We start from the raw sequence: 57,671 nt of genomic DNA on the forward strand, positions 1-57,671 counted from the left end.
TGGCGATCGTCAGGTCAAAGTGGGTGACGTGGTCCGTGTGAAAGTGGAACACGCTGACGAGTACGATTTGTGGGGTACGCGCGTTTAACCGTACTGCTGCTGGTGCGCACGTTTGCGCGCCAGATAATCCGTGTCAGCTCGAATCCGATCCCAGCATGATTTGAAAATGGCCGCCGCAGCGGCCTTTTCTTTTTCCGTGGTGCGCGGCAGCTCTTTCCCCTCCGCATCATATTTTCGCCCGCCTTTATGATTGCTGTAACGGCGTGCGCGCGTGTAACCCATCTGAATGAACTTGCGTGCCATGTCCATGCCAATAAAATCGTCCTGGGCGCGATAATCTTCAAACAGTTGCATGATTTGTACCGAGGACTCCTGCGCCAGCTCAACCGTACGAAAGCGCCAGAAAGGCAGGATTTCACTCTTATAAGGTTCAACCATCAACACGCCCTGCTCACCCCGCCCCACCTGATAGCGCTCTGGCTGTTGTCGAAAGTCGATATTGTTAAAGTCTTGCTCATAATCAAAGGGTTTCACTACTTTTCTCCCATCCGCCATCATCACACAGCGTAATTATTTCGTCTCAGCACTTAAGCGTTCGGCTTTCACACCGATAACCTAACTATTAGCCTACTTTGTGCAGAGAGACCCCATGTTTACGAAAATGAAAATTGTGACCGCCATCATGATGATATTGGTGGTATTCACTGCGATGCAGGCGATATCTGGCTCGCTGTTTTTATCCTCGCTGATCGCCGGCCAGCATAACTTCACCACCAGCAATCAACTCTCTTATCAGCAGCGTGAAGTGGCCGATGGCTGGCAAACGCTGGTGAAAACCCGTGTGATCATTAACCGCGTCGCCATTCGTATTCTGAAAAATCAAACTGATGATGCGTCGCGTGCCGCCATCGACAAGCTTTTAGCTTCGGCGGGCGCATCCCTTGATGAAGCCAGGAAACACTTCGACCTGTACAAAAGCTTTCCGCGTGTTACAGGGCAAAGCGAGGCGTCTGCCCAGCTCATTGACAGCAAATTCACCGCTTATTATGCGCTGTTGAAACAATCCTCCGTGTTCCTCAAAGCCAACAACTACGCCGCTTACGGTGAACTGGATGCCCAGCAGGCCCAAGACGAACTGGAAGCAGCCTACAAACAGTGGCGTGAGCAGAACGTCGAGTTGCTTAACGCACGTAACGCAGACAACGACAGCACTTACCAACATATGCTAGTGATGGTGGGCGTGATGGCGGTGATTGTGGTGCTGTTGCTGATTGTCGTTTGGTTGCTGGTGCGCAAAATTTTGCTGGCTCCAATGAAACAGGTGCAACAACAAATCGAACGCTTTGCCGATGGCGATCTCTCCGCTAGCCTGAAAATTGAAGGGCGCAGTGAGATGGCATCGATTGCCACGAGCCTCAACCATATGCAGCAGGCATTGTTGAGCACCATCAATAACGTGCGAGATAGCGCTGACGCTATTTTTGGTAGCGCCAGTGACATCGCCAACGGCAATAACGATCTCTCTTCACGCACCGAGCAACAAGCCGCCTCGCTGGAAGAGACGGCGGCCAGTATGGAAGAGTTAACCGCAACCGTGAAGCAGAACGCCGATAACGCACGCCAGGCTTCACAGCTGGCTAAAACCGCTTCAGAAACAGCGGATAAAGGCGGCAATGTGGTGGATGGCGTGGTGAAGACCATGCATGCGATCGCCGACAGCTCCAAAAAAATTGCCGATATCACCAGCGTGATCGATGGCATTGCCTTCCAGACCAATATTCTGGCGCTGAATGCGGCAGTCGAAGCGGCACGCGCGGGCGAACAAGGTCGCGGCTTTGCCGTGGTCGCCGGGGAAGTGCGTAACCTGGCACAACGCAGCGCCCAAGCGGCGAAAGAGATTAAGCTGCTGATTGAGAATTCGGTACAGCGTGTCGATTTAGGTTCACAGCAGGTGAGCAGCGCGGGCGATACCATGCTGGAGATCGTCAGTGCGGTGACGCGTGTGACGGATATTATGGGCGAAATCGCCTCGGCGTCTGATGAGCAGAGTCGTGGGATCGATCAGATTGGTCAGGCGGTGAATGAGATGGATCGCGTTACGCAGCAAAACGCCACGCTGGTACAGGAATCTGCTAACGCGTCCGCATCGCTGGAGCAGCAGGCCAGCAGCCTGTCATCCGCCGTGGCACGCTTTAAAACCGGATCTCGTCCCGTGCTCGCCGTGGCAACAAAAATCGTGAAGCCTGCTGCCATCGCGCCAGCCCGTGCAGTGCCCGCCGTGAGCGGTAACAGTAACGAGAATTGGGAAACGTTTTAAGCCCAGTATCTAACGCAGTGGCGTGCCACGGATTAGTTCTATAGCAAGCCTGTGTGCGCTTTCATCGTCGGGGAGGCCTTCCGGCCTCCTAAAACACGCCGCACCCGCCCAAAATTTACGTCTTCAGTTTCGGGTCCAGCGCATCGCGCAATCCATCCCCCAGCAAATTAAACGCCAACACGGTCAGAAAAATCGCCAGACTCGGGAATATCGCCACATGCGGCGCTATCACCATATCTGCTCGCGCCTCGTTGAGCATGGCCCCCCACTCCGGTGTCGGTGGCTGCGCACCGAGCCCAAGAAACGACAGGCTCGCCGCGGTGATAATGGATGTGCCAATGCGCATGGTGAAATAGACCACAATGGAGGACACCGTACCGGGCAAGATGTGACGCATAATAATGGTCCAGTCTGATGCGCCAATGCTGCGAGCTGATTCAATAAAGGTTTGATGTTTCAGCACCAAGGTATTGCCTCGCACCAGACGCGCAAACGCCGGGATACTGAATATCGCCACCGCCACAATCACGTTACTCATGCCGCTGCCCATAATGGCTACCACCGCAATCGCCAGCAAGATGCCAGGAAAAGCGAACAGCACATCACAGATGCGCATGGTTACGCGGTCCCACCAGCCTTCGTAGTAGCCCGCCAGCAGGCCCAACACCGTCCCTATCAATGCCCCAATCGCCACCGAGAAGAAACCGGCAATCAATGAAATACGCGTCCCGACCAGCACACGACTAAAAATGTCGCGCCCTAACGAATCCACGCCAAACCAGTGCATCAGCGACGGGCCTTCATTGAGCCGGTCGTAATCAAAATAGTTTTCTGCATCAAAAGGGGCGATCCATGGCGCAATAAACGCCACCACAATTAACAGCAGCACAAATAAGCCCGCGATCATCGCCACATGTTGCTGACGAAAGCGACGCCAAAATTCGCGCCACGGCGTACGTACCCGGGTTTCCGTCATCATCGGCATGGTCTTCAATGCCGCTGCGCGTCGCCAGTTCTTCAATTGCGACTCCTTACCTGTAACGAATGGCCGGGTTGATTGCCGCGTACAACATATCGACAATCAGATTGATCAGAATAAATTCCAGTGAGAACAGCAGTACCTCGGCCTGAATCACCGGGTAATCGCGCATCTCTACGGAATCGACCAGCAACCGGCCCAAACCAGGCCAGTTGAACACCACTTCCACCACAATCGAGCCACCGAGCAGGAAACCAAACTGCAACCCCATCATGGTCACAACCGGGATCATCGCGTTGCGCAGACCGTGTTTGACCACCACCAAAGATTCACGCACCCCTTTCGCGCGGGCGGTGCGCATATAGTCTTCCTGCATCACCTCAACAAAGGAGGCGCGCGTAAAGCGTGCCATCACCGCAGCCACCGCGGCACCTAAGGTAATAGAGGGCAGAATGTAGTGTTTCCAGCTATCTGCGCCCACGGTCGGCAACCAGCCGAGTTCAACTGAGAACACCTGCATCAGCAGCATGCCAAGTGCAAAGGCCGGGAAGGAGATACCGGAAACGGCCAGCGTCATGCCAAGGCGATCGGGCCAGCGATTGCGCCACACCGCCGAGACAATGCCAATGGTCATGCCAAAAATCACCGCCCACACCATACTGGTGAGCGTCAGCCACAGCGTAGGGAAAAAGCGTGCGGCAATCTCTGAAGAGACCGGGCGTTTCGATACCATCGACTGGCCGAAATCCCCCTGCACCGCATTGAGAATAAAGTGCCAGAACTGCTGGATCAGCGGCTGATCGAGCCCCAGTTCCTGACGCACCAGTGCCACCACCGAAGCATCCGCTTCCGGGCCCGCAATCAGGCGCGCCGGATCGCCCGGCAGCAGGTGGACAAACAGAAAGACCAGCACCGCGACAATCAGCAGCGTGGGGATAAGCCCCAGTAATCGTTTGAGAAAATAGTTGAGCATGCGAAGTCCTGCGCAGCATCGGCCAGCCCCGCAAGGCTGGCCGCGTCTGTTACTTCAGATCCGCCTCATCAAAATTGAATGAGGTATCGGGCATAACGTAAAAACCGGTAAGGTTTTTATTGTTAGCAGAGAGCAGCTGCTCCACCACCAGCGGGATCCACGGATGGTCATTCCAGATGCGATCCTGTGCGTCTTTATACAGGCTCGCCTTTTGCGCACGATCAGTGGTTTTCAGTGCATCGCTGAGGTCTTTATCCACCTGCGGATTGCTGTAGAACGCCGTGTTAAAGATGGCTGGCGGCCAGGAGGTGGTGGCAAACAGTGGGGTCAGCGCCCAGTCAGCTTCGCCGGTTGATGCAGACCAGCCGGTGTAGAACATGCGCACACTGCTCTCTTTCTGCCCTTTGCTCTCGACTTCCGCCGCGCGCTGTCCCGCATCCATCGCCGTGACCTTCACTTTCACGCCAACCTGCGCCAGTTGCTGCTGCGTAAACTGCAACACTTTCTGCGCGGTGCTGTGGTTATGTGAAGACCAGAGCGTGGTTTCAAAGCCGTTCGGGAAGCCCGCTTCCTTCAGCAGCTCGCGCGCTTTTGCCGGATCGTATTTGATCGCCGGGTACGTCTGCGCAAAATCAATGGCTGGCGGCACAATGCCGGTGGCTGGGGTGGCATAGCCCGCAAACGCCACTTTCACCAGCGCTTCACGATTAATCGCGTACTCCAGCGCTTCACGCACTTTCGGGTTATCGAAAGGCTTCTGCGTCACGTTGAGGCTGATATAGCGCTGCATAATCGACGGCGTGGTCACCACATCGAGTTTGCTGTTACCTTGCAGCAACTTGGCCTGCTCAAAGGGCACCGGGAAAGCGAAAGTCGCTTCGCCCGTTTGCAACATCGCGGCACGGGTGTTGTTATCCACGACAGGACGGAAGGTGATGCTGTCCAGCTTCGGATAGCCCTTCTTCCAGTAACCATCCCACTTCTTCACTTTCACGAAGTCGGTCTGATTCCAGGTCACGAACTCATAGGGGCCGGTACCCACCGGGTGGAAACCGATGTCTTTGCCATATTTCTTCAACGCGGTCGGGGAAATCATCACTGCTGCCGGGTGCGCCAGGTTGTTAATGAAGGCCGAGAACGGCTGCTTCAGCGTGATCTTCACCGTGGTCGGATCGACCGCTTCGGTGCTGGCGACATACTTAAACAGGTTGTAACGCTTGAGATGATTGTCCGGATTGCTGGCGCGGTCGATGTTGGCTTTAACCGCTTCCGCATTGAAATCCGTACCGTCCTGGAATTTCACCCCTGAACGCAGTTTGATGGTGTAGGTCAGTCCATCGCTGCTGGCTTGATAGCTCTCCGCCAGGACGTTTTGCAGCTTCATGTCTTTATCGAAGCCGAACAAGCCTTGATAGAAGGCTTTCGCGACAGACTGCGACAGCGTGTCGTTCGCGTCGTACGGGTCCATCGTGGTAAAGGTCGACGCCACAGCAATCACCGCGTCCTTTGCTGCCCACGCGGGCATCGCCAGCGCTGAACTCAACAAACCGGCGGTGATAACCCCTTTTCGCATAATGTGGTGCATTGTTATCGTTCTCCTGTAGTCCCTGTCTTGCGCGACATCGACCGATGACGCGGTTGCTTGCTGCTCAGGCGCCGCTAATGGCGTGTCGGGCCACAAAGTGTCCCGGTGCCACTTCCAGTAAAGGCGCCACTTCTGGCTCGTCACCCAGTGGGCGAATTGGGCTGGGGATCTCATCCACCATCAGTGCCCGCTCACGGTGTCGGTGCGCTGGATCGGCGACCGGCACCGCAGCCATCAGTTTCTTGGTGTAGGGATGGCGCGGTTGCTCAAACACCGCCTGACGCGGCCCCATCTCCACAATCTGTCCGAGATACATCACTGCCACACGATGGCTGATGCGTTCGACCACCGCCATATCGTGTGAAATAAACAGGAAGGCAATGCCAAATTCGCGCTGCAAATCGAGCATCAAATTGATAATTTGCGCCTGGATTGAGACATCCAGTGCCGAGACTGACTCATCGGCTATTACCACTTTCGGATTCAGCGCTAGAGCACGGGCAATACAGATACGCTGGCGCTGGCCACCGGAAAATTCGTGTGGATAGCGCTGGGCATGTTCAGGCAACAACCCGACACGTTCGAGCAGCCAGGCAACGCGTTTCTCTGCCTGACGTCGATCCATGGTGTTATGCACCAGCAGCGGTTCCATGATGGAAAACCCGACGGTAAGACGCGGATCGAGTGAAGCGTAAGGGTCCTGGAAGATGAATTGAATATCGCGACGCAGCGAGGCCAGCGCGTGGCCCTGAAGTGCATCAATACGCTGACCATTGAAGGTGATCGTGCCGCCCTGACTGGCGACCAGACGCAGCAGCGAGCGGCCGGTGGTGGATTTCCCGCAGCCAGACTCGCCCACCAGCGCCAGTGTCTCTCCGGCATACAGATCAAAACTCACCTTCTCGACGGCATGCACGCGGCGTTTCACGCGGTTAAACAAACCGCTACGAATATCAAAGCGCGTGACTAAATCTCGCACCTGCAAAATCGGTGGCTCATCGCCGCGCACCGTATCTTGCGGTGTCGCAGGCTCTTCACGACCGTTGGTGTGCAACAGCGGGAATTTGGCGGGCAGCGGCTGACCGCTCATGGCGCCGAGTTTTGGTACTGCCGCCAACAGCGCTCGCGTGTAGGGCTGCTGAGGCGCATCGAACAACTGCTGTACTGGCGCACGTTCAACCACGTCACCGCGATACATCACCTGCACGCGGTCGGCCATTTCTGCCACCACGCCCATATCGTGAGTGATAAAAATCACCCCCATCTGCATCTCTTTTTGCAGCACGCGGATCAATTGCAGAATTTGCGCCTGAATGGTGACATCCAGCGCGGTGGTGGGTTCATCGGCGATGAGCAGTGCAGGTTTGCACGACAGCGCCATCGCGATCATCACGCGTTGCCGCATACCGCCCGAAAGCTGATGCGGATAACGCGACAACACGTTGTGGGCTTCGGGAATGCGCACCAGATCCAGCATGCGGTGCGCTTCAGCCTGCGCCTGCTGATGACTTTTACCCTGATGCAGACGAATCGACTCCGCAATCTGCTCACCCACGGTGAAAACCGGGTTGAGTGAGGTCATCGGCTCCTGGAAAATCATCGCCATGTCGGCACCGCGCACTTTGCGCATTTGGCCGCTGCTAGCGCGCATCACGTCCAGCACCTCACCGTTGCGACGGCGCAGATGGATTTCACCGCTGACGTCGCCGCCCGCCTGCTGAATCAGGCGCATCAGTGCCAGCGAGGTGACCGATTTACCAGAACCGGATTCACCGACCAGCGCCAGGGTTTCACCACGGTGCAGATCAAGCGACAGATTACGCACCGCTTCGGTGATGCGGCCTTCATGCTGAAAACGGACGTTGAGGTCACGCACCGCCAGAACTTGCTCAGGTGCCATCTGCTGCTGATGTTCTGTCATGCCTGCTCCTTAGCTGTCGCGGTAAATCGCTACCTCAACTTCGCCGCCGACATAAGCGAATCCGCGATACATTCCTTCGCTGTTAAACGGCAACGCCACATTACCGTGGCTGTCAACGGCGATCAGTCCGCCGCTGCCGTCCAGTTCCTGAATTTTGTCGTGAATCACGTTGGCGGTGGCTTGCTGCAATGAACGTCCCGCATATTCCATCTGCGCGGAGACGTCATACGCTGCCAGGGTGCGGATAAACACTTCGCCCGTGCCGGTGCAGGAGACCGCAACGGTTTCATTATTAGCGTAGCAGCCTGCGCCCACCAGCGGTGAGTCACCCACCCGCCCCGCCTGCTTATTGGTCATGCCCCCAGTCGAGGTGGCAGCCGCCAGATTACCCTGAAGATCGAGGGCCACTGCGCCCACCGTACCGAATTTGCGATCGGGATCGAGAGGATCATCGCTGTGGCTTTGCGCCTCACCATCGTGATCGAGCACCGTCTGCTGGCTGCTCAGCGCACGCTGTAACTGTTCCCAGCGCTCGGGGGTAGAGTAGAAATCAGGCTCAACCTGTTCCAGCCCTTGTTCAACGGCGAAGGCTTCTGCACCCGTGCCAATAAACAGCACGTGTGGGCTGTTTTCCAGCACCTTACGCGCCGCCAGTATCGGGTTTCGAATGTGGTTCACGCCCGCCACGGCACCGACGTCGAGGGTACGGCCATCCATAATGCTGGCATCGAGTTCATGCGTGCCCTGATGGGTAAATACCGCACCTTTGCCTGCGTTGAACAGCGGGCACTCTTCCAGCAAACGCACCGCTTCGGTGACGGCATCCAGCGCGCTGCCACCCGCAGCGAGAATATGCTGACCCGCGGTAACGATTGCGTTTAACTGCTGACGATACTGCTGCTCTTTTTCGGCGCTCATTGCGGCACGTGTAATCGCACCTGCCCCGCCGTGAATTGCGATAACTGCTTTAGCCATAACCGGTACCCTGTCAAGAAATCAGAAGCAAAAATACTGATTTAGAATGGTTTTCATCTTTTTTTGGCAATTTTCGACTATAGAAAGGCACTTCCAGCTTGTAAAGCAGAAAGTGTATCAGCGGTCATAACCTTTTAATGTGGATTATGCTTTTTTGTCGCATGTGACTCTGCGGGCAAATGCCACCATAATAGGCAGCATCTGAAATTCACCTTGTAGAGATGGACATGGAACCTTTCACCGCAGGATTAATCTCCCTCGAAGACGCGCAGCAAAAGATGCTGCAACAGCTTACCCCGATCAGTGATTGCCTGAGCGTCTCGCTGTTTGAAGCCGCGGGACGCATCACCGCCAAGCCAGTAAGTTCGCCGCTGGATGTGCCGCCTTTTGATAACTCAGCAATGGACGGCTATGCCGTGCGCCTGAGTGACTTGCAGCCAAACGGCGTGTTGTCGGTCGCCGGTAAAGCCTTTGCTGGCGCACCTTTCCATGGCGAGTGGCCTGCTGGCAGCGTGATTCGCATTATGACAGGCGCCCCGGTGCCTACGGGCTGCGATGCCGTGGTGATGCAGGAACAAACCGAGCAGCGTGATGGCGGCATTGTCATCACCGCAGACGTTAACCAGGGTCAAAACATCCGCCGCATTGGCGAAGATATCCAGGCAGGCAAACAGGTGTTGGATGCGGGTGTGCGCTTGGGTGCAGCCGAACTGCCACTGCTGGCTTCGCTGGGCATTGCGGAAGTGAGCGTGCTGCGCAAGCTGCGCGTGGCGATCTTCTCCACCGGCGATGAACTCCAGGCCGTAGGCCAGCCACTGGCTGAAGGGCAAATCTACGACACCAACCGCTTTACCGTATCACTGATGCTGAAAAAACTCGGTTGCGAAGTGATCGATCTCGGCGTGATTGCCGATGACCCCGCCGCATTGCGTCACGCGTTCAGTGAAGCCGATCGCCAGGCCGATGTGGTGATCAGTACCGGTGGCGTGTCTGTTGGCGAAGCCGATTTTACCAAAGCGATGCTGGAAGAGTTGGGTGCCATCACCTTCTGGAAACTCGCCATTAAGCCGGGCAAACCTTTCGCCTTTGGGCGTCTGGCGAATAGCTGGTTCTGCGGCTTACCGGGCAATCCGGTCTCTGCGGCGGTGACGTTCTATCAGTTAGTGCAACCTTTGTTGGCCACCCTGACCGGCCAGACCACGCGCATTATGCCACTGCGTCAACGCGCACGTGCCACGCAGCGGCTGAAGAAATCGCCAGGCCGTCTCGATTTTCAGCGCGGTATTCTCAGCCGTGGCGAAGATGGCGTGCTGGAAGTGCGTAGCACCGGTGCGCAGGGGTCACACGTCTTCAGCTCCTTCGCCCTGGCAAACTGTTTCATCGTGCTGGAACGCGACAGTGGTGATGTTGAGGCCGGTGAATGGGTGGAGGTTGAAGCCTTTAACTCCCTGCTGGAGGGCTAATGAGCATTGCGCTGAGCGATGAAGAAATGCTGCGCTACAACCGTCAAATTGTACTGCGCGGCTTTGATTTCGAGGGCCAGGAGAAGCTGAAGGCTTCACGTGTGCTGATGGTCGGTTTAGGCGGACTGGGCTGTGCAGCAGCGCCCTATCTTGCCTCGGCGGGCGTTGGGCATCTTACCTTGCTCGATTTCGATACCGTCAGTCTGAGCAACCTACAGCGCCAGATTCTGCATAGCGATGCCACCGTGGGTCAGCCGAAAGTGGCATCTGCGCGTCAACAACTGGCAGCCATTAATCCACATTGCCAGCTGGAAGCGATCAATGCACAACTGGATGATGACTCGCTTAGTGCGTTGATAGCCCGCCATGATGCGGTGCTGGATTGCACCGATAACGTCACGACGCGTGAGCAAATCAACCGCGGGTGCTTCCAGCACAAGGTACCGCTGATCTCCGGTGCGGCCATTCGCATGGAAGGACAGCTCAGCGTATTCACCTGGCAGCCGGATGAACCCTGCTATCGCTGTATCAGCCGTTTGTTTGGCGATCAGACTTTGAGCTGTGTGGAAGCGGGCGTGCTGGCACCGCTGGTCGGCGTGGTGGGTGCAATGCAAGCGCTGGAAGCCATTAAAGTGTTAACGGCGTTAGGCCAACCGGCCAAAGCAAGATTGCTGATGTACGATGCGATGAGTGCCGAGTTTCGCAGCCTGAAGGTGGCGCGGGATGTGCAATGCGAGGTATGTGGTCGAAAGTAACAGTTTAAGTATAGTATCGCGGCGCAATTTATTGCACGTTGTCAGCAGCTTTGCCACATTAAACGCGCACTAGATCACGCCGCTATCTATTGTAAATCTTTTAAACAATACCCTGGCTACGCAGATAATCTTCGTAGTTGCCGGTAAAGTCGACCACACGATCGCCTTTCATCTCCATTACGCGGGTGGCCAGCGAGCTGACAAACTCACGGTCATGCGAAACGAAAATCAGCGTGCCTTCGTACATCTCCAGCGCCATGTTCAGGGATTCAATCGATTCCATATCCAGGTGGTTGGTCGGTTCATCCATGATCAGAATGTTTGGCTTCTGCATCATCAGCTTGCCAAACAGCATGCGGCCCTTCTCACCACCGGACAGTACCTTGGCGGGCTTCTTGATTTCATCATGACCAAACAGCAGACGCCCTAAAATACTGCGTACCGCTTGTTCGTCATCACCTTCCTGTTTCCACTGACTCATCCAGTCAAATACGCTCAGGTCATCGGCGAAATCTTCGGCATGATCCTGTGCATAATAACCAATAGACGCATTCTCAGACCATTTAACCGTGCCGCTATCCGGTGTCAATTCACCCACCAGCGTTTTCAGTAAAGTGGTTTTACCGATACCGTTGGCACCAAGAATCGCCACTTTCTCGCCCACTTCAACCATCAGATTGAGTTTGTTGAACAGTGGGCCGTTATCAAACCCTTTGGTCAGCGCTTCTACTTCCAGCGCATTACGGAACAGCTTCTTATCCTGGTCAAAACGGATATACGGGTTCTGGCGGCTGGAGGCTTTTACTTCATCCAGTTTGATTTTATCAATCTGCTTAGCACGTGAGGTAGCCTGACGTGATTTAGAGGCGTTAGCACTAAAACGGCTGACAAACGATTGCAGATCGGCAATTTGCGCTTTCTTCTTCGCATTGTCTGCTAATAAACGCTCGCGCGACTGGGTCGCCGCGGTCATATATTCGTCATAATTACCCGGATACACGCGCAGCTCGCCATAATCCAGGTCCGCCATATGCGTACACACCATATTCAGGAAGTGACGGTCATGCGAAATGATGATCATGGTACTGTTACGTTCGTTCAGTACCTGCTCCAGCCAGCGAATGGTATCAATATCCAGGTTGTTCGTTGGTTCATCGAGTAACAGAATATCTGGGTTTGCAAATAATGCCTGCGCCAATAGCACACGCAATTTCCAGCCTGGCGCAATCTCGCTCATAGGGCCGTAATGCTGCTCCACCGGAATGCCAACGCCCAGTAATAATTCACCCGCACGCGACTCGGCACTGTAACCGTCCATTTCGCCGTACTCGACTTCCAGGTCAGCAACTTTATAGCCTTCCTCTTCACTCATTTCTGGCAAAGCATATATACGGTCACGCTCTTGCTTTACCGCCCATAATTCCGAGTGGCCCATAATCACGGTATCCAGCACACTATATTGCTCAAATGCAAACTGGTCCTGACGCAACTTACCGATGCGTTCATTGGGATCAAGGGAAACATTTCCGTTGGTTGGAACCAGGTCTCCGCCCAGTATTTTCATAAAGGTCGATTTACCGCTGCCGTTCGCACCGATTAAACCGTAACGATTACCGCCGCCAAATTTAACGGAGATATTCTCAAACAGCGGCTTACTGCCGAACTGCATAGTGATATTGCTGGAAACTAACACGGCATTGACCTTTGTTACGCAGTGGAGGAAAAAACAGCGGGCATTATGCCAGAAACGGACACAGGGACGCCACCTTTGCGCCTGCAGCTATACCCATCATACTTCGAACCGCAGCTGCGTTGGCTGCGCGTGCTCACCCCAGTCACTTACTGATGTAAGCTCCTGGGGATTCACCCACTTGCCGCGTGATTCGGCCTTCGGCCTCACCCTGCGGGCCAGCGCAAGCGCTGTTCAAAAGCGCCGTAAGGCACTTTTGTACTGCAATTCGAATTATTTTGGGTATATACGTCATACTTCAAACCGCAGCTGCGTTGGCTGCGCATGCTCACCCTGCGGGCCAGCGCAAGTGCTGTTCAATAGCGCCGTAAGGCACTTTTGTGCTACAACTCGAATTATTATGGGTAAAAACGCGTAGATGCCTATACAGAAATAAAAAAGCCGGAGGCGATGTCGCCTCCGGCTCCCACTGACAAGGAATGTGCAGATTATTTGATCAGGAAGCTATCCAGGCTTTTACCTGAGTCCAGTGCTTTTTTAATCGCAGCTGGAGTACGGCCTTGGCCAGTCCATGATTTCTCTTCACCGTTTTCGTCGGTGTAAGAATATTTGGCTGGACGTGGTGCACGCTTAGCGCGTTTTTTACCGGTTTCCAGAGCGCCCAGTAATTCGTTTGGATCAATACCGTCAGCCAGCAGCATTTCGCGGTATTTAGACAGCTTCTCTTCTTTTTCGCGGTTCTGTGCTTCTTCAGCATGAACTTCGTCACGACGCTCGGTCACAACGACAGTTAATTTTTCCAGAATCTCTTCCAGATCGGTCAATGGCAGTTCACGTGCTTGTGCACGTAATGTGCGAATGTTGTTCAGAACTTTAAATGCGTCACTCATCACAATGTCCTTGCTTAGGGGGGTAAATAAACTGTAGTGGCAAGATTACCCAATTCAAATAAAAAAATAAATTAATTTATGCGAACGGATAATTCCGAACAGATTAACATATTCACTCAACCCAGTCTTAAACCCAACATGCGGCTTTAATTAACGGTGAATTAACAACGTGCATTTTGTGCCACCCACTGGAACAGGTACCGATTCCAGTCCTTATTCCCGGCTGATAAACAAGCATTTAGCCACTATTGCAGGCAGCAGCGAAAGTGAGCATAAAGGTAAAAAAAGATTAATGGTGTAAGCGAAAATCTATTTTCACAGGTGATTATTATATTAGTGGCAGTGAGAGGAGAATCTCATTTTTCCGATCGCATGACGATAAAAAGCCGGTGCATGCACCGGCCTGGGGATAAAACCTGCAGTCTCAGGTTATAAGGTTTTCTTCACGGCAGGCGTCAAATGCGGTTGAGATTCTTCCTTTGATAGCCAGTCGTGCAAATAATGTTCGATCTGTTCCAGCGAACGATTGCGCGTTTCGGGTACACAGCGAATGACAAAAATGGCTCCCCCTATCCCTATCAGCGCAAAAATAAAGAATGCCCCTGATAAACCGACCGAAGCCAGCAGTATGGGGAACATCAGCGAGATAAAGAAATTCGCTATCCACATCGCAAACACCGCACCGCCCATAAATATACCGCGCAAGCGAGTCGGAAAAATTTCAGACAGCAGCAGCCAGGTAACGGGCGACAGCGCCCCTTGTTGAAAACTTAAAAACATCAACATGCCAAGCAAAACCATATAACTGCGCAGCACGTCCGGTTGCCCCTGTACCGTTTCCGGCATCAAATAACTGACGGCGCCAATAAACACCAGACAAGCGGTGCAACCAAACTGACCCAACATGGTCATGGTGCGGCGACCAATACGCCCCAGCAACCAGATGCCAACGAATGTCATTAATACCGAAATGACACCGTTGGCAATGGTAGCAATTAATGCCGCGTTATCGCTCATGCCCACCGCCTTTAACATCGTGGGCGCATAATACATGATGGTATTCACACCGGTTAATTGTTGAATCACGGCAATACCCACACCAATCAAAAACAATTTCATTAACCAGGGTTTACGTAATTCGCGCAAGCGCGGGCGGGCATCCTGCTGTTCTTCGGCTAACGTCTCTTCGATTTCTGTCAGCTCCCACTCCACATCTTGTTTAGCACGGGTACGCTCCAATACCTGTCGCGCCTAGGCCAGGCGCCCCTTCATCGCATACCAGCGCGGCGAGTCAGGCATAAACAGCATACCAAACCACAGCAGCACCGCCGGTACCGTTGCCACCGCCAGCATCCAGCGCCAGGTGGTGTCTCCGCCCCAGACCGCATTGAATCCGGCATTGGAGATGTACGCCAACATCTGACCAGAAACAATCATCAGCTCCTGCATGGTGACCAACTGCCCACGCTTATTCGCGGGCGCCATCTCTGCGATATATACCGGCACCGTGGCCGACGCGCCACCCACTGCCACACCTAATACCAGGCGGAAGAAAATCATCCATTCAACGTTAGGTGCTAACGCGGTACCGATTGCGCCCATCGCAAAGATGATCGCCAGTACCAGAATAATTTTTCTCCGCCCGGAAGCGGCAGCAAAGTGACCCGAAGCCAGCGCACCAAAGGCGGCACCAAACAGCAGGCTGCTCGTCACCAGCCCGGTGGTAAAGGGTGTCAGATGAAGATCGTCACCCATAAACAGCAGTTCGCCGGAAATCACGCCCGTGTCATAGCCGAACAGCAAGCCACCGAGGGTGGCAATCATTGCTATCACCTTCACAAAGGGTTCAGTGCGCGTACTGCTATTCGGCCCTGATGCCTTATTGGGGGTGAGATAGGTTTCCCGGGACATAACCAACTCCTTAACCTGTAAGAGAAGGTTTAAAAATAGATTGTTTCATCCAATAGGAATAATTATGAAATTTAAATTTTGCGCGACAGGTCATAAACACGCGATCAACTTGCGATTAGTATCACAAAAATAGCCATCAGGAGTGGAAATTAGCGGAGATATGATCGGGTTGAATTTTACACAATCGATGAAAGGAAAATTTTTGTTCCGAATTGAACCGGGCGGCAACTCGCCGCCCATGTCGTTACGGAACGGTGGTGGCAGGACCGAACACCGAATATTCCGGCAGATTGACCTTCTGATAAGGTTCCCAGCCGCCGCCCAACGCTTTATACAGTGCAACTAAATCAAGCGCACTCTGCATCCGGGCTTGGGTTGACTGCGCCTGCGCCTGCGCCAACTGGCGCTGGGCATCCAGCACATCCAGGAAGGTCGAAATACCCTGCTTGTAACTATCACTGGCGAGGTCAAAGGCATGCTGCAGCGCCCCGGTGGTTTCATCCAGCGCCGTGACCTGTTGCTGATCGGCACGATAGCTCACCAGCGCGTTCTCCACATCCTGCAACGCAGTGAGCACCGTCTGGCGATAATCCAGTGCCGCACTCGCCTGCTGTGCACGTGCCAGTTTGACACTGGAAACTAAACGGCCGCCCTGGAAAATAGGGATCGAGAGTGAAGGACCAATGCTGTAGAAATGGCTGCTCCAGTCATCAAGATAGCTGGCGTCGGTGTTACGCACGCCAAGTTGACCAGTGAGTGACAGGCTGGGGAACAGATCGGCCACCGATACGCCAATATTGGCTGTCTGCGCATGCAGATTGGCTTCCGCCTGGCGAATATCCGGTCTGCGCCGTGCCAGCGTTGATGGAATACCCACCGCCACCATCTTCGGCAATGCAGGCAGCGCTTTGCGGTTCATTAACTCGTTATCCAGCGTGCCGGGCATTTTACCCAACAGCACTGCTAAGCCGTTCATTGCCTGCCGCTCTTGTGACTGATACTGCGGCAGTTGCGCATTCAGTGAAGCTAACTGCGCACGCGCATTTTCCACGTCGGTCAGCGGCGCTAAACCGTTGCGCTGCTGGCTTTGTGTCAGCTCCCACGTCTGCTGCGCGACCTCAATCTGCTGCTGCAAGGTGTCGAGCACGGCCTGTGCACCGCGCAATTGCAGATACGCGCGCGCCACTTCCGCTTCCAGCGACACTAGCGCATCGTTGCGCTGCTCAATCGCCGCCTGCTGCTGGGCATCTGCCGCTTCCATCTGTCGGCGGACTTTACCCCATAAATCCAGCTCCCAACTGGCGTCAAAGCTGCCCTGATAAAGGGTAATTGAGTGGTCCAAACCGTTCAGCTGATTAGCCACATCACTATCAACCTGATCGTACACCCCGTTGGACTTCAACAGGCCTTTCAACCCCAGTTGCTGGCGCGTCACTTTGGCCGAGCCATTCACTGAAGGGAAAAGCCCACCGCGAGCCTGCGCCAGCTGTTCGCGTGCACCAGCAATGCGCAGTACCGATTGCTGCAGGGTCAAATTGCCGGCAATGGCGCGTTCAATCAGGCTATCCAACTGTGGATCGTTAAAGTTTTTCCACCACAGTGGTTGAGTCGCTGCCGACTGCGGCCTGGACGCTTCCTGTGAAGGCAAGTCACGATAGCTGCCCGGCGTCTGCGCATGGGGAGGCTGATAATCAGGCCCCACGGCACAGCCCGCCAGCATTAATGTCAGCACCATAAGGCTCAAGCGCGGAGAGATGATCATTCTAGTGTGCTCCTGCACTGCCTTCGCTCTTGATCGGCGAAAGCAACCAACAAAAAGGAATCAACAGCAGGGCCACGATACTCAGGCCCATAAAGACATCGATGTAAGCCAAAATACGCGCCTGGGCAATCATCTCTTTATACAGTTGTCCCGTGGCCAGCGTCAGCGGATCGCCCACCGCCGTAGTGAAATCGCGGATCGCCTGCGCCCAATGCTGCAAAGTGAGATTAAACGGCTCATTGAGCGGGGTCATGTTATGGATCATGCTGGCCGAACGCGCTTGCATCCGCTCAGTGATCCCCGCCGTGGCCAGTGAAATGCCAATCGATCCCGCCACGTTACGGAACATGGTAAATAGCGCCGCCGCATCCGCATTTAACCGCTGCGGCACGGTGATAAAGGCGATGGTGGTTAAGGGCACAAACAGGAAACCGAGCCCGATGGACTGCGCACTGCGCATCATCACCAGCGTGGTGAAATCCACATTTGGCGTCAGCGTGGTGGAATAGAAGAAGGCACTGGCGAGGCAGGTGAAACCAAATGCGATGATGTAGCGCGTTTGCACAATCGGCATCAGCTTTAGCACCAGCGGAATGGTGAGCACGATCAACACCGCACCTGGAGAGAGCACCAGACCGGACCAGGTGGCGGTATAGCCCAGATCCTGCTGCGCCAGCTGAGGCAATACCACTGAACTGCCGTAGAGGATCATCGCCATTCCGGCCATCAGCAAACCCGCGACCCAGAAGTTGCGGTCCTTCATCACCGTAATATCCACCACCGGTTTGCGTGCATACAGCAGCCAGTAAACCGCACCCACAATACCAATGACTGCGAGCATGGCGAACAGACGAATAAAGTGCGAGGCGAACCAATCGGCATCCTCCCCGCGATCGAGGAACACCTGCAAACAGCCGAGGCCCAGCGTGATTAAACTAATGCCGATGTAGTCGATTTTCAGGCGACCTTTTTCCCATTTACGCTCCCATGGCGGATCTTCCAGCAGCTGATAAATCGCCAGCACCGTCAAAATCCCCACCGGGATGTTAATGAAGAACACCCAACGCCAGCTGTAGTTATCGGTGATCCAGCCGCCCAGCGTAGGGCCGATCACTGGCGCGACGATGATAGCAATGGAAGAGAGGCCAAACGCTTTCCCGCGATCTTCCGCCTTAAAGTAGTCCAGCAACACTGACTGTTGAACGGGCTGTAAACCGCCGCCGAAAAAGCCCTGTAACACTCGGAACAGAATGATCTGCCAGAGTTCGGTGGCGATGCCGCACAGGAACGAGCAAATGGTGAACATCACAATACAAATCAGGAAAAACGTTTTGCGACCAAACAGGCGGGTAAAGAAGGCAGAGATGGGCAGCACGATACCGTTGGCGACCAAATAGGAAGTGAGCACCCACGTAGATTCGTCGTAGCTGGAAGAGAGCGAACCAGCAATATGTGGCAGCGCAACGTTAACGATAGTGGTGTCAAGGATCTCCATAAACACCGCCAGCGTCACCGTAATCGCGACCAGCCACGGATTGCTGGCCGGACGCCAGCTTTCGCTCGCACTCATTCTACCGTGACCTTGGGCTCAACCGACAGGCCAAGCGGCAACGGATGATTAGGGTCCAACCCTTTATCAATCACGATTTTCACCGGCACGCGCTGCACAATTTTCACATAGTTACCAGTGGCATTTTCCGCGGGGAAGGTCGAGAATCGCGATCCCGAGCCCATCTGAATACTGTCCACGTGCCCTTCCAGTTTCATATCTGGCCAGGCATCAATGCTGATATCCACTTTGTCACCTGGGTTCATGCGCGCCAGCTGGGACTCTTTAAAGTTGGCATTGATCCAGATATCCGGAGACACCAGAGAGAACAGCGCGGTGCCTGCCTGCACCAGGGTGCCAACCTGCACATTGCGTTTGGTGACAAAGCCATCGTAGGGTGCGCGCACTTCGGTATAAGAGAGGTTCAATACAGCGGTATTGAGCTGCGCCTGTGCCTGCTCAACCTGTTGCTGACGGGCCTCCACGTTGGTTTCCTGCTGGCGAATTTGCAGCTGGACCTGAGAAGCGACCTCCACTTGTGCTTTAGCACTCTGTAATTGTGCTTCAGCAGAACGCAGTTGAGCGGCAGCGGTATCAATATTGCGCTGTGAGGTGGCGCGTGGATCCACGCCGCGCTGGCGTCGATAATCCGCCTGAGCATTCAGTAAATTAGCCTGCGCTTTGGCTTGATCGGCTAACGCCTGATCGCGCTGAGCCGGGTATTGCACCCGAGAAAGCGCCAGCTGCGCCTGGGCTTGATGGAGTTGCGCCTTGGCCAGCCCCAGCTGAGCTTGCGCCTGATCGCGCTGGGCAGCATTATCGCGAGGATCAATCTCTACCAGCAAATCGCCCTTCTTCACCCGCTGATTATCGTTCACCAGCAGTTTGACCACAAAACCGGCCGCTTTAGGCGCGATGGTAACCGCATCACCTTCGGTGAAAGCATCATCTGTGGTTTCAATGTTGCGGGTGGAGAACCAGAACCACAATCCCACCAGCAGCATGATGACCACCACAATGGCGAGAATAATCAGTGGCTTTTTGCCGGGGCGTTTACGTTGCGGTTCGTTGTTGTCTTGATTACTGTCTGAAGCGTGCTGCGCATCCTGCTGCTCGCGAGCGGGCGGCTGATTTTGATTATCACTCATAGGTTATCATCGCTGGCTGTGATCCCGATCCACGGGCAAAAACGGTCAACTTAACCTTAGATCGAAAATTGACAAATTCCAGTACAACTTTACAGAAGCCAACAAAACACGCATTTATTGCTACTCACTGCGATAACGCGCTGAAAAATCAACGCGTCAGCCCGGTTATCAGCACAATAATGCCGGTTTAACTTAGCCATTGAAGCAGCAGCCAGCCCCACAGCATCGACCACGCCAGCATCGGTAAAGAAAACAGATGGAAACGCCACCAGACGCGCGCATCCTGTGCCATACGCAGCGCGATGAGATTGGCTAAAGAACCGGGCAGCAGACCGAAACCACCAATGTTTACCGCCCAGGCGAACACATCGGATGGCGGCACTTTCTGTAACAGCAAAATGGTCGCCGGAACGTTACTGATCACCTGCGACAGGCCAATCGCCAGCAGATATAACCCGCCCTCTCCCAACTGACTGATAGCAGCGAAATGCGGTTGCAGTAACGGCAGATGCATCAATAAAAAGACATCGATAAACATCGCCACAAACACCAGTAGCAGGCTCCAGTCGATACTGGCTAAGACCTTACGTGCCATCACTAAAAAGCAGGCGGCGACCAGCAGCAACGCCCAGCCCGTCATTTTCAATTCCAGGGCCACGATAAACACCACATAGAGCATCACGCTGACGAAAAACAGCGGCTTCTGCCACTGATGCGCAGCGCTTTGTGCATGCTTTTCAATAAGCCGGGCGGGGAAACTCCACCAGGTGAGCGCCATTAAGGTGATCATTAAAAACGCAGCCAGCGGAGCCATTTGCAGCATGAACCCCGACACACTTAAAGTACCGTGACTCCACAGCAAAATATTCTGCGGATTGCCGACTGGCGTCAGCAGCGATCCCGCATTCACGGCGAGCGCCTCAAAAATAATCAGGCGGGAAATCGGTAAGCGTGAAAATTTACGCAGCGTCAATGTCAGCGGCACCAAAATAAACAGTGCGACATCATTGGTCAAAAAGGTGGAGAGTAACGCGGCCGCACACACCATAAACAGCGCCAGCGTGCGCTCATGCTGAAAGCGCTGAATCAGGCGTGCACCAAGCACATCAAAGTAGCCGCTGTTCTCCAGCCCTTTGGTTAGCATCAATAAACCGGTGAGCGTCATGATGGTGTGCCAGTCAACAGCGCCTGGCAGTTGCGGCCAGCGAAAATCGGCCAGCGGCAACAGCACCACACCCAACAGCAACAACAAATGCAAAATACGATCACGCATTAAGGAACGAAGCACGATGGGCATGATGGCGAAAAGCCTTGTAGGTTAGCGACTCTCGTAAAACTGCTTGAAAACGGCCAGGGTTTCATCACTGACGTGATGCTCAAGACCTTCAGAATCTCGGCGGGCGGTTTCCGGGCTGACACCCAGAGCCAACAGAAAGGTTTCAACAATATGGTGGCGAACGCGGCTCGCTTCGGCCAGCTTCTCACCTTCCGCAGTGAGGAATACACCACGATACGGCACCTGTTCAACCAAACCGGTGGTGCCCAGACGCTTCAGCATTTTGGCTACCGTAGGTTGAGAAACGCCTAAACGCGCAGCCATATCCACCTGACGGGCTTCACCAAATTCACGAATCAAATCAGAGATTAACTCGACGTAGTCATCAATAAGTTCACGTCGATGCGCTTCGCGCACCTGGCGAAATCCTTCGACATGCTCCTCGATATCTTTAAGCGGCCCCTGGGGCGTATTGTTAGCGCTCTTTGCACGACGACTCATTCAGCTTCCTCTTTATTATCTGCCGCACTTTAACTGCGGTGCGGGCCTGGCTGCGCTCATTGTAAACCAGGCACAAATAAGCACAAATTTTTCCTAAATAGTGTTGGCTAAAGAGTATAGCCAGTGCTATCTTTGTTCGTAATGTAAGCGAATAGCTTATTAAGGAGGCAAAGATGAACGAACCCTATCTGCTGCTGCTCCTTTTCCTGCTGTTTATTGCAGGCTTATGCTTACTGTTACGATGTCATTCTTTCGGGAGGTAAACATGACCACCATGAAAAACTGCCTCGACTGCGGCAAATGCTTCCAGGCTGAACAAAGCAAACCGGCTTTTGAACTGAAGTCATTGCTGTGCCTCTTCAGCCGTTCACCGTTTGCACTGCGTCTGATGCTGGTTGAAAAGCTGACGGGCAAACAGCTGGTTGAGCGCCCCTGCCCGAATTTAATCTGGCGCGGTTAACGCCGGTTTAAATCTCCTCTTGGGATCCGTTTTCATACGGATCCTCTGCACGATCTCACATTTTGTTACCTTTTTAGTCCCACTCTTTCTATTGTTATTGAACGAAAGCTATACCCCCATTTCTTCTATGGCTGAATCGCTTCAGGTTGTACACCCCTCTTTTCTTCAACATTGCTTAAACGGTTAGGCTGCTAACATTTAGCTTGCAACCTATTGTGACAGCTGATTAATCTCCTCATAACAAAAAATTACATACTTATAACAAAACTAACCCAGGGTGGGTTTTCTTAAGGAAGATCAGCAATGTCACTAAAAAAGCCTGAAGAGCAACCATCGGGCCGGAGACGATTTTTGCAAAAATCGCTCTCGCTCATTCCTCTCGCCGCCGCAGCCAGTACCGGTGTGGTGTCACTCTCCTCCCCCGCTGCCGACAAACCGCAAGGTGTGTTATCAGACTATGTTCCTGCCTACTTCAATGACAAAGAGTGGAAATTCCTGCTCGCCGCGTTGGATCGCCTGATCCCCGCCGATGCCAATGGCCCCGGTGCCGTGAGCGAAGGCGTACAGGTGTTTATTGATAAGCAAATGGAACTGCCCTACGGCTATGGACGCCTGTGGTACATGCAAGGCCCGTTTGCCGATGCCATCCCAGAGATGGGTTACCAGTCGCATTTAGTCCCACGCGATACCTATCGTTTAGGGATTGCGATGGCTGACCAACATTGTCAGCAGCAGTATCAGAAGGATTTTTATCAGCTGGAAACCGCGCAGCAGGAAGAGGTATTGCGCGCGCTGGAAGCCGACAAACTGCGTAACGATGCCATTCACGGCAAGCTGTTTTTCGAGCAACTGCTGGAGAACGCCAAAGAGGGTTATCTCGCCGATCCGATTCACGGCGGCAACCAGACGCTGGCCTCGTGGAAAATGATTGGTTTTCCCGGTGCACGTGCGGACTTCGTCGATACCGTACAACAGCCGAATAAACCCTATCCGCTTGGCCCAGTCAGTATTTCCAGCAAAAGGAGCGTGTAATGGCAGCAGTAAAAAAAGCGCCCGTCGATGTCGTGATCGTCGGGTTTGGCTGGACCGGCTCGCTGATGGCGATGGAACTGGCCAGCTCTGGTTTGAATATTGTGGCACTGGAACGCGGCGAAAATCGCGATACCTACCCTGACTTCTCTTATCCGCGCATCGCGGATGAACTCACTTACGGCATTCGTCTAAAACTGTTCCAGAATGCCTCGAAAGAGACGGTCACGGTACGCCACACCACCCAGGAAACCGCGCTGCCTTATCGCCGCTTTGGTTCTTTCCTGCCCGGTGATGGTGTGGGCGGTGCAGGCACCCACTGGAATGGCCAGCTGTGGCGTCCCCTGGAAGCCGATCTGAAAATGCGCAGCACCGTGATTGAAAAATACGGCGCGGATTTCATCCCTAAAGACATGACGGTGCAGGATTATCCGTTCACCTATGATGAAATGGAGCCGTACTTCGACAAGTTCGAAAAAATCTGCGGCGCGGCCGGTCAGGTGGGTAACCTGAAGGGTGAGAAAGTCGAAGGCGGTAACCCTTTTGAATCCCCGCGTAAAAATGGCTACCCGACCAAACCGCTGGAAACACTGTATGCCGGCGAGCTGTTCTCCAAAGCAGTGAAACAGCTGGGATATCATCCCTTCGAATGCCCGGCGGCCAACTGTACCGAAGCCTGGACCAACCCTTACAACGTACAACTTGGCGTCTGTAACTACTGCGGTTACTGCGAACGCTTTGGCTGCTTCAACTACTCTAAGGGTTCACCACAGAGCTGCGTCATCCCCGCGCTCAAACCCTTTAGCAATTTCGAGCTGCGCACTCAGGCACACGTGATTCGCGTGAATACCGACAGCAGTGGCAAGAAAGCCACGGGCGTCACCTATATCGATGCGCAGGGCAATGAAGTGGAACAACCGGCCGACCTGGTGATCCTCAGCGCCTTCCAGCTGCATAATGTAAGACTGCTGCTGTTGTCGAAAATCGGCAAGCCTTACGATCCGCAAACCGGTGACGGTGTGGTGGGCAGAAACTACGCCTATCAGATGACCGGTGGCATCAAGCTGTTCTATGACAACGACAACTGGTTCAATCCGTTTGCCGCGACCGGCGCTACTTCAACCGTGATCGACGATTTCAACGCCGAGAACTTTGACCACAGTAAAGTCGGCTTTGTCGGCGGTGCCACCATCTCCGCCGCCTTCTCTGGTGGTCGCCCGATTCAGCAGATGGGCATTCCTAAAGATGCGCCACGCTGGGGCTCAGGCTGGAAGCAGGCCATCAAAGATAACTATCTGCACAACATGAACGTCGGTTCATCCGGCTCCGTGATGCCTTACAAGCAGTGCTATCTCGATCTTGACCCCACCTACCGTGATATCTACGGCCAGCCTCTGCTGCGCATGACGTTTGACTGGCAGCAAAACGAGCTGAAGATGACCAACTTCATCAAGGATAAAGCGGAGGAGATCGTCAAGGTGATGAATCCGAAGCACTACGAAGTGGGATTCAAGACACTCAACAGCCATTACGATGTGCGTCCTTATCAATCCACGCACACCACGGGTGGTGCGGTAATGGGTGACGATCCGCGTACCAGCGTGGTGAACAAATATCTGCAGAGTTGGGATGTGCCGAATCTGTTTGTGACCGGTGCCTGCTGCTTCCCGCAAAACCTGGCGTACAACCCCACCGGGATTGTGTGTGCCACCGCACTGTTCGCGGCGGATGCGATTCGCAGCCGTTACCTTGCTAACCCCGGCCCGCTGGTTCAGGCCTGATAAGGAGCGTCATAGTGAAATTTTCCGCACTTTTTCTCGCTCTGAGCGGCGCGCTGGTAAGCCATGCGGCATTGGCGGCCAGTGAAGCTTCGGTTAAACAGGGTGAATATCTGGCGAAAGCGGGCGATTGCGCCGCCTGCCACACAGCGGCGGGCGGTCAGCCGTTCGCCGGTGGACTCAAAATGAGCACGCCGATTGGCGCGATTTACTCAACTAACATCACCCCCGATAAAACCCACGGCATTGGTGACTATAGCTACGACGATTTCGCAAAAGCGGTGCGTGGCGGCGTGGCGAAAGATGGCAGCTCGCTCTATCCGGCGATGCCGTTCCCGTCCTATGCCAAAATCAGCGACAGCGATATGCACGCTTTGTATGACTACTTTATGCAAGGCGTTAAACCGGTCAGCCAGGAGAATCACAAAAGTGATATCCCCTGGCCGCTGAGCATGCGTTGGCCGCTGGCGATCTGGCGCTGGACCTTTGCCGATGACAGCACCTATGCACCGGTGGCGGGCAAATCGGAACAGTGGCAGCGCGGTGCTTATTTGGTACAGGGGTTGGGTCACTGTGGATCCTGCCACACGCCGCGTGGCATCGGCTTCCAGGAAAAAGCCATGGATGAGAGTGGTAAAGGCTATCTGACCGGCGGCACGCTGGAAGGCTGGCACGCACCGGATCTTACCGCCAGCCCAGCCGCAGGACTTGGCAGCTGGTCGCAGCAGGATATCGCCACCTTCCTGAAAACGGGTGCCAATAAACAGGGTGCCGCCTTTGGTTCAATGACCGATGTCATCGCACACAGCACGCAATACCTCAGTGATGAGGATCTGAATGCGATAGCCGTTTATCTGAAGTCACTGCCTGCCGCAGATGCAACCGCGGCTCCGCAGGCCAGCGATGCCACGGCACAAGCGCTGTTTAAAGGGGATGTCAGCCAACCGGGCGCACAGGTGTATGTTGATAACTGTGCTGCCTGTCACCGAACGGATGGGAAAGGCTATGCCAGTACCTTCCCTGCGCTGGCGCACAATCCTGCCGTGCTGAGTGAGGACCCGTCTTCAGTGATCAGTGTGATTCTGAAAGGAGGCCAACGTGCGATTACGCAGCAGGCGCCGACCGGTTTCACCATGCCTGATTTCGCCTGGCGTCTTGATGATCAGCAGGTCGCTGATGTCGCGAACTTCATCCGCAACGGATGGGGCAATAAAGCGGCACCGGTAACGGCTGACCAGGTCAAAAAGATCCGCGCGACACTGCCTCCTCCTGCCAAACAGTAGGCATAAAAAAACGGCCCGCATTGGGCCGTTTCTTGTGCAACTCTGGTCTATACCCAAAATAATTCGAGTTTCAGGAAGGCGGCAAGTGCATGAATCCTCAGGAGCTTACTGAAGTAAGTGACTGAGGTGAATGCACGTAGCCAACGCACCTGCACCAAGAGTAGGCCCCATGAGGGGACTTGAAGGATGAAGGGTATAAGTAAAAACTTAGAAGCTGTAACCCACGCCAGCAATCCAGGTGCCCACGTCTACGCTGCGGATACGGCTCTGCTCGTAACCAACATCCAGAGCAACGTTCTGGATTGGGTTGAACTGCATACCTGCGCCGTAAGAGAAGCCGTAGTCGCTGGTGTCAGATTTAGACTGTGCAGCAGCGTCGTTTGCCTGGTATTTGCCGTAGCCGATACCGACAACACCGTAGATGCTTGCCCAGTCGTTCAGACGGTAAGCAGGACCACCGGTGATACCGTAGTACTGGCCTTTGTTGTACACGCCAGCGTCAGTACGGTCTTTCTCGGTGTAGGTGAAAGAACCGATCCAACCCAGTGGGTTAGTACCGTCTTCGTAACGGTATTTCAGGTTGAAGCCGTTTGCTTTGTTAGCAACACCTTGATAATCGCTCTGCGCGTAGCCAGCAGAAACGGTGCTCTGTGCCATGGCTGAACCAGCAGAAACTGCCAGTACGCAAGCCAGTGCTGAAAGACATGCAATTTTTTTCATAACCACCTCAAATGTGAATATACTTCTCTCCTGACAACGCTAAAAATATAACAAAAATCAGCCAGAAACTCTGCCCCGTATTTGTTGTCTAACAGATTGTTTGGTGTAACAGAAAGTTAATGAAGTTTCGTATGTCATTCATTTTACTTATAAAAACCTTCATATTTCTGCAATCTAATTTCGGGTCACAAATAATACCTTTAAGTATATTCCTAAAAAAACCTGACATTTCTTTACTGAAACGGCCCTGAAAGTGGTTACTTTTCATCCCGTCGCGATATTTTATTTCCCTGATTTGCGCCTCCTTATTTACTCTGAATTCCTTTAAACTGGCGTTTTGTTACTTTGTTGTTAATCACTACAGGAATGGATTACAGGATGTCTGCGCCTCTGACCAACCCCAAAATGGCTCCGGTATGGTTCCCGATTGCCGTACTGCTTATCGCTATGCTTTCACTGCAAGGTGGTGCCTCACTTGCCAAATCGTTGTTCCCCACCGTGGGAGCACCCGGCATCACCGCGCTGCGTCTGGGGCTGGGCACCCTGATTCTCTGCGCCATCTTTAAACCCTGGCGCCTGCGTTTTACGCGTGCTCAACGCAAGCCGCTATTAATGTATGGGCTGGCGCTGGGGTGCATGAACTACCTTTTCTATTTGTCCATCCGCACCGTGCCGCTTGGTGTGGCGGTTGGCCTCGAATTTCTTGGCCCGTTAACGCTGGCACTGGCGGGCGCACGCCGGCCTCTGGATTTTCTCTGGGTGTTGCTGGCGGTGACAGGGTTGTGGTTCTTGCTGCCGATTGGCGATGGCATCAGTCACATCGATCCGCTGGGTGCACTGCTGGCGGTGGGAGCCGGTGCTTGTTGGGCCGTCTATATCCTGGCGGGCCAACGCGCTGGCGCAGAACATGGCCCGGCCACCGTGGCAATGGGATCGTTGATCGCCTCGATCATCTTTGTGCCACTCGGGCTGACCTTTGCCGCGCCGGGCATCTGGCACTGGGAAATACTCCCGCTGGCCTTGATCATCGCCCTGCTTTCCAGCGCCATTCCCTACTCTCTGGAGATGATGGCGCTGACGCGACTGCCTGCACGTATCTTTGGCACCCTGATGAGCCTGGAACCGGCGATGGCCGCCCTATCTGGCATGCTCTTCCTCGGTGAACTGCTGACCTTTAAGCAGTGGATCGCTTTACTGGCGATTATTGCCGCTTCGGCGGGTTCGACACTCACCATGAAACAAAAGCGTGCCAAAATAAACGAAGTGGATATAAACACCCCCCAGTAAATAACGTCTTTATTCAGCCTGAAACATTCAGGCTGAATAAATAAGCATTCTCATTCAATTCTTTTCATTCATTACTCTGCATTTGTTATTATTTTGCAACATCACTAAAAGATAATTAACATCAATATCAACTTATTGTTATTTACGGAATTAGCCCAAAAAAGATAAAACCCTGCGCAACATTAAGGTTTATCTATTCCTGTCATCGGTTTAAACAATCCAGCACAACAAAAAACTGCTGCTATACTTATTCCCGTGCTTGATTAGGACAACCATCAATTAGAGGATATTAATGATGAGTACCGCAAAACTGGTTAAAACTAAATCGTCTGATCTCATTTACACCCGTAATGATGTTGCTGATAGCGATAAGAAAGCGACCATCGAGGTGCTCAACCGTCTGGTAGTGGAATATATTGATCTGTCGCTGATCACCAAACAGGCGCACTGGAATATGCGTGGCGCCAACTTTATAGCCGTGCATGAGATGCTGGATGGCTTCCGCACCGCGATTGCCGATCACCAGGACACCATCGCCGAGCGTGTGGTGCAGTTGGGTGGCGTCGCCTTAGGTACTACCCAGATCGTCAACGATAAAACGCCACTGAAAAGCTATCCGCTAAATATTCATAGCGTGCAAGATCACCTGAAAGCGTTGGCCGACCGTTACGCGATTGTGGCTAACGATACGCGTAAGGCGATTAGCGAAGTCAGCGATGAAGATACCGCTGATATCTTCACTGCCGCATCGCGCGATTTGGATAAATTCTTGTGGTTCATCGAATCCAACATTGAATAACGTATGACATCAAAGGCGGGTTATCCCGCCTTTTTTACATTTGTAACATCATGGTGCTTTTTTTGACGCCGTTAACAATTTCTTAATCCTGCCTTTCCCTTGCTATGCCCTTGGTGCACACTGTGCCCGCACCACAACAGCACATTGCACCATATTGGTGACCCAAATAGGTGCAAACTTTTCATCGTATGCAAAATCGCTTCAGCATGGCCCTGCATCCTGCTGATTTCGATAAAAATGAAAAGTTGGCATACTTTTTTCATATGATACGCCGTACAGCAGGCCATCAGGTCTGAAGGGTAATAAGGAAAATAATGATGAAGTCTTTGATTAAAGTCTCCGTGGCCGCGCTGGCGCTGGCCTTCTCGCTTTCTTCCACTGCAGCAGATAAGAAACTGGTTGTCGCCACTGACACCGCATTCGTGCCGTTTGAATTCAAACAAGGCAACGATTACGTCGGCTTCGATATCGACCTGTGGGCCGCTATCGCTAAAGAGCTGAAGCTGGATTACACCCTGAAGCCAATGGACTTCAGCGGTATTATCCCAGCCCTGCAAACTAAAAACGTTGACGTGGCACTGGCCGGTATCACCATCACACCTGAGCGCCAGAAAGCCATCGACTTCTCTGACGGCTACTACAAAAGTGGTCTTTTAGTGATGGTGCGCGAGAACGAAAACAACATTAAAGGTATTGACGATCTGAACGGCAAAGTGGTTGCGGTGAAGAGCGGTACCGGTTCTGTTGATTACGCGAAAGCACACATCAAATCGAAAGATCTGCGTCAGTTCCCGAACATCGACAACGCCTACATGGAATTAGGCACCAACCGTGCTGATGCCGTGCTGCATGACACACCAAACATCCTGTACTTCATCCATACTGCAGGTAAAGGTCGCTTTAAAGCGGTTGGCGAATCAATCGAAGCTCAGCAGTACGGTATCGCCCTGCCGAAGGGCAGTGATGAGCTGCGTAACCAGATCAATGGCGCGTTGAAAACCCTGCGCGACAACGGCACTTACAATACTATTTATAAAAAATGGTTCGGCAGCGAACCAAAATAATTCCGGCTTAAGCCGATTTTTGTAGCAGGGAGCTTATTCTCCCTGCTTTTTATATTTCCACTGCAACTGATTCTGGAGTGACACCATGGAGTTTGACTGGAGCGTCATTTGGCCTGCCCTGCCGATTTTGATCCAAGGCGCCAAAATGACCCTGATAATTTCCGTACTCGGCCTGGTCGGCGGATTGATTATCGGCCTGGTGGCCGGTTTCGCCCGCGCGTATGGCGGCTGGGTGACCAACAACCTCGCGTTGGTCTTTATCGAACTGATTCGCGGCACGCCTATCGTGGTGCAGGTGATGTTTATCTACTTCGCACTGCCGATGGCTTTCCCCGATTTGCGTATCGATCCGTTCACCGCCGCGGTGGTGACCATCATGATTAACTCCGGTGCCTATATCGCGGAAATTACGCGTGGTGCGGTGCTGTCGATCAACAAAGGTTTCCGTGAAGCGGGCCTGGCGCTGGGCTTATCACGTCGTGAAACCCTGCGCTACGTCATCATGCCTTTAGCGCTGCGTCGTATGCTGCCACCACTGGGCAACCAGTGGATTGTGAGTATCAAAGATACCTCGCTGTTTATCGTGATTGGTGTGGCGGAACTGACCCGTCAGGGCCAGGAGATCATCGCCGGAAACTTCCGCGCGCTGGAGATCTGGAGTGCTGTTGCCATCATCTATCTGGTTATTACGCTGGTGTTGAGCTTTGTGCTGCGCCGTATTGAGAAAAGGGTGAAAATCCTGTGATTGAATTTAAAAACGTCTCTAAAAACTTCGGCCAGACTCAGGTTCTGCACGACATCAATCTGAAGATTAATCAGGGTGAAGTAGTGGTGATTATCGGGCCATCAGGCTCGGGTAAATCGACCCTGCTGCGCTGCATCAACAAGCTGGAAGAGATCACCACCGGTGACTTGATTGTTGATGGTATGAAGGTCAACGATCCTAAAGTCGACGAGCGCCTGATCCGTCAGGAAGCTGGCATGGTGTTCCAGCAGTTCCATCTGTTCCCACAGATGAGTGCGCTGGATAACGTCGCCTTCGGTCCTATTCGCGTTCGCGGTGCCAAGAAAGACGCTGCGCAGAAGCTGGCACGTGAACTGCTGGGCAAAGTAGGCCTGGCTGAGCGTGCACACCACTTCCCGGCTGAGCTGTCCGGTGGACAGCAGCAGCGCGTGGCGATTGCCCGTGCTCTGGCAGTGAAACCGAAGATGATGCTGTTTGATGAGCCGACCTCTGCTCTCGATCCTGAACTGCGCCATGAAGTGCTCAAGGTTATGCAGGATCTGGCGGAAGAAGGCATGACCATGGTCATCGTGACGCACGAAGTCGGTTTCGCACAGAAAGTGGCTTCACGTCTGATCTTCATCGACAAAGGCACCATCGCCGAAGATGGCAACCCGGATGAGTTGATTACCAACCCGCCGAGCGATCGTCTGCGCGAGTTCCTGCAGCACGTTTCCTGATAACGATGCAGTAAGTAAAAAGCCGCATCAGCTTAGCTGTGCGGCTTTTTTATTATCTTTGGCTCTTGTTAGATAATTTTCCTTTCAGAATCTTCACCTTCCATTGATGACTATACTTTTTCTCTGGTGCCGCTGAGCGTTGTTCAAGGAGAAAGTCATGTCGTTTGCCCACCCATTATGGCGCTTCGCCATGTGGATGCTGCTCTGTCTGTTCCTCATGCCTGCCGCCAACGCGGTCAATCTGCCGCAGGCGGCCGTTGCGGCTCAACAAACGCAAACCCCCACAGCCAGCAACACGGCTAACAGCGAACCCACCATTGAAGATAAAAAAGCCGCCTATGCCGCACTGGCTAATATTCTGGAAGACAGCACTTCGCGCCAGGAGCTGATTGATCAGTTGCGCCAGGCTGCCAACAGTAAGGCCGTGGACGAGCAGCCGGTACTGGCACCGCCGCAGGCCGATCAGGAAGATCCCACCGTGCTGGAGAGTGTCACCAACGTGACGCGGGAATATGGCGGCGCAGTAGCCTCACAGTTTGTTCAGTTGCATGACAACATTGTGAATGCGCCGCACAAGGCATTTAACCAACAGACCTTTTTTAATGCGCTTAAGTACTTTGTTGGGCTGGCCGCCGCCGTGTTTGCCTTCTACTGGCTGACTCGGCTGTTAATGTATCCGATTTGGCAACGCATGGGCCGCTGGGGACGTAATCACAATCTTGAACGCAGCAAATGGCTGCATCTGCCTGCCACCATTGCATCAGCGTTTATCCTCGATTTACTGCTTCTGGCATTGACGCTGTTTATCGGCCAGATCATCAGTGATAACTACCACAACAACAACCGCACCATTGCCTATCAGCAAGGGCTGTTCCTGAATGCGTTTGCCCTGATTGAATTTTTCAAAGCGGTGCTGCGCCTGATTTTCTGCCCCCGCTTCCCTACCCTGCGTTTCTTCCATCTCTCCGATGCACGCGCCGCTTACTGGAATACGCGCCTGAGCTGGCTGAGCGGTATCATTGGTTACGGACTGTTGGTGGTGGTGCCGATTGTCTCTAACCAGGTGAATATGCAGGTCGGCGCGCTGGTGAATATGCTGATCATGTGCATCATGACTGGTTGGGCACTGTGGTTGATTTTCCGCAACAAACGCAATATCCATGATGAGTTGGCGCGCCTGGCCGATCGCAGCATGAGCTTCTTTGCCCTGTTCATTCGCGCCTTCGGTATGGTGTGGCACTGGCTGGCGAGTGCTTACTTTATTGCCCTGTTCCTGTTCTCTATTTTCAATCCTGGCGACAGCCTGAAGTTTATGATGTCTGCCACGGTGCGCAGTATGGCGATCATTGTCATCGCCGCGCTGATCTCTGGCATGTTGACACGCTGGATTGGTAAGACCCTGACGCTGTCGCCCGACCTGCGGCGCAATTACCCTGAGTTGCAAAAACGGGTGAATGACTGGGTAAAAGCGCTGCTAAAACTGGCTCGCGTCATTACCGTGTTTGCCACTCTGCTGCTTTTACTGAACGCCTGGAATCTGTTCGATCTTACACACTGGCTGACCTACGGTGCCGGGCAGAAGATGGTTGATGTGCTGATCCGCATCGTGATGATTCTGCTGCTCTCCGCCATTGGCTGGACGTTACTCGCCAGCTTGATTGAGAGCCGCCTGGCCTCAGATTCTCACGGTCGCCCGATGCCCAGTGCGCGTACGCGTACACTGCTGACGCTGTTCCGAAACGCGCTGGCCGTGGTGATCAGCACCATCACCATTATGATTTTGCTGTCGGAAGTAGGGGTGAATATTGCGCCGCTGCTGGCGGGTGCGGGTGCGTTGGGGCTGGCGGTGTCATTCGGTTCCCAAACGCTGGTGAAGGATATTATCACCGGCATCTTTATCCAGTTTGAGAACGGTATGAATACCGGCGATTTGGTGACGATTGGGCCGATTACCGGCACGGTAGAACGCATGTCCATTCGCTCGGTTGGCGTGCGCCAGGATACCGGTGCCTATCACATCATTCCGTGGTCTTCGATCACCACCTTCGCCAACTTCGTGCGCGGCATCGGCTCATTTGTAGCGAACTATGATGTAGACCGCAGTGAGGATACCGAGCGCGTCAACGCCACGCTGCAAGCGGCAGTGAAAGATTTACTGGATAACCCAGATATTCGCGGCATGGTGATCGGCGAACCGAGCTTTTCGGGCTTGGTCGGCTTAACCAATCAATCTTTTACTGTGCGCGTGTCGTTTACCACCCAGCCGTTGAAACAGTGGACGGTGCGGTTTGCGCTGGATGATAAAGTGAAAAAGCATTTTGATGCGGCAGGGATCAGAGCACCGCATCAAACAGTAGAGGTGATGCAAACCGGCAGTGATGTGGCCTCTGCTGCCAGTGTGCCTGCGCTGCCGCCACCGATGTAGCAACGGAAGTTATCCAGCGTGCTAAAGCACGCCCCAACACCCCGTTGCCGTTCGACTAACCGTGGCGTGCAATGCGTTTCGCGCGCGCCGCTGGCGGCAGGAAGGTCCAGGCAATAAAGCGACTCTGTTTCTGCCCTTGCGCCATCTCGATGATACGTACTTCGTACGCCTCAAGATCGCGCAGTTGGTCGCGCAGCGCTGGCAGGTTCTCTTTGCGCGAAACCAGTGAGGTGAACCAGACAATGTGGTCAGCGAAGGCGACACTTTCATCGATCATCTGGCCGACGAATTGACGTTCGCCCCCTTCACACCACAACTCGTTATGCTGGCCACCAAAGTTGAGTGGCGCGTTTTTCCCTAAGCCAAGGTTGCGCGTTTTACGCTGACCAACCATCGCCGCTTCCTGCGCCGAGGCGTGGAAAGGGGGATTACACAGCACTGCGTGATAGCGTTCATTTTTATGTACCACTCCAGCAAAAATTGCCGAGGCATTTTTCTGGCGGCGCAGCCGCACACCGCGCTGCAGACCCGGATTACTCGCGACAATCTGGTTGGCGGCAGTAATCGCTTCGGCGGTGATGTCAGTACCGGTAAAACGCCAGCCGTACTCGGCGTGACCAATTAACGGATAGATCAGGTTGGCACCGCAACCGATATCCATGATATCTAAATCGCGCGGAATTTTGCCGCCATTGTCGCCTGCCAGCAGATCGGCTAAGGCGTGAATATAGTCAGCACGACCCGGCACCGGCGGGGTGAGATAGCCTTCCGGCAACTGCCAGTTGAGGTTGTAGAACAGCTTAATCAGCGCCTGGTTCAGCAGCATAACCGCTTCAGGATCGGCAAAATCCACCGACAGATCGCCATAGCCGTTGGGACGCACTTTTATCGCCAGCGGCGGATGGGCTGCGGTCAGAGCGGCAAAATCATAACGGCCCTGATGGCGATTACGTGGATGGAATGGCGAGGTAGCGGCTGGCTTGTTCATAGTTTCTCCGGAAAGTGGCGCGGGCGTAAGATACGCTGGATGGCGGCATCGCACAATCCGCCTACAAGATTTTCTGCATTGAATTTAAACCTACTATCCCAAAACTGAGTCCAAAAGAATTCGTGCTACAGCAAGGCGGCAAGTGTGAGTATCCCAGGCGCTTACAGATTTCAGTGACTGGCGTGCGCACGCTCAGCCAACGCCGCTGTCGTACGAAGTATGAAGGACGAATCAGGAGCGCTAATGCGGCAACGTTACACTTATCAACCACGAAGCGGGCATGGCTTGCCGCACGACCCTTTGAACGCCATTGTCGGACCGCGCCCTATTGGTTGGGTCAGTTCCCTTAGCGCGAGCGGCCAACGCAATCTGGCCCCCTATAGCTTCTTTAACTGCTTTAACTATCATCCGCCTATCATCGGTTTCGCCAGCAGCGGCTGGAAAGACAGCGTACGCAATATCAGTGAGAGCAAAGAGTTTGTCTGGAATCTGGCGACGCGCCCGCTGGCGGAAGCGATGAACGAGAGTTCCGCCTCCGTGCCGCCCGAACAGGATGAGTTTGCGCTGGCGGGATTAACCCCCCTCGCCGCCTCACATGTGAATGTCAGTATGGTGGCTGAGAGCCCGGTGAATTTTGAGTGCCGTTTAACCCAGCTGATTCGTCTGCAAGATGTGCAGGGAACCGAGCTGGAGAGTTGGTTGGTATTGGGCGAAGTGGTGGCGATTCACATTGATGAGTCATTGCTGGAGAACGGTATTTACCAGACGGCTAAGGCGCAACCGATTCTGCGTGCCGGTGGCCCCTCGGCTTATTACGGCATCAGTGAAGATCTGCGCTTTGATTTAGTCCGGCCAGATGCCCGCCGGGGATAAATCCGGTACCTGACGTAGAGACGCAATTTATGGCGTAATGCTCGTCCGTTAATCGGCTGACGATAACGCCGTCTGGGGCAGCATAGGGGCTGGCGGTCCTCGCGCCGCTTCGCGGTACCTTCACGTCGCTCGTCTGCCTTAACGGACCGGTGCCGATGGAACATCCATGTTCCAGCGCCACCTTTCGCCCGCGTCCTGCGGGCTCTCCTGGCATACTCTCTCCGTTCAGCACTGCGGATTGCCTGCCCCTATGCTGCCCCAGCCTGCTAATGAGCTTCAGTGCGAGTTGTAAAAAAGCAGTGATAGCAAGCGCGCGATAAGCACCCCACGACAGGTTAAGTTTTAATGCTTCTTCATCACATCAACCGCCTTTGCGATCTCGGGTGCCAGCCAGCGATCTTCCTGCCAGTTCGCCACCACGGCACGTAAGCGATGTAATGCCTGCTTTGTGCCCTGCGCGAGTGCCTCCTCACCGTGGAAGTCCAGCGCCTGCGCAGCCAGCAGGTATTCGATCGCCAGAATCTGCCAGACGTTACCCACCAGCTTCAGCAGCTTGAGCGCCGCGCCGGTGCCGAGGCTAAGATGATCCTCTTGCAAACCAGAGGTCACGAAATTATCCAGCACCGCCGGTTGCGCCAGCTGACGGTTTTCCGCACACAGGGAGGCCGCCACATACTGCGCAATCATCATGCCGGAATTTACCCCCGGTTGTGCCACCAGGAACGCAGGCAGACCACTGACCAACGGATTCACCAGTCGGTCCAACCGCCGCTCGGCAATACTTCCCACTTCCGCCATGGCGATGGCTAACAGATCTGCCGCCATAGCCACCGATTCACCGTGTGGGTTCGCCTGGGACACCACGCGCCAGTTATCCACCGTACCCAGCACCAGCGGATTATCGGTGCAGGCATTTAATTCGGTATTCACCTGACGCGCGGCATGATCGAACTGATCGCGGCTGGCACCGTGCACCTGCGGCATCGAGCGCAGGCTCAGTGCATCTTGGGTGCGGACCCCGACACTCTTTGCCAGCAATGGGCTGTCGCTTAACAACTGGCGTAACCGCTGGCCACTCACCTGCATTCCTGGGCTGGCTTTCAAGGCTATGACTTCGGCATCAAATGCCACCAACTGCCCACGCAGCGCCTCAAAGCTCATGGCGCCAGTGACGTCGGCCCAATCCAGCAAGCGCGCCGCATCGTCGAGCGCCAGGCAGGTCAAACCGGTCATGCAAGGTGTGCCGTTGACCAGGCTCAAGCCCTCTTTCGCGCCCGGTCGATAAGCTGTGAGTCCTGCCTGAGCCAGCGCCTGTTCAGCGGGTATGATCTGATGCTGATACTCAACGTCGCCCACGCCAATCAGCGCCAGCCCGATGTGTGCCATATGGCTGAGATACCCCACCGATCCCTGGGATGGCACCTGTGGCGTAATCTGGTTGTTCAGTAACGCCAGCAGATGCTGCACCAACGCCACAGACACACCCGACTTGCCGTGACTGTAGTTGGCAATTGCAGCACAGAGAATGGCACGCACCTGTTCGCGCGCCAGTAGCGGCCCGACACCACAAGCGTGACTCAACAGTGTGTTGCGTGAAAGCTGGCTGAGTTGCGCTTCCGGCAAGGTGATATTGCACAGCGCGCCCAAACCGGTGTTGATGCCATAAGCAATGTGACCGCTGGCCACGATCTGTTCGACTATCTCGCGCCCCTGCGCAATGCGCTGCCAGGCACTGGCACTCAAAGCCAGTTCCGCGTCAAGCCGGGCAACGTGCACCAGCTCCTGCCATGTCAACGGCGCGTCGCCCCATACGATAGTCATGCGGTTTGCTCCGTGTGGTGGCTTTGATGGCTAGAGATAAACTGCTTAAAGCGCTGCGATCCTTGTTCGCCAAACATCTCTTGCGGTGTGCCCTGGCAATCAATGGTGCCCTGGTGCATAAACACCACACGATTGGAGACGTTGCGCGCAAACCCCATCTCGTGCGTCACCACCAGCATGGTACGGCCCTCTTCTGCCAGACTGCGCATCACTTTCAGCACTTCGCCCACCAGCTCCGGGTCCAGCGCCGAGGTCGGTTCATCAAACAGCATCACTTCTGGGTCCATCGCCAGGGCGCGAGCAATCGCCACACGCTGTTGCTGCCCACCAGAGAGTTGCGCCGGATAGAAGTCTTTACGATTGAGTAAGCCAACACGGTCCAGCAGCTGTTCCGCCTGCGCGATGCAGCTTTTTTTATCGCGCTTGAGTACATAGTGCGGCCCTTCAATGACGTTTTGCAGCACGGTCATATGTGACCACAGGTTAAAACTCTGGAACACCATGCCCAAGCGTGAGCGTAGGCGCTCAATCTGCTTCGGATTCGCCGCCAGTTGATGGCCACGCGCATGGCGCTTCATTTCAATGGTTTCGCCACCGACGCTGACGACACCCGTATCCGGCGTTTCCAGCAAATTGATGCAGCGCAGCAAGGTACTTTTGCCGGAACCACTGGCACCAAGAATCGAGATGACATCGCCTTGATGCGCCTGCAGCGAAATGCCTTTTAATACTTCCATCGCGCCAAAGGATTTGTGGATATCTGTGGCGGTTAAGGTAACAGGTGATGTGGATTGCATCTTACTCTCCGGCAAGCGGTTTAACGGCGGGTAACGGCTTTTTTTCAACGCGATGCACCGGGGTTAAACGGCGTTCTAATAACGCGTAAAGCTGGACGATAATGAAATTGAGGATCAGGTAAATCGCCGCAGCACAGACAAACACTTCCATGGTGCGATAGGTGCGTTGAATGATCTGTTGCGCCACGCCGGTGACATCCCAAACGGTCACCAGACTGGCCAGTGCGGTGGATTTCACCAACAGAATGGCTTCGGTGGAATACGCTGGCAGTGCGTAGCGCAGCATGATCGGCGCGATAATGCGGCGCAGAAGCAACCAGCGCGACATGCCACAGGCTAACCCGGCTTCAACTTGCCCTGCTGGGACCGCCAGCAATGCACCACGCAAGATCTCAGCGGTGTAAGCCGCCGTGCACAGCGACAGGGCCAGCACTGCACAGATAAAGGGTTCGCGCAGGAAAGGCCAGACAAAGCTATGACGGATGACACCAAACTGGCCCAGTCCGTAGTAGATCAAAAACAGCTGGATCAGCAGCGGCGAGCCGCGGAATACCAGGATATAACCGCGAGCAAAGCCGCTCAGCACCCGCCAGCGGCTCATGCGTAGCGTCAAAATGCCCAGCGCCAGGATGCCGCCGCACAGGAAGGCACTGATAAACAGTCCCAGCGTCACCGGCAGCGCGGCGCTGAGTTTGAGAAAGGTATCCGTGAGAAAGGCGAAGTCGATCATGCTGCTGCTCCTTAATGCTGTGCCGCAGTGCGACTTTGCCAGGCGCGCCCCAGGCGTAACTCCGCCCGACGAAACGCATGATTAGACAGCAGTGTCAGCACCAGATAGCAGGCACCGCCAATCAGATAGAAGGTGAAGTAATCACGCGTGGACCCCGCAGCGACCTGGCTGGCACGCATCAGTTCGACAATGCCGGTCACCGACACCAGCGCCGAATCTTTTAAGCTCATCTGCCAGACATTCGACATACCCGGCAGCGCATAGCGCACAATCTGTGGTAACAGAATGCGCTGTGCGATGCGCCAGCGTGGCATCCCTATCGCCATCGCCGCTTCAATTTCACCTTTTGCCAGCGCCAGACGTGCAGCGCGATACACTTCACCTTGATAAGATCCAGAGATGAGCCCAATCGCCAGCGCACCAATCAGGAAGGGTGGCGCTTCGATGAAGCCATCAGCGCCGAACATCTGCCCCACCAGCGTGATCAGACCCGAACCACCAAAATAGAACAGGTAGATCACCAGCAGTTCTGGGATGCCGCGAAACACCGTTGAATAGGCTTCACCTAACCAGCGCAGCCAGCGCTGCGGCGACAGCTTGGCCGCCGCAACGCCCGAACCGACTACGGCACCAATCACCAGCGCGGACAGCGACAGTAGTAGCGTGGTGAAGGCGGCCCCCAGGATCAGGCGACCCCAACCATCAGCACCAAAACTCAGCAGGCTCATCATCTTTCACCTCACTTACGGCGTTACGTCAGTTTTAAACCACTTTTCACTCAGCTTTTTCACGGTGCCATCCGCCAGCGCGGCTTTGATCGCCTCGTCAAGTTTGGCTTTCAGATCGTTATCCGCCATGCGTACGCCCATGGCTTCACCTTCTCCCCAGATAGGGCCACCCAACTGCGGGCCGCTGAAGGTCAGGTTGCTGTTCTCCTTGCGTGCCAGCATCGACTGGGCAAAGGTGACGTCGTCGAATACCGCATCAATACGGCCTGCCTGGAGATCGAGGATGGCATCGGCCGACGAGGTGTACTCACGCACGTCTGCGACATCTTTGAAGTATTTATCAATGAAGGGGGTGTAGACCGTGCCAGAGGCGATACCGATGGTTTTACCCTTAACTGCCGCTTTCAGCGGGGCAATCGCAGCGTTAATTTCTTTTTCATCATCATGCAGTTTGATGATGTTTTTATCCGCTGGCAGCAGTGGGCTGTCTTTGGTGGTGATGAAGGTGGCTGGCGTGGACGCATAGGGTACGGTGAAATTCACCACTTTTTTACGGTCTGGCGTGATGACAATCGCGTCCATAATCACGTCATATTTTCCGGCGTTAAGCCCGGCGATCATGCCATCCCAGTTTTGCACCACCAGTTTGCACTGGATGCCCATGCGTTTACACAGGTCTTCCATCAGTTCAGGTTCAAAGCCGCCTAACTTGCCGCCCGGCAGCGTCAGGTTCCAGGGTTCATAACTGCCTTCAGTGGCGATAGTGATGGATTTCCACTCTTTCGCCTGCACAGCAACACCGCTGATCAGCAGGCTGGCAAACAGGGTCGTGAGGCAAAAACGGCGAATTGGGGCGCGGTGCGTCATGCGGCTTCTCCTGGTCATTTATCGAATTGGCTGTCTCTGTTAGCTGATACAGCGCAGATGACATTTCATGTATATACAAGTTAGCGTGCGGCAGATCATTGTCGGCATGAGCTTTTTGTGAGCCAGCCAGAATAAAATTTGATATCAACCACGTGGTCTTTACTTGTACATACAACCTAGCAAGTGATGTGCCAGGTCGGCAGAAGCGGTTAAATCAGGGAATTGTCACGGAGGGGTTGTAACGTCGCACCATTTAGGGGCGTGCAATGCACAATGTTGGGGATGAGGCGTCAGTGCTTCAGACAATGTGCCCTTTTTGACAACCCGCACTGAAGCTAATGAGCTGGCTGGGGCCGCACCGGGGCTGGCATTCCGCAGCGCTGAGCTGAGCGAGTATGCCAGGAGAGCCCGCAGGACGCGGGCGAAAGGTGGCGCTGGAACATGGATGTTCCATCGGCACCGGTCCGTAAGGCAGACGAGTGAAGTGAAGGTACCGCGTAGCGGCGTGAGGACCGCCAGCCCCGGTGCGACCCCAGACGGCGTTATCATCAGTCGTTTAACTGACAAGCATTGCGCCATTAATGGGGACCGCCATCACTCAAACCGGTTTTCCGGCCTCAAGAAATGCCTTTATCAACGGTTTCAACACCTTCTGCAACTGCGCAGCGCGCGCCTGCTGCCAGGCGAAAGGTGGCGTCTCGTCCATATAATTTAGCTGCGCCAGCTCCAACTGCACCGCTTGCACGCCCTGCTCCGGCTGACCATAGGCACGAGTAATATAGCCACCTTTAAAGCGGCCATTCACCACCCAGCTGTAATCGCTTTGCGCGGCGCAGACGTTCTGAATCGCTTCAATCACCGCCGTGGAGCAACTCGCGCCCTCGTTGGTTCCGATGTTGATGTCAGGCAGTTGGCCGTCAAACAGACGCGGGATCACTGAGGCGATGGAGTGGGCATCGAACAACAGCGCATAACCATGTTCGGCTTTCAGCCGCGCCAGCTCTTGCTGAATCTGCTGGTGATAAGGCTGCCAGATGTTATCAAGATAGCCCTGACGTGCACTGGCACTCGGGGTTTTGCCCTCGTCAAAGGTTGGGGTTCCGTCAAACAGCGTTTCTGGATAGAGCCCGGTGGTGGCAGTGGTGTAAAGCGGCTGGTTATCCGCTGGGCGATTAAGATCGATCACAAAGCGCGAGTAGTGGCCAATCAGCACGCTGGCACCCAGATCGCGCACAAAATCATACAGCAGCGGAATATGCCAGTCGGTATCCGGCAGACCGCGTGCCGCCTCGCTCAAGCCAGCGTCCACTTCCGGGGTTAATTGGGTACCCGCATGCGGAATACTGACCAGCAGCGGCAGCTTACCTGCAGTGAAATGAAAAGGGGTCATTGCGCTTCTCCACGATAAATAACCTGACACGGCAGTTCGCCGCCCAGCCAGTAAACCAGTTCAGCTGGACGAGCCAGCGGCCAGTGCACAAAATTCGCTACCTTACCCGGCTCCAGCGAGCCGTGCGTGTGTTGTAATCCCAGCGCCTTTGCTCCCCATAAGGTCACACCTGCCAGCGCTTCCTCCGGGGTCAGTCCAAACAAGGTGCAGCCCATGTTCAACATCAAACGCAGTGAAAGCGCGGGAGAGGTGCCGGGGTTAGCATCGCTGGCCAGCGCCATCGGCACACCATGTTTGCGGAACAGTTCCAGCGGCGGGCGTTGCGTTTCACGCAGCAGATAAAAAGCACCCGGCAGCAATACCGCCACCGTGCCATGCTGCGCCATCGCTTTAGCATCGTCTTCGGTAGCATACTCAAGATGATCGGCTGACAGCGCACCGTACTGTGCTGCGAGCGTGGCACCGCCAAGCGCAGAGAGCTGCTCGGCGTGCAGTTTCACCGGCAGATCCAGCGCTTTAGCGGCATCAAACACCGCGCGGACCTGTTCAGGGGAAAACGCCAGATGTTCGCAGAAGGCATCGACCGCATCCGCCAGCCCCTCGGCCTTGACCTGCGGCAACAGGCTATTACAGATGATATCGACCCAGCCCTGCGGATGCTGTTTAAACTCCGGCGGAAAACCGTGGGCCGCCAGGCAGGTAGCGAGCACGTCAGCAGGCACCGTTTCTGCCAGCTCGCGGATGGCGCGCAGCAGGGTCAATTCACTGGTTTCATCGAGGCCGTAACCGGATTTGATCTCGACCGTGGTAACCCCTTCGGCCAGCAAACGATCGAGCCGCCAGCGCGCCGACGCCACCAGCTCAGCCTGCGTGGCCGCGCGCGTAGCACGCACCGTCGAGAGGATACCGCCACCCTGCGCGGCGATCTCGGCATAGCTGACGCCATTCAGACGCTGTTCAAACTCCTGGCTGCGATCGCCGCCAAACACCAAATGGGTATGGCAATCCACCAGCCCAGGCGTGATGATGCCGCCATCAAACTCATGCTGCTCACGTGGCGTAAAATCCGGTAACGCGCTGCGGGGCCCCACCCAAATCAGTTTACCGTTATCCACTGCCACGGCGCCGTCGGCAATCAGGTTATAGTGACCATCTCGCATCGTCACGATATCGGCCCCCAGCCACAGGCTGTCGATCTGCTTCGTTTCTGCCATCCCACTCCCCTTCACGTCTGACGATTTACACTGCGCATTAAAGTATGTATATGTATATACAACTATCCGCCCTTAAGGATCAACCATGGCCGTGTTTTTTGCCCCACGCGCGCTGCTGGCCGACGGCTGGCATGAAGACGTTATCATCACCACCGATGCCTCCGGGCAGATCATCGAACTCACGCCCAACAGCGCCTGCGGCAGTGCAACGCGCCTGGCGGGCTCGGTGATCCCGGCTATCGCTAACCTGCATTCACACGCCTTCCAGCGCGCCATGTCCGGGCTGGCAGAAGTGGCGGGTGACCCCCAGGACAGTTTTTGGACCTGGCGCGATCTGATGTATCGCATGGTGCAGCGCCTGTCACCCGAACAGGTGGGTGATATCGCCACGCACCTGTATATCGATATGCTGAAAGGCGGTTACAGCCAGGTGGCGGAGTTCCACTATTTGCATCACGACCCGCACGGGAAACCTTATGTCGATGATGCGATGCTGCAGCAACTGATCGCTGCAGCCGATACCGCCGGAATCGGTCAGACGCTGCTGCCCGTGCTCTACAGTTACAGCGGATTTGGTGCTCAGCCAGCCAGTGAGGGACAACGTCGCTTTATCCAGCAGACTGACGCCTATCTGCAACAGCAGCAGCGCGTAGCCCAGTGGAGCGCGCACAAACCATTACTGAATCATGGCATCTGTTTCCACTCGCTGCGCGCGGTGAGTGAAGCACAAATGCGTGATGTGCTCGCCGCCAGCCACGCAGAGGTGCCGGTGCATATTCACGTCGCAGAGCAGGAAAAAGAGGTCAATGACAGTCTGGCCTGGAGCGGTGAGCGCCCCGTTGCCTGGCTCTACAATCGCTTTGAGGTGGATAAACGTTGGTGCCTGATCCATGCCACGCACCTTGATGACAGTGAGATTCAGCGCATGGCGGCCAGCGGTGCCATCGCCGGATTATGCCCCACAACCGAAGCCAACCTCGGTGACGGTATTTTCCCCGCGGTGGACTACATCGCACGCGGCGGGCGTTGGGGCATTGGCTCCGACAGCCATGTCTCGCTCAGCGCGTTAGAAGAACTGCGCTGGCTGGAGTATGGTCAGCGTCTGCGCGACCGTCGCCGCAATCGCATCACCCTGCCGCATCAACCTTCGGTGGGCGATCTGCTCTGGCAACAAGCGGCGCAAGGCGGTGCCCAGGCATGCGCTATTGCCACCGGCGAACTGGCGGTGGGCCAACGCGCCGACTGGCTGGTACTGGATAACGATGCCTTCCTCGGCAGCGTCAACTCCGCCTCCCTGCTCAACCGCTGGTTGTTTGGTGGCACGCAGCGCCAGATTCGCGATGTGTTTGTCGCCGGAAACCAGGTGATCAGCGAAGGCCATCATCCCGCCGAAGAAGCGGCGGCGGCACGCTTCGCTCAAGCCATGAGTGCACTGCAATGAGAACGCATTTTGATTATGGCCAGCTGCCGGTGAGCCGCTGGCGCAATGGCGGGGGAGAAACCCGTGAAATCGTGAGCTTCCCGCCAGGTGACGCACAATTTGGCTGGCGCGCCAGTATCGCCACCATTGACGCCGATGGCCCCTTCTCCCCTTTCCCCGGTGTTGACCGGGTGATCACGCTGCTGCACGGTGACAGTGTGCTGCTGCGCAGCGAGCAGGTGCAGCAGCGTTTGCTACCGCATCAGCCATGGGCATTTCCTGGTGAATGGGCGATTGAGGCGCAGATCAGCGGAAGCTGTCAGGATTTCAACATCATGACGCGCCGCGACAGTTGGCTTTCTCAGGTTAAGGTGGTTCAGCACCCTGTTACCAGCACGCATGGCGTCGCCTGGGTGTTGAACGGAGAGTGGCAAACCGCAGACGGGGAGAGACTGATGGTGGATCAGGGCATGTGGTGGCTGGATGAAGAGACGACGCTGGCTCCGCTCTCGGCGGAAGCCAGCCTGCTGTTTGTGGCGCTTAACCGTGTCCTCTGAAACGACCGAGTAACTTATAACGCGAGCCTGGATAGAGCAGGCGCGCGTAAGTCACGATTTTATTGTCGCTCCAGGTTTGACGACGAATCAACAAGCAAGGTTCATGTTCATCCAGCGCCAGATGCTTACGCTGGCGCAGGTCCGGCAGCACCGCTTCCACAATATGCTCACCGGCGGTCAACGGCGCGACACGCATCAGATAGGTGTAAGGCGTGAGTTGATGGTAATCCTGGCTAAGGTAATCCGGTGCCACCAGTGGGTTAACCAGACGATCTTCCAGCTGAACTGGCAGCTCGTTTTCATAATGGACGATCAGCGAATGGTAGAGCGTTTGCCCGGTCGATAAGCCCAGCACCGCCGCCTGTTCAGGATCGGCCTTCATCTGACCAATGGATAAAATTTTGCAGCTGTGACGATGGCCGCGCTGAGCAATTTCATCCGCGATATTGTGCACTTCCAGCATCGCGGTGTAGCCCTTCATCTCAGCAACGAAGGTGCCCACGCCCTGCATACGCACCAGAAACCCTTCACTGGTCAGTTCACGCAGCGCACGGTTGATGGTCATACGGCTGACGCCCAACTCATTGACCAGTTCGCTTTCGGATGGCACGCGCTGGTTGGCTTTCCAGTGGCCTTCACGGATCTGGCTGACGATCGCCTGTTTCACGCGTTGATAAATCGGTGCTGGCTCATCGCCCATCGCTGCAGCCAGCTGTGCTATTGCCGTTTGCTCCGCCATATCCTGTTCCTTTTCCGAATAATGCCCAAAGTTTACTGTCTCAGCACGTAAATGTATATACATCTAATCGTGCAGACAGCACGCCAACAGTGCAGCCCTCTCCCCTTTTCAGTGCAATGCGTTACCGGCTTAGCCAGCGGATGCGCATTGCGGCGCATTTCACAGAATCAGATCAATCTGGCATAGCGCTTGCTACTTGTATAGACAAGATTAGACACTTATGCTTCACTCACAGCATTCCATGGGCGTCCGGGCGATTTATCGCGGTAGCAAAGCGACCGGACAGTGCCAGATCACTTGTATAGACAGGAGTAGACTATGTCAGGTTCGGTTCAGGAAATTCGCCTCGTTCCCGGTGAAGTGGACCTCGCCACCTTGCGAACCATTTATCAAAGCAAGGTGACGCTCACGTTAGCCGATGAGGCACGTGCGGCCATCTATCGCGCCAACGAAACCGTTGATGCCATCGTCGCATCGGGCAAAGTGGTGTATGGCATTAATACCGGCTTTGGCAAACTGGCTCAGACGCAGATCCCCTCTGAACGTCTGGCCGAACTGCAACGTAATCTGGTGTTATCCCACAGTGTCGGCCTGGGCGATTTACTGCCGGATAACGTGGCACGCCTGGTGGTTGCCACTAAAATCATCAGTCTGGCGCGCGGCCATTCCGGCGTGCGCATCGAACTGATCGAAGCGTTACTGGCACTGTTCAATGCGGGCGTCATGCCTTGCATCCCAGAGAAAGGATCGGTTGGCGCATCGGGTGATTTAGCTCCGCTGGCTCACTTGTCACTGATGCTGCTGGGTGAAGGCCAGGTGCGTGTTGAGGGCAAACTGATCCCTGCGACAGAAGGTCTGGCGCGTGTCGGCCTGCAACCGATTGTGCTGGGACCGAAAGAGGGTCTGGCGCTGCTTAACGGCACCCAGGTTTCCAACGCCCTGGCACTGCGCGGTCTGTTCGAAGCCGAAAACCTGTTTGCCGCAGGATTGATGGCAGGTGCACTCTCGCTGGAAGCCATCAAAGGCTCGGTGAAACCTTATGATGCACGCATCCATCAGGCTCGCGGTCAATCAGGGCAAATCGCCGTGGCCGCTGCGGTCTCAACCCTGCTGGAAGGCAGCGAAATCCTCAGCTCGCATACCAATTGTGGACGCGTACAAGACCCCTACTCTATTCGCTGCGTCCCTCAAGTGATGGGAGCCTGCCTGGATAACCTCAGCCACGCAGCACGCGTATTACAGATTGAAGCTAACGCCGCATCGGATAACCCGTTGGTGTTCAGTGACAGCGGCGATGTCATTTCTGGCGGTAACTTCCACGCCGAGCCAGTGGCTTTCGCCGCCGATATTATTGCGCTGGCGATTGCCGAAGTCGGTGCTATCTCCGAGCGTCGGATGGCACTGCTGCTGGATACCGGTCTTTCAGGCTTGCCGCCATTCCTGGTGCGTGATGGCGGTGTCAACTCCGGCTTTATGATTGCACAGGTGACGGCGGCCGCACTGGCTTCAGAAAACAAATCCCTGGCGCATCCCGGCAGCGTCGACAGCCTGCCGACCTCTGCTAACCAGGAAGATCACGTCTCAATGGCGACCTATGCCGCTCGCCGCCTCGGCGATATGTGCTTCAACACCGCCGCCGTGGTCGGTATTGAAGCGATGGCAGCAGCCCAAGGCATTGATTTCCACCGTCCGCTGCAAAGCTCTGCTGCGCTAGAGCAGGAGATGAGCCGAATTCGTGAAAACGTGGCCTTCCTCGATCACGACCGTTTAATGGCGCCGGATATCGAATCCATGCGCTTGTGGGCCAGCAGCCATGCCTGGCCTGAATCCCTTACTGCGCTGCTGCCAAGCCAGCGTTCTACTACCCATTAAGGAACCGATGATGAGCGAAACTTTGTCTCAGGCTGTAGCCCGTGAAATCCGTGCGCCGCGCGGTAATGAACTGCATTGTGCTAACTGGTTAATTGAAGCGGCTTACCGCATGATCCAGAACAACCTCGATCCTGATGTGGCAGAACGCCCGGAAGATCTGGTGGTGTACGGCGGTATCGGGAAAGCCGCCCGTAACTGGGAGTGCTTCGAGCAGATTTTGCGTTCGCTGCGCGCCCTGCAGCCGGAAGAAACGTTATTGATCCAGTCCGGCAAACCGGTGGGCGTGTTCCGCACCCATGCAGATGCGCCGCGTGTGCTGCTGGCGAACTCCAACCTGGTGCCACACTGGGCCACCTGGGATCATTTCCACGAGTTGGATAAAGCCGGGTTGATGATGTATGGCCAGATGACCGCAGGTTCATGGATCTACATCGGTGCGCAGGGCATCGTGCAGGGCACCTTTGAAACCTTCGCCGAAGCCGGTCGTCAGCATTACGACAGCGATCTGCGTGGCCGCTGGATCCTCACTGCCGGTTTGGGTGGCATGGGCGGCGCACAACCGCTGGCAGGCGTGCTGGCCGGTGCCAGCGTGCTGGCGATTGAGTGCCAGGAATCACGCATCGATTTCCGTCTGCGTACCCGCTACGTGGATCACAAAGCCTACACGCTGGACGAAGCGCTGGATCTGATTGAAAAAGCCACCAAAGCGAAACAGGCGATATCCGTCGGCCTGTTAGGCAATGCCGCCGAGATCGTACCGGAACTGGTCAAACGCGCTAAAGCGGGTGGTATGAAACCCGATATCGTGACGGACCAGACCTCTGCACACGACCCGATCAACGGCTATCTGCCGATCGGTTGGGATGTTGAGCGCTGGCAGGCCGAGCGCGTCAGCAACCCGAAAGCGGTGGAACAAGCGGCACGCGCGTCAATGGCCGTACACGTGCAGGCGATGCTGGATTTCCACCACATGGGCGTGCCCACCGTGGATTATGGCAATAACATCCGTCAGGTGGCGCTGGATGAGGGTGTGAAAAACGCCTTCGATTTCCCAGGCTTTGTCCCGGCCTATATTCGTCCGCTGTTCTGCGAAGGCAAAGGCCCGTTCCGTTGGGTGGCGTTGTCAGGTGATCCGGAAGATATCTACAAAACCGATGCCAAGCTAAAAGAGCTGTTCCCGGACCATAAGAACCTGCACCGCTGGCTCGATATGGCGCAGGAGCGCATCGCCTTCCAGGGCTTGCCAGCGCGTATTTGCTGGTTGGGCCTCGGCGAGCGCCATAAAGCCGCGCTGGCGTTTAACGAAATGGTACGTAATGGCGAGCTGAAAGCGCCTATCGTGATCGGTCGTGACCATCTGGATTGCGGTTCGGTGGCCTCACCTAACCGTGAAACCGAAGCGATGAAGGATGGCTCTGATGCCGTGTCCGACTGGCCGCTGCTCAATGCCCTGCTGAACACTGCAGGCGGCGCGACCTGGGTGAGCCTGCACCACGGCGGTGGCGTGGGAATGGGCTTCTCGCAGCACTCTGGCGTGGTGATTGTCTGCGACGGCACCGCCGAAGCCGATGCGCGCCTGAGCCGTGTGCTGTGGAACGACCCGGCAACGGGCGTAATGCGCCATGCGGATGCTGGCTACGAGCTGGCACAGAGCTGTGCGAAAAAACATGATTTGAATCTGCCAATGCAGAAATAGATCTAACGGTGCGCAGCAATGCGCACCCTGACCTGATAACCGTCGCGGCGCGATTTATCGCATCGCGACGGTTAAAATCACTCTGCGACTCATCGTATATTCCATTCCGCTATACCCTATAGCCAAATTATTCCGTTCCGCGATAGACGCCACCCTGCGCTTACCACTACAGTGAACACATCACCTCGTGTCAGAGAAATCGCAGCACATGCTGCTGATGGAGAGCCTAATTTTATGAGCCTGCCTGCCGTCCTGCTGGAAAACGCCCTTAACTGGCGTCGTCAGTTACACCAACATCCTGAACTGGGTTACCAGGAGCAACACACTAGTGAGTTGGTGGCAAAGGTGCTTGCAGAAGCAGGGTTACAGGTGTTTCGTGGGCTGGCAGGAACCGGTGTTATCGGCACGTTGGAAAATGGTCCGGGGCCGGTTATTGGCCTGCGTGCCGACATGGATGCGCTACCGATCACCGAGAAAGGTGCACCAGAGTGGAAATCCACCCGTCCCGGCGTGATGCATGCCTGCGGCCACGATGGTCATACCGCGATTCTGCTGGCGGCCGCCTGCCAACTGGCTGCGACACGTAACTTCAAAGGCACGGTGCACTTCCTGTTCCAGCCCGCTGAAGAGAACCTTGGCGGTGCACGCAAAATGGTGGAAGAAGGCTTGTTTACCCGCTTCCCCATGGATGCAGTCTATGCAATGCATAACTGGCCTGGTTTACCGGTGGGTTCGCTGGCGGTAAATCCAGGGGCGATGATGGCCTCGCTCGATTCGTTTGAAATCACGCTCAATGGCAAAAGCTGCCATGCGGCCATGCCGGAAAGCGGAGCCGACCCGATGGTGGTAGCGGCGGAACTGATTCTGGCGTTACAAACCATCCCTTCACGCCGTCTGTCCCCACTGGCCTCTGCGGTGGTCAGCGTGACGCAAATCCACGGCGGTGAAGCGATTAACGTCATTCCAGAGCAGATTGTCTTGCGAGGCACGGTACGATGTTTGCAGACCGACGTGCGCGATCGCGTGCGCGGTCTGATTGAAGATTTCGTCACCACGCTGCCACGCCCGTTTGGCGTCAGCGGTGAGATTCACTGGTATCCTGGTTATCCCGTCACGGCCAACCATGCCGAGCCCGCTGAGCATGTGCGCGATGTCGCTAACCGCGTGTTGGGGGAATCGCAGGTGCACTGGCAGGTTAACCCTTCCATGGCATCGGAAGATTTCGCCTGTATGCTGGAACATTGCCCCGGCGCTTATTTCTGGTTAGGTGCCGATGGCGCAACGCCTTCTGCCCCGTTGCATAATGCCCATTACGATTTTAATGACGAGTTGCTGCCAATTGGTATCACCTTCTGGCAGCAGTTGGTGGAAAGCGTATTGGTAAAAGATTGATTGAGTGACAATTTGATCTGTTCATCCTGGTGCGCATGAATACGCACCCTACGTAAAACGCGCCAATGCATTGTAGGGTCGCCCCATTTATAGTGACCGAAAGGCGCTTAACTGACGAGCATTACGTGATTAATGGCGACCTTGCTGACGCTAAATCCCAGCCTGCTGCAATCGCGTTTCTGCTTCATTCAAATTGGCAGCTTCGCCTGTCGCCACTAAACAGCATGCCAGCTGTAAACGCAGCGCCTGTGGCACCGCGCGCTCACCGGCCAACACCTGTTTAATCCACTCAGCCGTATCCTGCGCATTTTTGCTTTCCGGCAGTGCGACGCTGGTTTCCGGCTGGCGCTCAATCCACACTTCAGCCTCTGTGCCCGCGCCCGCGATGTAACTGATCGCCGGACAGCGCTGCGGATTGGCGTACACCTCGCCTTCGGTGCCGTTAAGCAAAATGGCGGGCGCATCAATATCCTGGAAGAACTTGCCCACACGCGGCACATATTCCGGGTGTGAAACACTCGACAAACGCAGCGCTGCGCGTTCAGCGAACGGCGTCGCCAGCTTCGCCAACGTATGGGCACTGTTGCGTACGCCCATGCGCCAGCGCAGTGAAAGCTGTTTCGCCATCGGCGCACAGAGATGATCAATAGTGATAAAGGCCAGTTCACCGCTATCGAGTTTGGCCTGCGCCTGCTGCGCGTTAATGACCGGGGCAATATCCAGCGCGGCCAGCACCGCTTCGGTGGTGATGCGGGTAGGATCATCACTGACACCGTGCAGTAACACCGGGAAACCGAGCTTGTTGAGCAGCAATGCCAGCAGCGGCGTCAAATTACCCTGACGACGGGCGCCATTGTAGCTGGGGATGACAATGGGCATCGGGCGATGGGCCGGAGGTTGCAGCTGCATCATCTGTTGCTGCATGGCGTGGTAGAAACCGCGCATCTCCTCTTCACCTTCTCCTTTGATGCGCAGCGCGATCAGCACACCGCCTAACTCCAGTTCAGGCACTTCGCCAGCCAGCATGGCGCTATACAGCGCCACCGCCGTGTCGAAATCGATATCGCGCGCATGGTTCTTACCGCGCCCAATCTCTTTGATAATTTTGTTCAGTTCCATCAAGGCATTCCCGCTTCCAGGGCGCGCCGATACCCGGCTGCCAACATTAATATTCAGGTTTTCTTACGGCGTTTCGCAGGCTTCTTCTCTGCTTCCGGCACGGCCGGTTGTTCAATCGGAAACACCGGCAAGGCGGCCAGCAGTCGGCTACCGTAGCCTTTGCTCAGCAGGCGTCGATCATAAATCACGATCTCACCAAAGCAGTTGTGGCTGCGAATCAAACGCCCCACTTGCTGAATCAAGGTAAACGAGGCGCTGGGCAAACTCTGCACCTCGAACGGGTAGCGCTTGAGGCTCTTCAACCACTCCCCTTCGGTCAAAATTACCGGACTGTCCACCGGGGGAAAAGCAATTTTGTGGATATGCACCTGCGACAGCAGATCGCCTTTCAAATCGAGACCTTCCGCAAAGGATTGCAGCCCAACCAGAATACTGGTTTGCCCCGCCTCCACCCGCTGACGGTGTAACTCCACCAGCCGCGAACGAGGTTGGTCCCCCTGCACCAGCATCGACAAACGCAATGAGGTGAGGTGGCTGACAAATTGCTGCATGGCACGGCCGCTGGCAAACAGCACCAATACCCCTTTGTGCTTCTCTTCCGCCATTTGCTGCAGGAAGAAGCGCGCCATCTCAGCAATATGTTCCGCTTCCGTCGCCATCAAGGGTTCATACTGCATTTGCGGAATCACCAGCTTGCCCTGGTCAATGTGATTGAAGGGGGAATCCAGCGCGACAAAACGATCGCCCGCTTTCTCGCTCAGACCCGACATCTCCTGCAAGCGGTTAAAGCTGTTGAGCGAGCGCAGAGTCGCCGAAGTCACCACCACGTGCGGGATCTTACGCCACAGCAGTTTCTCCAGCTGATCGCTGACGCGGATGCCCGCGCAGTGGAACAGGAGATGCGCCTGGCCATCACGAATTTCACGCGTAATCCACTTCGACACTGGTGCATTGGAGGCTTTTTCCATGGCGGCCAGTCGCCACAATTTGCTGATCGATTCAAACCAACCAAAATGGCGATTGAGCTGAATAATGGCTTTATGCAGGCGCATAATATCTGCACTACCGGTTTGATCGCCTAGCTCATTGAGCAAACCTTCACTCAGCCCGCGCAAGGCATCGCTCAACTTAAACAGCCGTGCGCACATCGTCATCAGTTCTTCAGGCAGTTCACCCAGCACAAAACGGAATTCACCCGCTTGGTTATTTGACGGCAACAAAGGATTAAGTGCCGCGCACAGCACTTGCAGTAACTCGCGCATCTCATCGCAATGGCCTTTCAACCGCTCTGGATTGGTGAGCGGTGGCGGTGATTTGGGGCGGAACTGCGCCATGATGGTTTCCACCAGGCGCACAAACAGATCGAGCTGCAAACTGCTCCAGCCCGGCGTGATTTCAGCACTCATCTCCAGCGCATCACGCGCCACTTCCGGCAGATGATGCCCTTCGTCCAGCACCAGCATCAGATGTTTTGCCGGGGGCAGCACCGACTCATTCTCCATCGCCGCCATTACTAACGCATGGTTGGCGACCACCACATCTGCCTGCTCAATCTCTCGACGTGCGACAAAAAATGGGCATTCACGATACCAGCGGCAGTGATGTCCAAGGCAATTGGCTTTATCGGTTGAAAGGCGCTGCCACAGGCTGTCTTCAATCGAGACATCGGAGTGATCGCGCAAGCCATCCCATTTGTAACGGCTGAGATCTTTCTCCAGCCGGGCGCAGAACTTCTGCTCCTCTTTGGAACCGGTCACTGCCTCTTCATCCAGATAGAGCAGCAGATCGCCTTGCTGATCTTCGGTCGCCGCCAGCGCCGCCAGATTGCGCGGACAGACATAACGACCGCGACCAAAAGCGGCGGTAAAGGTGAGGTCAGGAATGATTTTTTTCAGCAGTGGCAGATCCTTGCTGAAAATTTGATCCTGCAGCGCCACGTTGGCAGTGCTGATCACTAAACGCTTCTCCTCGGCGCGGCTCACCGCAATACCGGGGATCAGATACGACAAGGTTTTACCCACGCCGGTGGGGGCTTCGATCGCCAGATGGCGGCCTTCATCACCGGCCAGACTTTTCGCCACTTCGGCGATCATCTGGCGCTGCGGCGCGCGCGGGATAAAGTCAGGAACCTGCTGCTGCAGCGCCTTGTACCATTGCGCAATTTGGCTTTTTATCGCTGCTGTCAGGGCCATGTTGAATACTTTTTGCTGAATTGGCCTGTATTTTTACACAGTATCGCCGCAGCGTCAGCTTTCACTGCTATTTTTTCGCGCGGGATTCAGAATTTCACGCATCGCGCGGATCAGGGTTTCGCGTGAGCGTCCACGGCGGAAGGCGAACGAAAACGGCGCGCGGAAATGGAAGTGTTCTGGCAGCAAGCGGCACAATTTGCCCTGCAGTTGCCAGCTGCTGGCATAGTGTTCGGGCAGGTAACCGATAAAACGCCCGGAAAGAATCAGCGTCAACTGCGCTTCAATACTCTCAACCGAGGCATTGCTCTGACGAAAACCGCGTTTGTTGAGTTCTTGCTGATTCCAGTAACGCCGCGTCACCATGCCCGTTTGCTGCACGGTGCGCATATCCGTCTCGCCCTGCGCCAGAGGATGCTCAGGGCTGCAATAGAGCCAGTGCAGCTCTTCATATAGTGGAATGGTCACCAGATTGCTGGCACGCAGCGGAAAGTGACCAATGGCTAAATCGAGCCGATCTTCCAAGAGCTGCTGTTGCAGTTCATTGGGATCGCGCACACTGAGGTTGAAAAAGACCGCTGGAAAACGCTGATTAAAACGGGCAATTGCGGCTGGCAGATCCAGCATACTGTCCGTCACCGTCGCATCGACCACGCCAAGGGAGAAGGTTCCGCCCTGTTCACTTTTCAGGGTTTCGACCTGCTCCTGCCAACCCGCCAGCGTCGCCAGCATCTCCTGGCTGTAGCGGTAAAATTGCTCGCCCTTGGTGGTTAACGTGAATCCGCCGCGCCCGCGCTGGCACAGAATAAAACCCAGCTGCGTCTCCAGCTCACTCATATAGGCACTGATGGCGGGCGTGGTCATATTGAGCGCCTGTTGCGCTCGGGAATAGCCCTGATTTTCTACCACGCTGGCAAACACCTGCAGCAGTTTAAGGTTGGGAAGCGTCTGCACCGATTTTCCTTCAGAGATTACTGGCTAAAGTTAAGTAATCTCTGAAGTGATTATCTGCTGTCAAGGATTTTTCCTGTACGCGCCACACGCCATGATGAGGTTCACTTAGCCGAAGGAGCCCGAGATGACCGATTTTCCTCAGCCGCAGGGCGGCAACGAGATGCCACGCTTTGCTGGACGCGGCACCATGATGCGTCTGCCCGCCGTCGAATCCCCTGCCAACCTGGATGTCGCCTTTGTCGGGATTCCGCTGGATATCGGGACCTCGCAACGCAGCGGCACGCGATACGGGCCGCGCGCCATTCGCGCCGATTCGGTGATGATTCGTCCTTATAACATGGCCACCGGGGCAGCCCCGTTTGATTCACTGCGCGTCGGTGACCTCGGTGACGTGCCGATCAACACCTATAGCCTGTTGAAGTCGGTCGATATCATCGAAAACTATTATACCGAACTGAATAACTGGCCGATTATTCCCCTGACGCTCGGTGGCGATCACACTCTGACCTTACCGATTCTGCGGGCGCTGGCGAAAAAGCATGGCCCGATGGGATTGATCCATGTTGATGCGCATACCGACACCAACGATGAGATGTTTGGCGAGAAGATTGCCCATGGCACCACCTTCCGTCGTGCGGTGGAGGAAGGTCTGCTCGACTGCCAGCGCGTGGTGCAGATTGGTCAGCGTGCACAGGGCTACGCTGCCGATGATTTCCAGTGGGGCGTCGATCAGGGCTTCCATCTGGTGCCCGCCGAACAGTGCTGGTATCGATCCATGGCACCCCTGATGGCCGAGGTGCGGGCACGCATCGGAGATGGCCCGGTGTACCTCAGCTATGACATCGACAGCTTCGATCCCGCCTGGGCACCTGGCACCGGCACGCCAGAAGTGGGTGGATTGACCTCCATGCAAGGCCTCGAGATTGTGCGCGGCTGCCGTGGACTCAACCTGGTGGGCGGCGATCTCGTCGAAGTGTCACCGCCGTACGATCTCAGCGGCATGACCTCGCAGCTGGCGGCCAATATCCTTTATGAGATGCTGTGCGTATTGCCCGGCGTCCGTTACACAGAGAAAAAGTCATGACACAACAGAATTTGGTGTTTCCAGCGCGCGTCTTGCGCGGCGCGGGTGTAATCAATCAGCTGGGCGAGATTTGCGCCGGGCTGGGTCAACGCGCCCTGCTGATTGGCGGCCATCAGGCATTGCAAGCGGTGGAAGCGCAGGTGCGCGCGCAACTGCTGGCAGCGAATGTCACGCTGCTGGCGCAGGAATGGTTTGGCGGCGAAACCTCGATTAATCAGATCAATCGACTGGCAGCCATCGCCACGGAACTGCAAGCGCATGTAATCATCGGCGTCGGCGGCGGTAAATCGCTGGATACGGTGAAAGCGGTCGGCGCGCAGCTTGGCTTGCCATTTATTACCGTGCCAACCATCGCCGCCACCTGTTCGGCGGTAACGCCATTAAGCATTCGCTATGATGATAACGGCAATTTCTTCGATATCTTCCCGCTGCCACAGGCGCCAGCGGCGGTGATCATTGATAGCGAACTGCTGGCAAAAGCGCCGCCACGCTGGCTGGCCGCGGGGTTGGGCGACACGCTGGCAAAGTGGTACGAATTCCGTGCCGTCAGTGCACGTCATCCGGCGCGTGAAGGCAATGCGCTCTCTTCACTGGCACACAGCCAGATTTGCTATGACGTTATCGCCGAGCACGGTCCTGCTGCCTATGCCGCCGTACTGCGCGGTGAAAGCAGTGCATCTCTGGATCAGGTACTGGACGCCATCTTTACCTGGGCAGGATTGACCTCGCTGATGAGCAACGGAGCCCACGCTGCAGCATCCCATGCGATTTACGAAGGGTTCACCTTCTGCGATAAAACCCGTGAATTTGGTCATGGCCTGCTGGTGGGTTTCGGCAACCTGTGCCTGCTGGCGCTGGAAGATCGCAGTGACGAAGAGGTGCTGGATGAGATGCGCCTGGCACGTGACTGCGGTGTGCCGCTGACATTGCGCGAGATCGCACAGCTGGATGACGCTGAACTGGCGTTGATCGTGCGTGAATCGGTGCATGCGCCGGATATGGAGAATATGGCGCAAGCGGTAACCGAAGCGCGCCTGCTGGCAGCGATGCAGCGAATTGAAGGGTTAGCTGCGCGGGTTTAACATGGTGCGCTCGGGTGCCCTCACCCTAACCCTCTCCCACAGGGAGAGGGGACCGATCGCACAGCAATTCAACCGCATAGCTCGAACAACTCCCTCGCCCGCTTGCGGGAGAGGGCTGGGGTGAGGGAAGCTGATCAACCCGCAGCCAATAACGC

Annotated in this window: 49 protein-coding genes and 1 pseudogene (2 of these 50 cut by a window edge); 22 read left to right on the top strand and 28 right to left on the bottom strand. The window is 55.2% G+C overall.

Annotated elements, in window-relative coordinates:
* Positions 1–88: the final stretch of a 30S ribosomal protein S12 methylthiotransferase RimO gene (gene rimO, locus LK04_RS12345; RefSeq protein WP_039336388.1), read on the top strand. The gene continues 1,238 nt to the left of window position 1, outside the view; the window shows 88 of its 1,326 coding nt (coding positions 1,239–1,326); its start codon lies beyond the left edge, outside the window; its stop codon occupies positions 86–88.
* Here the strand turns inward: rimO and LK04_RS12350 are convergent.
* Positions 85–534 carry a DUF4385 domain-containing protein gene (locus LK04_RS12350; protein WP_039336390.1) on the bottom strand — a complete coding sequence of 150 codons (450 nt, stop codon included), beginning with the start codon at positions 532–534 and terminating at the stop codon, positions 85–87. The genes rimO and LK04_RS12350 overlap by 4 nt on opposite strands.
* Positions 535–649: 115 nt before the next feature.
* Between LK04_RS12350 and LK04_RS12355 the strand changes: the two genes are divergently transcribed.
* Positions 650–2,317, top strand: coding sequence for a methyl-accepting chemotaxis protein (locus LK04_RS12355; RefSeq protein ID WP_039336394.1), 1,668 nt, complete (start codon positions 650–652; stop codon positions 2,315–2,317).
* A gap of 115 nt (positions 2,318–2,432) precedes the next feature.
* On the opposite strand, the gene gsiD is transcribed toward LK04_RS12355, so the two are convergent.
* The 5 genes from gsiD to LK04_RS12380 all read right to left on the bottom strand — a co-directional run bounded on the left by gsiD (position 2,433) and on the right by LK04_RS12380 (position 8,750).
* A complete protein-coding gene (gene gsiD, locus LK04_RS12360; RefSeq protein ID WP_039336396.1) occupies positions 2,433–3,338 on the bottom strand; it encodes a glutathione ABC transporter permease GsiD in 906 nt (301 codons plus the stop codon).
* A 10-nt stretch (positions 3,339–3,348) separates the two neighbouring features.
* Complete coding sequence (gene gsiC / locus LK04_RS12365) at positions 3,349–4,269, bottom strand: glutathione ABC transporter permease GsiC (RefSeq protein ID WP_039336398.1); 921 nt, start codon at positions 4,267–4,269, stop codon at positions 3,349–3,351.
* A gap of 49 nt (positions 4,270–4,318) precedes the next feature.
* Positions 4,319–5,854 (bottom strand): glutathione ABC transporter substrate-binding protein GsiB, encoded by a 1,536-nt coding sequence (gene gsiB, locus LK04_RS12370; protein ID WP_039336401.1) that lies wholly within the window; start codon positions 5,852–5,854, stop codon positions 4,319–4,321.
* A 64-nt stretch (positions 5,855–5,918) separates the two neighbouring features.
* Entirely contained in the window at positions 5,919–7,775 is a 1,857-nt protein-coding gene (gsiA, locus tag LK04_RS12375) for a glutathione ABC transporter ATP-binding protein GsiA (protein ID WP_039336403.1), read from the bottom strand.
* A gap of 9 nt (positions 7,776–7,784) precedes the next feature.
* Positions 7,785–8,750, bottom strand: a complete 966-nt coding sequence (locus LK04_RS12380; RefSeq protein ID WP_039336405.1) for an isoaspartyl peptidase/L-asparaginase family protein — start codon at positions 8,748–8,750, stop codon at positions 7,785–7,787.
* A gap of 227 nt (positions 8,751–8,977) precedes the next feature.
* Between LK04_RS12380 and moeA the strand changes: the two genes are divergently transcribed.
* Together moeA and moeB are read left to right on the top strand one after the other, a co-directional pair.
* Positions 8,978–10,213: a molybdopterin molybdotransferase MoeA gene (moeA, locus tag LK04_RS12385; RefSeq protein WP_269431030.1), complete on the top strand. Its 1,236-nt coding sequence runs from the start codon at positions 8,978–8,980 to the stop codon at positions 10,211–10,213.
* Positions 10,213–10,968, top strand: coding sequence for a molybdopterin-synthase adenylyltransferase MoeB (moeB, locus tag LK04_RS12390; RefSeq protein WP_039336409.1), 756 nt, complete (start codon positions 10,213–10,215; stop codon positions 10,966–10,968). The genes moeA and moeB overlap by 1 nt, the downstream gene beginning before the upstream one ends.
* Before the next feature lie 100 nt (positions 10,969–11,068).
* Here the strand turns inward: moeB and LK04_RS12395 are convergent, their stop codons facing one another.
* The 8 genes and pseudogenes from LK04_RS12395 to mntR all read right to left on the bottom strand — a co-directional run bounded on the left by LK04_RS12395 (position 11,069) and on the right by mntR (position 21,695).
* Positions 11,069–12,661: an ABC-F family ATPase gene (locus tag LK04_RS12395; RefSeq protein ID WP_039336411.1), complete on the bottom strand. Its 1,593-nt coding sequence runs from the start codon at positions 12,659–12,661 to the stop codon at positions 11,069–11,071.
* Positions 12,662–13,146: 485 nt separating this feature from the next.
* Positions 13,147–13,548: an H-NS family nucleoid-associated regulatory protein gene (locus LK04_RS12400; protein WP_034820857.1), complete on the bottom strand. Its 402-nt coding sequence runs from the start codon at positions 13,546–13,548 to the stop codon at positions 13,147–13,149.
* Between the two features lie 429 nt (positions 13,549–13,977).
* Positions 13,978–15,459 (bottom strand): annotated as a pseudogene (locus tag LK04_RS12405) (sugar porter family MFS transporter).
* Positions 15,460–15,703: 244 nt separating this feature from the next.
* Positions 15,704–17,221 (bottom strand): efflux transporter outer membrane subunit, encoded by a 1,518-nt coding sequence (locus LK04_RS12410; RefSeq protein ID WP_039336414.1) that lies wholly within the window; start codon positions 17,219–17,221, stop codon positions 15,704–15,706.
* A 1-nt stretch (position 17,222) separates the two neighbouring features.
* Positions 17,223–18,791 carry a DHA2 family efflux MFS transporter permease subunit gene (locus LK04_RS12415; RefSeq protein WP_039336416.1) on the bottom strand — a complete coding sequence of 523 codons (1,569 nt, stop codon included), beginning with the start codon at positions 18,789–18,791 and terminating at the stop codon, positions 17,223–17,225.
* On the bottom strand, positions 18,788–19,918 hold the full coding sequence (locus LK04_RS12420) for an HlyD family secretion protein (RefSeq protein ID WP_039336418.1): 1,131 nt from the start codon (positions 19,916–19,918) through the stop codon (positions 18,788–18,790). The genes LK04_RS12415 and LK04_RS12420 overlap by 4 nt, the downstream gene beginning before the upstream one ends.
* Positions 19,919–20,105: 187 nt before the next feature.
* Positions 20,106–21,215 (bottom strand): SLC13 family permease, encoded by a 1,110-nt coding sequence (locus LK04_RS12425; protein WP_039336421.1) that lies wholly within the window; start codon positions 21,213–21,215, stop codon positions 20,106–20,108.
* Positions 21,216–21,236: 21 nt separating this feature from the next.
* Positions 21,237–21,695, bottom strand: a complete 459-nt coding sequence (mntR, locus tag LK04_RS12430; RefSeq protein ID WP_039336423.1) for a manganese-binding transcriptional regulator MntR — start codon at positions 21,693–21,695, stop codon at positions 21,237–21,239.
* A gap of 265 nt (positions 21,696–21,960) precedes the next feature.
* On the opposite strand from mntR, the gene LK04_RS12435 reads away from it, so the two are divergent.
* The 4 genes from LK04_RS12435 to LK04_RS12450 all read left to right on the top strand — a co-directional run bounded on the left by LK04_RS12435 (position 21,961) and on the right by LK04_RS12450 (position 26,245).
* A complete protein-coding gene (locus LK04_RS12435; RefSeq protein ID WP_039336426.1) occupies positions 21,961–22,155 on the top strand; it encodes a hypothetical protein in 195 nt (64 codons plus the stop codon).
* Between the two features lie 303 nt (positions 22,156–22,458).
* Entirely contained in the window at positions 22,459–23,187 is a 729-nt protein-coding gene (locus tag LK04_RS12440; protein WP_039336428.1) for a gluconate 2-dehydrogenase subunit 3 family protein, read from the top strand.
* Positions 23,187–24,965: a GMC family oxidoreductase gene (locus LK04_RS12445; protein ID WP_039336430.1), complete on the top strand. Its 1,779-nt coding sequence runs from the start codon at positions 23,187–23,189 to the stop codon at positions 24,963–24,965. Before LK04_RS12440 ends, LK04_RS12445 begins: the two co-directional genes overlap by 1 nt.
* A gap of 11 nt (positions 24,966–24,976) precedes the next feature.
* Positions 24,977–26,245, top strand: a complete 1,269-nt coding sequence (locus LK04_RS12450; protein WP_418903651.1) for a c-type cytochrome — start codon at positions 24,977–24,979, stop codon at positions 26,243–26,245.
* A 207-nt stretch (positions 26,246–26,452) separates the two neighbouring features.
* Here LK04_RS12450 and ompX read toward each other — a convergent pair whose 3' ends face one another.
* Entirely contained in the window at positions 26,453–26,965 is a 513-nt protein-coding gene (gene ompX, locus LK04_RS12455) for an outer membrane protein OmpX (protein WP_039336051.1), read from the bottom strand.
* A gap of 378 nt (positions 26,966–27,343) precedes the next feature.
* Between ompX and rhtA the strand changes: the two genes are divergently transcribed.
* From rhtA to ybiO, 6 genes are all read left to right on the top strand, one after another.
* Entirely contained in the window at positions 27,344–28,252 is a 909-nt protein-coding gene (rhtA, locus tag LK04_RS12465) for a threonine/homoserine exporter RhtA (RefSeq protein WP_039336047.1), read from the top strand.
* A gap of 295 nt (positions 28,253–28,547) precedes the next feature.
* On the top strand, positions 28,548–29,051 hold the full coding sequence (gene dps, locus LK04_RS12470; protein ID WP_039336045.1) for a DNA starvation/stationary phase protection protein Dps: 504 nt from the start codon (positions 28,548–28,550) through the stop codon (positions 29,049–29,051).
* Between the two features lie 317 nt (positions 29,052–29,368).
* The gene (glnH, locus tag LK04_RS12475) at positions 29,369–30,115 is read left to right on the top strand and encodes a glutamine ABC transporter substrate-binding protein GlnH (protein ID WP_039336043.1); all 747 of its coding nucleotides are present in this window, start codon (positions 29,369–29,371) and stop codon (positions 30,113–30,115) included.
* Between the two features lie 85 nt (positions 30,116–30,200).
* A complete protein-coding gene (gene glnP / locus LK04_RS12480; RefSeq protein ID WP_039336041.1) occupies positions 30,201–30,860 on the top strand; it encodes a glutamine ABC transporter permease GlnP in 660 nt (219 codons plus the stop codon).
* Entirely contained in the window at positions 30,857–31,579 is a 723-nt protein-coding gene (gene glnQ / locus LK04_RS12485; protein ID WP_039336039.1) for a glutamine ABC transporter ATP-binding protein GlnQ, read from the top strand. Before glnP ends, glnQ begins: the two co-directional genes overlap by 4 nt.
* Before the next feature lie 190 nt (positions 31,580–31,769).
* Positions 31,770–34,004, top strand: coding sequence for a mechanosensitive channel protein (ybiO, locus tag LK04_RS12490; protein ID WP_418903652.1), 2,235 nt, complete (start codon positions 31,770–31,772; stop codon positions 34,002–34,004).
* Positions 34,005–34,059: 55 nt separating this feature from the next.
* Here the strand turns inward: ybiO and rlmF are convergent, their stop codons facing one another.
* Positions 34,060–34,992, bottom strand: coding sequence for a 23S rRNA (adenine(1618)-N(6))-methyltransferase RlmF (rlmF, locus tag LK04_RS12495; protein ID WP_039336035.1), 933 nt, complete (start codon positions 34,990–34,992; stop codon positions 34,060–34,062).
* A gap of 243 nt (positions 34,993–35,235) precedes the next feature.
* Here rlmF and LK04_RS12500 point away from each other — a divergent pair, with 243 nt between their 5' ends.
* The gene (locus LK04_RS12500) at positions 35,236–35,865 is read left to right on the top strand and encodes a flavin reductase family protein (protein ID WP_039336034.1); all 630 of its coding nucleotides are present in this window, start codon (positions 35,236–35,238) and stop codon (positions 35,863–35,865) included.
* A 342-nt stretch (positions 35,866–36,207) separates the two neighbouring features.
* On the opposite strand, the gene LK04_RS12505 is transcribed toward LK04_RS12500, so the two are convergent.
* The 7 genes from LK04_RS12505 to hutI all read right to left on the bottom strand — a co-directional run bounded on the left by LK04_RS12505 (position 36,208) and on the right by hutI (position 43,412).
* Complete coding sequence (locus LK04_RS12505; protein WP_059109806.1) at positions 36,208–37,686, bottom strand: HAL/PAL/TAL family ammonia-lyase; 1,479 nt, start codon at positions 37,684–37,686, stop codon at positions 36,208–36,210.
* Positions 37,683–38,483 (bottom strand): ABC transporter ATP-binding protein, encoded by an 801-nt coding sequence (locus LK04_RS12510; protein WP_039336711.1) that lies wholly within the window; start codon positions 38,481–38,483, stop codon positions 37,683–37,685. The genes LK04_RS12505 and LK04_RS12510 overlap by 4 nt, the downstream gene beginning before the upstream one ends.
* A gap of 1 nt (position 38,484) precedes the next feature.
* The gene (locus LK04_RS12515) at positions 38,485–39,213 is read right to left on the bottom strand and encodes an ABC transporter permease (protein ID WP_039336713.1); all 729 of its coding nucleotides are present in this window, start codon (positions 39,211–39,213) and stop codon (positions 38,485–38,487) included.
* A gap of 11 nt (positions 39,214–39,224) precedes the next feature.
* A complete protein-coding gene (locus LK04_RS12520; RefSeq protein ID WP_039336715.1) occupies positions 39,225–39,944 on the bottom strand; it encodes an ABC transporter permease in 720 nt (239 codons plus the stop codon).
* 12 nt (positions 39,945–39,956) lie between these two features.
* Positions 39,957–40,808, bottom strand: coding sequence for a transporter substrate-binding domain-containing protein (locus LK04_RS12525; protein WP_039336717.1), 852 nt, complete (start codon positions 40,806–40,808; stop codon positions 39,957–39,959).
* A gap of 598 nt (positions 40,809–41,406) precedes the next feature.
* A complete protein-coding gene (gene hutG / locus LK04_RS12530; protein WP_039329598.1) occupies positions 41,407–42,198 on the bottom strand; it encodes an N-formylglutamate deformylase in 792 nt (263 codons plus the stop codon).
* Positions 42,195–43,412: an imidazolonepropionase gene (gene hutI, locus LK04_RS12535; protein WP_039329601.1), complete on the bottom strand. Its 1,218-nt coding sequence runs from the start codon at positions 43,410–43,412 to the stop codon at positions 42,195–42,197. The genes hutG and hutI overlap by 4 nt, the downstream gene beginning before the upstream one ends.
* Positions 43,413–43,497: 85 nt before the next feature.
* Between hutI and LK04_RS12540 the strand changes: the two genes are divergently transcribed.
* Both LK04_RS12540 and LK04_RS12545 read left to right on the top strand, forming a co-directional pair.
* Positions 43,498–44,853, top strand: coding sequence for a formimidoylglutamate deiminase (locus LK04_RS12540; RefSeq protein WP_039329603.1), 1,356 nt, complete (start codon positions 43,498–43,500; stop codon positions 44,851–44,853).
* Positions 44,850–45,389, top strand: coding sequence for a HutD family protein (locus tag LK04_RS12545; RefSeq protein ID WP_039329605.1), 540 nt, complete (start codon positions 44,850–44,852; stop codon positions 45,387–45,389). Before LK04_RS12540 ends, LK04_RS12545 begins: the two co-directional genes overlap by 4 nt.
* Here LK04_RS12545 and hutC read toward each other — a convergent pair.
* The gene (gene hutC / locus LK04_RS12550; RefSeq protein ID WP_039329607.1) at positions 45,373–46,128 is read right to left on the bottom strand and encodes a histidine utilization repressor; all 756 of its coding nucleotides are present in this window, start codon (positions 46,126–46,128) and stop codon (positions 45,373–45,375) included. The two genes, LK04_RS12545 and hutC, sit on opposite strands and share 17 nt — an antisense overlap.
* A 318-nt stretch (positions 46,129–46,446) precedes the next feature.
* Between hutC and hutH the strand changes: the two genes are divergently transcribed.
* From hutH to LK04_RS12565, 3 genes are all read left to right on the top strand, one after another.
* Entirely contained in the window at positions 46,447–48,000 is a 1,554-nt protein-coding gene (gene hutH, locus LK04_RS12555) for a histidine ammonia-lyase (protein ID WP_039329609.1), read from the top strand.
* A gap of 10 nt (positions 48,001–48,010) precedes the next feature.
* Complete coding sequence (hutU, locus tag LK04_RS12560; RefSeq protein WP_039329610.1) at positions 48,011–49,696, top strand: urocanate hydratase; 1,686 nt, start codon at positions 48,011–48,013, stop codon at positions 49,694–49,696.
* A 234-nt stretch (positions 49,697–49,930) separates the two neighbouring features.
* On the top strand, positions 49,931–51,088 hold the full coding sequence (locus LK04_RS12565) for a M20 aminoacylase family protein (protein WP_039329612.1): 1,158 nt from the start codon (positions 49,931–49,933) through the stop codon (positions 51,086–51,088).
* Positions 51,089–51,238: 150 nt separating this feature from the next.
* Here the strand turns inward: LK04_RS12565 and ybiB are convergent, their stop codons facing one another.
* From ybiB to LK04_RS12580, 3 genes are read right to left on the bottom strand one after another with little or no spacing between them, the layout of a single operon-like run.
* Positions 51,239–52,207 (bottom strand): DNA-binding protein YbiB, encoded by a 969-nt coding sequence (gene ybiB, locus LK04_RS12570; protein ID WP_039329614.1) that lies wholly within the window; start codon positions 52,205–52,207, stop codon positions 51,239–51,241.
* A gap of 53 nt (positions 52,208–52,260) precedes the next feature.
* Complete coding sequence (dinG, locus tag LK04_RS12575; protein ID WP_039329616.1) at positions 52,261–54,399, bottom strand: ATP-dependent DNA helicase DinG; 2,139 nt, start codon at positions 54,397–54,399, stop codon at positions 52,261–52,263.
* 54 nt (positions 54,400–54,453) lie between these two features.
* The gene (locus LK04_RS12580) at positions 54,454–55,350 is read right to left on the bottom strand and encodes a LysR family transcriptional regulator (RefSeq protein ID WP_039329618.1); all 897 of its coding nucleotides are present in this window, start codon (positions 55,348–55,350) and stop codon (positions 54,454–54,456) included.
* A gap of 124 nt (positions 55,351–55,474) precedes the next feature.
* Here LK04_RS12580 and speB point away from each other — a divergent pair, with 124 nt between their 5' ends.
* On the top strand, positions 55,475–56,434 hold the full coding sequence (speB, locus tag LK04_RS12585) for an agmatinase (RefSeq protein WP_039329620.1): 960 nt from the start codon (positions 55,475–55,477) through the stop codon (positions 56,432–56,434).
* Positions 56,431–57,516 carry an iron-containing alcohol dehydrogenase family protein gene (locus LK04_RS12590; protein WP_039329622.1) on the top strand — a complete coding sequence of 362 codons (1,086 nt, stop codon included), beginning with the start codon at positions 56,431–56,433 and terminating at the stop codon, positions 57,514–57,516. The genes speB and LK04_RS12590 overlap by 4 nt, the downstream gene beginning before the upstream one ends.
* A 134-nt stretch (positions 57,517–57,650) precedes the next feature.
* On the opposite strand, the gene LK04_RS12595 is transcribed toward LK04_RS12590, so the two are convergent.
* Positions 57,651–57,671: the 3' end of an MmgE/PrpD family protein gene (locus tag LK04_RS12595; protein ID WP_039329624.1), read on the bottom strand. 1,341 nt of this gene lie beyond the right edge of the window; only the last 21 of its 1,362 coding nucleotides appear in the window; its start codon lies beyond the right edge, outside the window — the gene reads right to left on this strand; the stop codon is at positions 57,651–57,653.

The sequence above is a fragment of the Pantoea vagans genome (genome assembly GCF_001506165.1).
GTDB lineage: Bacteria > Pseudomonadota > Gammaproteobacteria > Enterobacterales > Enterobacteriaceae > Pantoea > Pantoea vagans_C.

What these genes read in the sequence shown, in the direction of transcription:
- LK04_RS12355 (WP_039336394.1), top strand. Translation starts at nt 650, where the DNA reads ATGTTTACGAAAATGAAAATTGTGACCGCCATCATGATGATATTGGTG.
- gsiC (WP_039336398.1), bottom strand. Translation starts at nt 4,269, where the DNA reads ATGCTCAACTATTTTCTCAAACGATTACTGGGGCTTATCCCCACGCTG.
- gsiB (WP_039336401.1), bottom strand. Translation starts at nt 5,854, where the DNA reads ATGCACCACATTATGCGAAAAGGGGTTATCACCGCCGGTTTGTTGAGT.
- gsiA (WP_039336403.1), bottom strand. Translation starts at nt 7,775, where the DNA reads ATGACAGAACATCAGCAGCAGATGGCACCTGAGCAAGTTCTGGCGGTG.
- LK04_RS12380 (WP_039336405.1), bottom strand. Translation starts at nt 8,750, where the DNA reads ATGGCTAAAGCAGTTATCGCAATTCACGGCGGGGCAGGTGCGATTACA.
- moeA (WP_269431030.1), top strand. Translation starts at nt 8,978, where the DNA reads ATGGAACCTTTCACCGCAGGATTAATCTCCCTCGAAGACGCGCAGCAA.
- moeB (WP_039336409.1), top strand. Translation starts at nt 10,213, where the DNA reads ATGAGCATTGCGCTGAGCGATGAAGAAATGCTGCGCTACAACCGTCAA.
- LK04_RS12400 (WP_034820857.1), bottom strand. Translation starts at nt 13,548, where the DNA reads ATGAGTGACGCATTTAAAGTTCTGAACAACATTCGCACATTACGTGCA.
- LK04_RS12410 (WP_039336414.1), bottom strand. Translation starts at nt 17,221, where the DNA reads ATGATCATCTCTCCGCGCTTGAGCCTTATGGTGCTGACATTAATGCTG.
- LK04_RS12415 (WP_039336416.1), bottom strand. Translation starts at nt 18,791, where the DNA reads ATGAGTGCGAGCGAAAGCTGGCGTCCGGCCAGCAATCCGTGGCTGGTC.
- LK04_RS12420 (WP_039336418.1), bottom strand. Translation starts at nt 19,918, where the DNA reads ATGAGTGATAATCAAAATCAGCCGCCCGCTCGCGAGCAGCAGGATGCG.
- LK04_RS12425 (WP_039336421.1), bottom strand. Translation starts at nt 21,215, where the DNA reads ATGCCCATCGTGCTTCGTTCCTTAATGCGTGATCGTATTTTGCATTTG.
- mntR (WP_039336423.1), bottom strand. Translation starts at nt 21,695, where the DNA reads ATGAGTCGTCGTGCAAAGAGCGCTAACAATACGCCCCAGGGGCCGCTT.
- LK04_RS12435 (WP_039336426.1), top strand. Translation starts at nt 21,961, where the DNA reads ATGACCACCATGAAAAACTGCCTCGACTGCGGCAAATGCTTCCAGGCT.
- LK04_RS12440 (WP_039336428.1), top strand. Translation starts at nt 22,459, where the DNA reads ATGTCACTAAAAAAGCCTGAAGAGCAACCATCGGGCCGGAGACGATTT.
- LK04_RS12445 (WP_039336430.1), top strand. Translation starts at nt 23,187, where the DNA reads ATGGCAGCAGTAAAAAAAGCGCCCGTCGATGTCGTGATCGTCGGGTTT.
- ompX (WP_039336051.1), bottom strand. Translation starts at nt 26,965, where the DNA reads ATGAAAAAAATTGCATGTCTTTCAGCACTGGCTTGCGTACTGGCAGTT.
- rhtA (WP_039336047.1), top strand. Translation starts at nt 27,344, where the DNA reads ATGTCTGCGCCTCTGACCAACCCCAAAATGGCTCCGGTATGGTTCCCG.
- dps (WP_039336045.1), top strand. Translation starts at nt 28,548, where the DNA reads ATGAGTACCGCAAAACTGGTTAAAACTAAATCGTCTGATCTCATTTAC.
- glnH (WP_039336043.1), top strand. Translation starts at nt 29,369, where the DNA reads ATGAAGTCTTTGATTAAAGTCTCCGTGGCCGCGCTGGCGCTGGCCTTC.
- glnP (WP_039336041.1), top strand. Translation starts at nt 30,201, where the DNA reads ATGGAGTTTGACTGGAGCGTCATTTGGCCTGCCCTGCCGATTTTGATC.
- ybiO (WP_418903652.1), top strand. Translation starts at nt 31,770, where the DNA reads ATGTGGATGCTGCTCTGTCTGTTCCTCATGCCTGCCGCCAACGCGGTC.
- rlmF (WP_039336035.1), bottom strand. Translation starts at nt 34,992, where the DNA reads ATGAACAAGCCAGCCGCTACCTCGCCATTCCATCCACGTAATCGCCAT.
- LK04_RS12500 (WP_039336034.1), top strand. Translation starts at nt 35,236, where the DNA reads ATGCGGCAACGTTACACTTATCAACCACGAAGCGGGCATGGCTTGCCG.
- LK04_RS12505 (WP_059109806.1), bottom strand. Translation starts at nt 37,686, where the DNA reads ATGACTATCGTATGGGGCGACGCGCCGTTGACATGGCAGGAGCTGGTG.
- LK04_RS12510 (WP_039336711.1), bottom strand. Translation starts at nt 38,483, where the DNA reads ATGCAATCCACATCACCTGTTACCTTAACCGCCACAGATATCCACAAA.
- LK04_RS12515 (WP_039336713.1), bottom strand. Translation starts at nt 39,213, where the DNA reads ATGATCGACTTCGCCTTTCTCACGGATACCTTTCTCAAACTCAGCGCC.
- LK04_RS12520 (WP_039336715.1), bottom strand. Translation starts at nt 39,944, where the DNA reads ATGATGAGCCTGCTGAGTTTTGGTGCTGATGGTTGGGGTCGCCTGATC.
- LK04_RS12525 (WP_039336717.1), bottom strand. Translation starts at nt 40,808, where the DNA reads ATGACGCACCGCGCCCCAATTCGCCGTTTTTGCCTCACGACCCTGTTT.
- hutG (WP_039329598.1), bottom strand. Translation starts at nt 42,198, where the DNA reads ATGACCCCTTTTCATTTCACTGCAGGTAAGCTGCCGCTGCTGGTCAGT.
- hutI (WP_039329601.1), bottom strand. Translation starts at nt 43,412, where the DNA reads ATGGCAGAAACGAAGCAGATCGACAGCCTGTGGCTGGGGGCCGATATC.
- LK04_RS12540 (WP_039329603.1), top strand. Translation starts at nt 43,498, where the DNA reads ATGGCCGTGTTTTTTGCCCCACGCGCGCTGCTGGCCGACGGCTGGCAT.
- LK04_RS12545 (WP_039329605.1), top strand. Translation starts at nt 44,850, where the DNA reads ATGAGAACGCATTTTGATTATGGCCAGCTGCCGGTGAGCCGCTGGCGC.
- hutC (WP_039329607.1), bottom strand. Translation starts at nt 46,128, where the DNA reads ATGGCGGAGCAAACGGCAATAGCACAGCTGGCTGCAGCGATGGGCGAT.
- hutH (WP_039329609.1), top strand. Translation starts at nt 46,447, where the DNA reads ATGTCAGGTTCGGTTCAGGAAATTCGCCTCGTTCCCGGTGAAGTGGAC.
- hutU (WP_039329610.1), top strand. Translation starts at nt 48,011, where the DNA reads ATGAGCGAAACTTTGTCTCAGGCTGTAGCCCGTGAAATCCGTGCGCCG.
- LK04_RS12565 (WP_039329612.1), top strand. Translation starts at nt 49,931, where the DNA reads ATGAGCCTGCCTGCCGTCCTGCTGGAAAACGCCCTTAACTGGCGTCGT.
- ybiB (WP_039329614.1), bottom strand. Translation starts at nt 52,207, where the DNA reads ATGGAACTGAACAAAATTATCAAAGAGATTGGGCGCGGTAAGAACCAT.
- dinG (WP_039329616.1), bottom strand. Translation starts at nt 54,399, where the DNA reads ATGGCCCTGACAGCAGCGATAAAAAGCCAAATTGCGCAATGGTACAAG.
- speB (WP_039329620.1), top strand. Translation starts at nt 55,475, where the DNA reads ATGACCGATTTTCCTCAGCCGCAGGGCGGCAACGAGATGCCACGCTTT.
- LK04_RS12590 (WP_039329622.1), top strand. Translation starts at nt 56,431, where the DNA reads ATGACACAACAGAATTTGGTGTTTCCAGCGCGCGTCTTGCGCGGCGCG.